The following is a 57671-nucleotide window of genomic DNA, read 5'->3' on the forward strand; positions in this document are numbered from 1 at the left end:
CTCGCTAACCCACTGCACACTGCAACACCATTAAAAGTGGTGAATCCCCTCGCGACCTCCGCGCTCGCCGCCTGGCCAAAGTACGCTGATCAAGCCAGTGGAAAACCTCCCGGAATACCGGGTGAAGTTCCGGCGGGCTGCAACTAGGAGGACGACTGCCGTCCCCCACTCACTGCTCGTACTCGGAAACATCCGACTGGCTCGTCCTCATCGCCGCGTGTTTACGCCCCTCATGCTCTCCCCCGTTCCGCAAATGGCACGCTTTCTCGCTCTCAAACCGAGACGTCTGATCCTGTAAGCACGCAAGGCATAGATGCATCAGCACAGCATCAAACGCAGCCAAACGATTCACCGTTGGATATGTTACTCGCGCAAATTAGATGTCATGACTGTTGGTCACCAGGTTCCTCAGTCCAGCAAGTAGTGCCCACCTAAACTGGCAGCCGCCTGAGATGTCCGTCATGTACACACTTCATCAAAAACTGTTTGACTCTCTATTGCGCAGCGCTCCTGCCTGATATTTGGCAGTTGTCATCCCACATTTGTTTGGTAACGCTGGTGACCCTTGAGAAGTTCCGTTTCAGGGTGAACACATCGCACCAAGCCCGAATCCAGTCGTAACCGTCCGAACGAGCGCCGCCCGCGCATCGCCCGTCTGCATTTGGCTGCCTGATGTCTCGTTGATGTCTTCTATGTATTTCAACTGTCCCACGGGCCGTGCGCGGTGATCTGACCCTTGCCGTCTTCGTACACTGATCTGGAAGTACGACATCGCTTGGACCCTCCATTAGCTGAGAAGGTAGTGGCGAAAAGATGTCGTAGTGACACGACGACCTGCGTCGTCTCAGCGAGGACAATGCGCTGTGCGACTTCGTTGATCCCCGGGTCGAACTGAACGTCGTCGAAGATGACGGTGCAGTGATCCATGAGCGCGCCTCCCGAGAATCCGCATCGCCACACCTCCTGCTCTCCTTCGATAACCTTGGATGCCTGTGTTTACCGCTGAACCTGCCGTTGCGCGCCCCTGCGCCAGACAAACTCCACCTGCAGTTCAGTGCACGAGGCCCCACATTCTTCGTTGTAGACGTCGAAGCTCTCGTTGATCATACTGGTCGCTGCGTCTTGCCAGGACTGACGACGCAATGGCTGACATGCTTGGCGAGCATGTCAACCGTCGGCCTGCTTCGCTGCGTGCACGTGCGACTCGATGACCGTCCACGATTTTTGTCATTCGCCGCTCTTCGAGCTCGACGAGTTCCTTCTTTTCTCCGCAAGAGTCTCTGCCCGTGTGCGCCTGCTTCTCAATCGCCCAATCCTGTGTACGTTACGAGCGCGCTGAGAGCGCCTCGGAGATCTGTCCTTGGCCACTCGTCAGTGCTCGATTTCGAACGATCGAATGTCATCGATCAGCTCGACGATCATCGAGAGATCGTCGACTCGACGTGAAGTCGCTTGTCATCGGTGTCACGTACTCATTGACGAAGGCGACTCCGCTGTCTGAGCGAGTGACCGTCGTCACGCGCGCAACCGTTCTCGAAGCGGCGATCTCGTGTGATCTTGTCCTCAGATACTCGAGTACTTGCCGATGAGCTCGCGCAGCCTCGCCCAACGCTTCGCATACAGACACCGATCCCTCGTGCGCTCCGAGGCCTGAGTGAGCCTGTACGCCTCGCCGATCGAGAAGCACTCCAGGTGTCGTCGATCGCAGAAATCGGCCGCCGCGAATAATGCAACACGAAGTTGCGTAGTCCTCGTCGACCCGTAATTGGCAGTTCGCGGTTGTACGCGCCACGTCAAAGCGCGATCTCGCGGCGCGGTAGACGCCTGTGAGATGCGTTCTACCCCTCTGGACTTGATCTCACCTGATGTGTCCGCTTCAACGCCGCGACTGTGCGCGCAGTGTGGCGATGCGGGCATCGACATTGGATCGGATCGCCGCGACTTCAGTTTGCTCCAGTCGGTGCCGCTCCGAGGGTTTCGATACGGATATACCGTGCGGCGCGAGAAACCGGACACAATTCCTTGGAGCCGAACGCAGCTCTTGACGCTTGGTCGATCTTGTCTTGTACCGACTTAATCCCGCAATTACGTGGTTGAACAACGCCAAGGGCGCCGTACATAGACGTACTCAAGTCGTCACGACGTGAAAGCTGACGGAGACTGTCGAAAATCGACATCCTGGGTGAACGGGCGACCCCCTGTCCCTGTCCAGCTACGTCTTCGACTCGAACCGAGCGTGTACCGACGAGTGCAACTGGTCCCGAGGCGTGCAGCGTCAATGTTGCCGAGGACCACATCACGGTTCGGCTAAGCTGCGAGAGCCTTGAAGATCCGAGTACCCATCTTGCCGGTGCCATTCTCCCCGAACAGATCGTCAACCCCTCATGCGTTCGATCCCGCCGCCTTCCACGAGGCGTTGACGCCGGGACTGCGAGAGATGAGTGATGTCAGGCTCGATCGCCTCATCCTCCCTTCTACCGTAGCGAGCAGCTCCTCGTGGAAGCTCGCGAATGTCGAAGGCCTTCTCCTGCCGAAAATAGTTGTACGCCTGTCTTCTTCGTCGCTTCCCACGGACCCCCGTTAAGAACCTGACGACGATGTGGCGCACCCACTCGTCTGACGATTCGCCCATTACGCTTAGAAGGCCGCGCGGTCCAGCCGCTGCTGTGAGTCACTACTCCGTCACTGTCCCGCCCCTCGCCGACGATGCGAGGTCGTGCTGACCGTGCTACTCGCCGTCGACTCTAGCGTCCTAACACCTGGGCCGGAGCTGCGAACATCTTGGTGTGCCCACCACGCGTAAAGGCCCGCGCTGCGGGAGTTGGACAGTTGTCGATGTGTGCTGTGGATCGAGGCGGATGATGGCTGCCGAATCGAGAGGCCACTGGGGCTTGCTGCTTGCTGTCCGTTCCGATCGGCGACACTCCCTGCGCGCGTGAGGTGTCGCCGACTTCTGGCGTGCTCGACGCACTACATTTCGATGATCAGCAGCCCGCGACCGCGCGATCATCTCGGCGCTCAGTGAGTGGCGATCCGTGCGCCGTATTGAATCATTGCACCGCGCGCGGTGGATTCGCAAGTCACAACCGCGCGGCGAGCTCGCCCGCTTTGAAGCAGATCGCGCAACGCCTCGCTACGATTCCAATCTGCTCCTGCCGCTGCGCACACCCCTCCGCGCGACGCGAACGTGCGCCCACGGAGCCTTCAACCGCACTCGGAACACGCCGAAAGTGGATCTGCCGACCCGCTGATTATTGATGCGACCAGCAGTGGCGCCTGAATGACGATCCTCAGTGCTGGTCAGATCGTTTGTGCGTACAGGGTGCTGCAGAGGCGAGGACCTCGCATATGCGACAGTCTCCGAACGATCGCCCCCGAGAAGGTCTCGTCTCACCCTGCCCCGCACACTCGCCGGCCGCGGTTTGGTAGCTGATCACTGAACACCGACACACCATCTGTTGACGTGCGATTCCTTCAACGATTTCGAGTCGCCAATTCGGACCGGTGCGTGCCTCCATCGAGCGCGAAACCGATCGATTGCCATGACGGATGATTCTCCAGCCGTAGCGATCTCCGAAATCCGTGACAGTTTTGCCGCGACGGTCGGCCAGTCGTTGTCTGCCCGACCTTCACCCACCCGAGTCGAACTCGACTACGTAAGGCACCGGTTTCGGCGCGTTGTCGTTTGGTGCCACGCTGATCCCTGACTGTGATGTTGGTGAACAACTCGTCGTAGTCATACCCATCTCCGCTCTGACCGACTGGAGCGATGTCTGCTCCGTACTTGAAGTGATTGTTGCGAACACCTCCGACACCTGAACGAGACTTCGGCAGTTTGGCTTCTTTCCCCCGAGCGAGACTGTTCATCGTGCCATGGCAGCGACCATGTCCGTCTATCCAGATTTCAGTCGGCGATCGCGCACGTCCCGCTGTCCCACAATTCCATGCCCGAAACCGAGCCATCGATCGCCAGTTGAACGTGGTGAAGGTGTCGGGTTCTTCGACCGAACGACGACTCGAATGCGCCGTTGTCTACCGCGTGTCAACGAGCCGGTGTGTGTCGTTGCTGAGTTGGTAGGTGTCCCCGCTGCCGATGTGGCGAGATGTGCCGACGGTGCCGTGGAACGCGAGGGTGTTGGATATCGGCGAACTTCGAGCAAGATGCGATGGCTGTCCGTCTCGTCATGTTGCGCATAACCGTGCCATGTATCTTCTGCCTCTAGCGACGCGAACCGTTGGCTGCGTCAGGATCGTCGTCGAATCTCGAAGCAACCGGAGATGCGTGCAGCGCTGCCCAAGCCGCGTAGCGTGCGTCAAGATGAGACCTTACCGGCACGGGTCCGCCACTTACTGGGAGTCGATCGGCGCTCGATCTTGTCGGCTCGTACATCAGTTCGTACATGTCGCCGACATGTACGACCGACCCTCGACTGTCCAAGATGATGCGCTCGCCCGATTCTTGAGTCATAGCGCAACCGGATCGTGTCGCCGTTCTTGGTCACCGCGTAGTGCGCCATACTTGTATACCACCACCCGCGTGCGGCGCGGATGCGATCGGTTCCCACGACTCCAATGTGCACCACCGCACTTCAGTGGTTTGTACGCCGCGTACGAGGCGGTGAAGCATCGATCGCAGCCCGCAGTGGAGTCGGCCGCGTTTGTCTCGCGCGGTGGAACCCCGACTCATCAGCCATTCGTGTCTCCCTCTTCGTGATGTGGTTATCCGACTACTTGCGGCGGACACGTTGATGTCCCCCAAGCATGTCGTGCACCGATGCTCTATGCCCAGAGCGCTCTCGTCAACTCGCACCGGCGTTTGCATGTCGTGGCTGCGGTTCTGAATGCTGCGCCGACGCAGCTTGAGACGATCGACAGGTTGCGCGTCGGTGTGAAGCGTATCCGCGCTTGCTGCTGCGGCGCCTGGCTGACTTGCTCGAAGCGCGCGCCCCTGACCAGCGATGACTCCGCCCGCGCGTACGACCCTCCCGCTCGTTCCCGTCGCCGCCGCTGGTGAAGGTGCGGGTATGACATTGCGGCTGCCGTCCATCCTTGCGACGATTCGGATGCTGCGGCGGTCGCGGGCGCTGACAGTATTAAGACCGCCCTACCTGGCGACGACCCCTACTCGCGCGCACTTTCGACTCCTGTCCAGCACCGGCAATCGGGCCGGGAGCGACCGTTCACCGCGACGATCTGGGCGCGGCGGTGTTCCTGTCGTGCAGTCCCCCCGACGCGCGCGGCGATCCTGCACACCGAGCGAAGACCTGAACGCGCTTCTGACGGCGATAGCCCGATCGGACCTGGTGTCGACGAACCGACCCGCTCGCCCCGGATGCGCCCCCTGGATCTGAAACGCCCTGGCGTTGCCGGGATCGCCAGACGAAGACAAGCTGATTGCCCGCAAATTCCCCGCTGTACCCATCTTCGGATTCGGTGTCATCAGTCCTGCACCGAGCGACACATCTAAACCCGGTCCGAGTCCTCCGCGCCGACGACGGGCCCGCACCGCCGTTGCTGTCGATCCGAAGAGGCCGCCTCCCCGAAGAGATCTCCGCGCTCCGCTCTTCGATGTGATCGCCTGATGACGGCAAGAACCGCGCCTCGCGACGTTCTGACCTGGTGATGACACGTCCCGGGTGAATCGCACCGCACGTCCGATGATGACGTGTGGACGAGGCGACCCCGCAGTGGAAGAGGCTCGGATTTCGTTGGCATCATCGCGGTCTGCTGCGGGTTCTTTTGTTATGTGCCGGAGTGATCTTGTGCAGCACTTTTCGATGTTCCGCGACCGAGTGTATCCGCACGGCTCGTTCACCTCGTTGGGGCCCGATCCGCCGCCACCTCGTATTGGTGACTGCGGCACCGCCCTGCTGTTGTGGTGCCGCCCAGCTCACCCAATACGAGGCTGGCGGCGGATCCGGGCCCCAACGAGGTGAACGAGCCGTGCGGATACACCCTCGGTCGCGGAACATCGAAAAAGTGCTGCCACAAGATCACCTCCGGCACATAACAAAAGAACCCCGCCAGCAGACCCGCGATGATGCCCAACGAAATCCGCAGCCCTCTTCCCACCCCTGCGGGGTCGCCTCGTCCACACCGTCCATCATCGGACGTGCCGGTGCCGATTCACCCCGGGACGTGTCATCCACCCAGGTCAGAACGCTCGCCGAGGCCGCGGTTCTTGCCGTCCATCCAGGCGATCACATCGAAGACGCGGAGCGCGGAGATCTCTTCGGGGAGGCCGGCCTCCTTCCGGATCGACAGCAACCGGCGGTGCGGCGCCCCGTCGTCGGCGCGGAGGACCTCCCGGACCGGGTTCAGATGTGCTCGCTCGGTGCCCAGGACCTGACTGACCACCGAATCCGAAGATCGGGTACAGCCGGGGACATTTGCGGGCAATCAGCTTCGTCTTCGTCTGGCCGATCCCCGGCAACGCCCACAGGGCCGTTTCCAGATCCCAGGCGGGCCATCCCGGGGCGAGCGGGTCCGGTTCGTCGACACCAGGTCCCGATCCGGGCCTATCGCCGTCAGAAGCGCGTTCAGCGTCTTCGCCTCGGTGTGCAGGATCGCCCGCGCCGCCGTCGGGGGGACCTGCACCGACAGGAACACCCGCCGCGCCCCAGATCGTCCGCGGTGAACCGGTCCGCCTCCCCGGCCCGATTGCCGGTGCTGGACCAGGAGTCGAAGTGCGCGCCGAAGTAGGCGTCGTCGCCCAGGTACGGGCGGTCTTAATACCTCGTCAGCGCCGCGACCGCCGCAGCATCCGAATCCGTCGCAAGGATGGACGGCAGCCGCAATGTCATACCCCGCACCCTCTCACCCCCAGGCGGCGGCGACCGGGAACCGAGCCGGGAGCGGTCGCTACGCGCCGGGCCCGGAGTCATCGCTGGTCAGGGCGCGCCGCTCTCGAGCAAGTCCAGCCAGGCGCCGCAGCAGCAAGCGCCCGGATCACGCTTCACACACCCGACCGCGCAACCCTGTCGATCGTCTCAAGCTGCGTCGGCCGCAGCATTCAGAACCGCAGCCAACCGACATGCAAACGCCGGTGCGAGTTGACCGAGAGCGCCCTCCTGGGCATAGACGCCCATCGGTGCACGACACTGCTTGGGGGACATCAACCGTGTCCCGCCGCAAGTAGTCCGGATAACCCACATCACGAAGAGGGAGACACGAATGGCTGACTGAGTCGGGGTTCCCACCGCGCGAGACAACCGCGGCCGACTCCACTCGCGGGCTGCGATCGATGCTTCACCGCCTCCGTACGCGGCGTACAAACCACTGAAGTGCGGTGGCTGCACCATTGGAGTCGTGGGAACCCGATCGCATCCGCGCCGCACGCCGGGTGGTGGTACTACCCAAGTCATGGCGCACTACGCGGTGACCAAGAACGGCGAACACGATCCCGGTTGCCGCTATGACTTCAAGAATCGGGCCGAGCGCATCATCTTGGACAGTCGAGGGTCGGTCGTACATGTCGGCGACATGTACGAACTGATCGTACCGAGCCCGGACAAGATCGAGCCGCCCGATCGACTCCCCTCCAGTAAGCCTGGCCGACCCCGTGCCCGGCTACAGGTCTCATCTTCGACCCGCACGCTCACGCCGGCCTTGGGCAGCGCTGCACGCATTCTCCGGTTGCTTCGAGACTTCGACGACGATCCTGACGCAGCCAACCGGTTCCGCGCTCGCTACGCAGGCAAGAAGATCACATGGCCACGGTTCTGCCGCAACATGACCGAGACGACAGCCATCGCATCTCTGCTCCCGAAGTTCGCCGATATCCAACACCCCCTCGCGTTCCACGGCACCGTCGGCACCATCGACACCATCGGCAGCGGGGACACCTACCAACTCAGCAACGACCACCACACCGGCCTCGTTGACCACGCCGGTAGACAACGGCGCATTCGAGTCGTCGTTCGGTCGAAGAACCCCGACACCTTCACCCACGTTCAACCTGGCGATCGATGGCTCGGTTTCGGGCACTGGAATCTGTGGACAGCGGACCGTGCGCCGATCGCCGAACTGAAACTCTGGATAGACGGACCATGGTCGCTCGCCACATGGCACGACTGAACAGTCCTCGCTCGCGGGGAAAGAAGCCCAAACCTGCCGAAGTCTCCGTTCAGGTGTCGGAGGTGTTCGCAACAATCACTTCAAGTACCGGAGCAGACATCCGCTCCAGTCGGTCAGAGCGGAGATGGGTATGACCTACGACGAGTTGTTCACCAACATCACAGTCAGGGATCAGCCGTGGCCACCCAAACGACAACGCGCCGAAACCGGCTGCCTCTACGTAGTCGAGTTCGACTCCGGCTGGGTGAAGGTCGGGCAGACAACGACCTGGCCGACCCGTCGCGGCAAACTCGTCACGGATTTCGGAGATCGCTACGGCTGGAGAATCATCCGTCACTGGCAATCGACTCCGGTTTCCGCGCTCAGACTGGAGGCCACGCCACGGTCCGAACTTGGCGACCTCGAAATCCGTCTGAAGGAATTCGCACGTCAACCAGATGGTGTGTCGGTGTTCAGTGATCAGCTACCCAACCGCGGCCGGCGAGTGTGCGGGGCAGGTGAGACCGAGACCTTCTCGGGGCGATCGTTCGGAGACCTCGTCGCATATGCCGACGTCCTCGCCCTCTGCAGCACCCCTGTACGCCACAAACGATCCTGACCAGCACTGAGGATCCGTCATTCCCAGGCGCCACTGCCTGGTCCGCATCAATAATCAGCGGGTCGGCAGATCCACCTTTCGGCGTGTTCCCGAGTGCAGGTGAAGGCTCCGTGGCGCACGTTCGCGTCGCCGCGCAGGGGTGTGCGCAGCGGCCAGGAGCAGATTGGAACTCGTAGCCGAGGCCGTTGCGCCGCATCTGCTTCAAAGCGGGCCGAGCACGCCGCGCGGTTGTGACTTGCCGAATCCACCGCGCGCCGGTGCAATGATTCAACTACCGGCGCACGGATCGCCACCTCACTGAGCGCCGAGATGATCGCCCGCGGTCGCGGCTGCCTGATCATCGAAATGTAGCTGCCCGTCCCGAGCACCGCCCAGAAGTCGGCGACACCTCACCGCCCGCGCAGGGAGTGTCGCCCGATCCCGGCACACGGACAGCCAAGCAGACCACGCCCCCAGTGGCCCCTCTCGATTCGGCAGCCATCATCACCGCCCTCGACTCCACCAGCCACACACTCGACAACCTGTCCAACCTCCCCGCAGCGCGGGGCCTTTACGCGTGGTGGGCACCACCCAAGATGTTCGACAGCTCCCCGGCCCCAGTGTTCACGGACCAGCTAGAGTCGACGGCGAGTAGCACGGTCAGCCACGACCTCGCACTCGTCGGCGAGGGGCGGGACAGTGACGGACGTAGTGACTCCACAGCAGCGGCTGGACCCGCGCGGCCTTCTAAGCGAATGGGCGAACTCGTCAGACGAGTGGGTGCGCCACATCGTCCGTCAGGTTCTTAACGGCGGCGTCCCGCTGGGAAGCGACGAAGAAGCACAGGCGTACAACCTATTTCGGCAGGAGAAGGCCTTCGACATTCGCGAGCTTCCCACCGAGGAGCTGCTCGCTACCGTAGAACGGGAGGATGAGGCGATCGAGCCCCTGACACTCACCTCACTCTCCGCAGTCACCGGCGTCAACGCCCTCGTGGAAGGCGGCGGGATCGAACCGCATGAGGGGTTGACGATCCTGTTCGGGGAGAATGGCACCGGCAAGACTGGGTACTCCCGGATCTTCAAGGCTCTCGCAGCTAGCCGAACCGCTGATGTGGTCCTCGGCAACATTGACGCTGCCACGCCTCGGGACCAGTCTGCACTCGTCGGCTACACGCTCGGTTCGGAGTCGAAGACGTACGCCTGGACAGGCCAACAGGGGGTCGCCCCGTTCACCAGGATGTCGATTTTCGACAGTCCCTCCGTCAGCTTTCACGTCGATGACGACCTTGAGTACGTCTATGTACCGGCCGCCTTGGCGTTGTTCAACCACGTAATTGCCGGGATTAAGTCGGTACAAGACAAGATCGACCAAGCCGTCCAAGAGCTGCGTTCCGGCTCCACAGGAATTGTGTCCCGGTTTCCTCGCGCCGCCACGGTATATCCGCTCATCGAAACCCTCGGAGCGGCCACCGACCTGGAGCAACTGAAGTCAGCGGCCGATCCCGATCCCAATGTCGATGCCCGCATCGCCACACTGCGCCGCACAGTCGCGGCGCTTGAAGCGGACACCATCAGCGCTGAGATCAAGCTCCAGCAGCGGGTAGAACGCATCCTCACCCAGGCGTCTACCGCCGCCGCCGAGATCGCCGCCTTTGACGTGGCCGCGTACAACCGCGAACTCGCCACACTTACCGGGCTCGACGAGGACTACCGCACCTTCCGTGTTGCCTTATTCGCGGCGGCCGATCTTCCTGCCGATCCCGACGACACCTGGAGTGCCTTCCTCGAATCCGGCGAGGCGTACCAGGCTCACCTCAGCGCCCTCGGAGCGCACGACGCGGATCGGTGTCTGTACTGCCGACAGCCGTTGGGCGAGGCTGCGCGAGCCCTCATCGGCAAGTACTCCGAGTATCTCGAGGACAAGATCACCACCGAGATCGCCGCTTCGAGAACCCGGTTGCGCGCGCTGACCGACCCGGTCACCTCGATCCAGACCAGCGACGTCGCCACCTTCGTCAATGAGTACGCTGACACCGATGACAAGCCGACCTTCCACGTCGAGCTCGACCGCATCCTCTCGTTGATCGTCGAGCTGATCGATGACATTCGATCCGCTTCGAACATCGAGCCCACCCTGACCGAGTGCGCCAAGGCAGACTCCGAGGCGCTCTCCGCCGCGCTCGTAACCGTCACACAGGCATTGGGCGATTTGAGGAAGCAGGCCGCCACACGGGCAGAGACTCTTGCGGAGAAAAAGAAGGAACTCGTCGAGCTCGAAGCTGCGGCCGAACTGACAAAATCGTGGACGGTCATCGAGTCGCACGTGCACGACGCCAAGCAGGCCGACCGGTTGACACTGCTCGCCAAGCCCATGTCCAGCCAATTGCGTTCCGTCACCGTCCTGGCCAAGACCGCAAGCGACCAGATGATCAACGAGAGCTTCGACACGCTCTTCAACGAAGAATGTGGGGCCCTCCGTGCACCTGAACTGCAGGTGGAGTTTGTCGGCCGCCAGGGGCGCGCACAACGCCGCAAGGTCCTCAGCGGTAAACACAGGCCATCCAAGGTCCTATCCGAAGGCGAGCAGAAGGTGCTGGCGATCGCGGACTTCCTCGCGGAGGCGCGCCTCACTGGCATCACTGCACCCGTCATCTTCGACGACCCCGTCTCCAGTCTCGACCACCGACGGATCAACGAAGTCGCACAGCGCATTGCCTCCCTCGCTGAGACGACGCAGGTCGTCGTGTTCACTCACGACATCTTTTTCGCCACTACCCTTCTCACGCTAATGGAGGCGTCCAAGCGATGCTCGTACTTCCAGATCAGTGACGAAGACGGCAAGGGTCAGATCACCCGCGCCACCGGCCCCCGCTGGGACAGCTTGAACAACATCAAGAAGAACATCAACGAGACCATCCAGGCAGCCAAATCGCAGCAGGGCGATGCCCGGGCGGCGCTCGTTCGGACCGGTTACGACTGGATTCGGGCTTGGTGCGAGGTGTTCACCGAAACGGAACTTCTCCAAGGCGTCACCCAGCGTTACCAACCAAATGTGCGGATGACCAACCTGCCAAAGATCAAGCCAGGAGCGCTCCCCGCAGCAATAGAGACCGTCAACAGCATCTTCGAGGAAGCCTGTCGATACATCGACGGCCACTCACAGCCCCTGCCCAGTCTTAGCGTGAGCCCCACACTTGCTGGACTCGAGGAACACTGGTCCGAACTAACCAAAGCACGCACATCCTACAATTCTGCCGCCGAGTAACTCATCCAACGGTGATCGCCTTGGCTGCGCTTTGATCGCCTGTGCAGCACTGCATCTACTGCCTCTGCAGCTGCTACAGGATCAGACGTCTCCGTTCGAGAGCCGAGACAAGCCGGCGCCCATTCGCGACACGGGGACGACCCACTGCGACAACCACCGCGACGATGAGGACAGACGCCAGGCCGGAATGCTTCCCAGCGTCCACGACCGCAGTGAGTGCGGAGACGGCAGTCCGTCCTCACGTTGCAGCCCCGCGCGCCAACTTCACGACGGTATCCCGACGCGCTTCTCACCTCGGCCTTGATCAGCCGTACTTTGGACCAGGCGCCGAGCGCGGTCGCGAGGATCTCACCCATGTCTTTGCTGTTGATGAGGTGGGTAGTGACAGACAAGTCCGTCACGACCAACTGCGGATTTGTGATGCCGCTGATCTGCAGCGTCACCTGTTCCGGTGTGTCTGCTTCCAGAGGTCCCCGCTGCCAGTGCTGCAGTGGCCAAGCGCTGTAACGGACGGCGCCGCGGTCAGGGGCAGCAGCCACCGCGCTGACCGCAGCGGCCGCCGCAGGGCCGGTCAGCGTCTTGGCGTTGGCCCTCACCCGCCCCACCGCCTGCGCCGACCTTGGCCGCCCGGGCCGAACGCCGGCGACCGGGGAGCACCGATCTTGCCGCACGACGAGCAGCGTCACCGCCACCGCTAATTCACTCTGGGTACAGTTCCAGTGACTCGGCGCCCGGCTACGCGCATCTGCTCGACAGCCCCCTCTGGTTTCAGCCCGCCCCGGTATCTCGACTCGTTCCCTTCGAGCAATATGGAACCGCGACGGACCGGATGAGGACGTCGATATCTCAGCGGCCAACAAGTCGTGCAGCAGCAGCAGCCACCGCCATCATCGGCGCATTCGGCCCTACTCGCCGCACTGTTGATAGTCGTGTCAACGACATATCGATGTTCGAGCGCTGGGTTCGTTCGAACGAACCTGCTGAGAACTTCGGGTTGTAGTTAGACCACGGAGTGACACCGAAACGGGTGTGGACATATGAGGTCTCACGAGCCAGTTCATGAGACCTCGTCGCTGATGAGACCGTATGGGGGGTGCTCGGCGCGGCCACTGAATCGTACGACCACATCGTCGTCTGCCATGGCAGGTGGTGCATTGTCCACGATGAGGATCTGCGCGCCGGCGCCGGATCCGTCAAGCCAGGTGTTGAGGTGTCTGTATACCCCGTCGACAGCGACGCTGTCCGCGAACTCGGCATCCCGATTCTTACCTTGACCGAGATTCTTCTGGGGGCTGTCAATCATCATGAAACCTGGGTGAGCTGCTCCTGTCTCCCATGCGATTTCGAATACAGCGAGTGCCCACGCCATTGATATGAGCGTCCTGCCGCCCGAGGACGCATCGCGGTAGCTAGTCCCTCGCATGTGGGGAACCAATTTGTTATCGATGAATGCCTGGTCGATCTTCGGGTAGCGCCACGAGGTGAGAATCTCGCGGTACCGCTCACTAATCCGGTGTATCACTAGGTCGCGGTCGGGTTCGATATTCGCTTCGTCACGCTCGCGGCGGAGGACCTCGACCTGAGTCTGCAGTCTGGTAACTGCCGTACCACGACGATCCAATCCGTCGAGCATGCGGATCCCGGTCCTGGTGCGCTCGACCACCGCTGCGGATTCTTGTTTTCGCCGCATAAGATCATCGCGTTGGCTAAGGAACGGAGTGACGGTATGACGGGTCGACTCGTCGAGTTGAATCGCGAGTTGCCGTTCTTCTTCTCTCGCCTGCTCATATTCTGCTCGTCGGTCCCCGATCTCTAGTTCGAGGTCATCGATGTACGCAGTGATCTCTCGCAAGCGTGCTCTAGTGGCACGAAGCTCGGTGGAGACGTCGAACTGGCCGTTAGTTTGACCATGTGCGTGCACGGTCGAGGTGCCGTGGTGGGGTCGATCGTGCGCTGATGGCGGCACGCGGTCCGCGTCGGTGTTGGCCGAGTTTATCGGTATAGCGTGGCGGCACAGTGAACAGTGACCGCCGTCAATACTCACCGCGCCATTCAGTGCGTTCATGCAGGCGGGGCACACCTGCACGCGTAGGGGATCGAACAGTTCGTGCGCCTCAGCGAGCATCACCAACTTCGAGACGTCGTCGGCATACTGAGCGCGGAGCGGTATCAGTCTGCGGACCTGGGTCTCCCTGTCTCGCAATATCATCGCGGTCCGGCGTGCGCGCCCGCTCGCAGCGCGGTGGCGCTCCCGCAGGCGTTCAGCGAATGTGGAGGCGCCGAGGATCTGGCCATCGACATCGCTCAGTTCGATTTCGATGCTGCGCGCCCTCACGCGGGCCTGGTCAAGCTGACCTTCGATGTCGATTCGGTTGCCGAAGTTGTTCTCGAACAGGAAGTCTTCCGCTGCGGTGTAGTCTGCGCGGGCACGGCTGAGTCGGCTCTCGAGCTCTCCGATGCGGCGTCCGAGTTCGACGGCTTTGTCATCGTGTACGCCGAAGACGACGTCGACCACCTGGCCCAGTTTGAGCCGCTTCATATGTGTGTTCTCGAACAAGAGATTCTTGTCGTCGAGCCGCTCGTTCGGCAAGTAGCACAGACTCATCAAATCCCGGAAACTCAGCGGGTCGGTAGCCGAGTCCGCTTTGGTGGGTGCTTCACGCAGTTCGACCCCCTCGAGTCCACAGTGGGACAACAGCAAGCTCGAAAGGCTCCGCGGGTCACCCGTAGGCTTCAGCAGACGACGCTCGGCCGGCGGGATGTCGATATCACCCAGTCGACCGGCACGAACGAAGGCGTGAGCTGACGGTTGCTCTCCGACAGATCGTTCGATGACGTGCGGTGCACCCGATAGGGTCACTTCGAGGGATGCGGAGCGAACCTTACGCCTGATTTCGGGGTGTGGCGGATGATTCTTCGCACCGAGGCAGTAGTCGATGAATTCGAGCACCGACGTCTTCCCCGTGCTGAATGCTCCCGCCACCACCGACAACGTACGCGAGTAGTCGTTCGTGTCCGTGAAGTCGATTTCGTAGGGCCGCTCGACTCCATTCAGGCGAAGTTTTCGGATCCGGATTCCGCGGTCCTGGGCCATCTGGTCAGTTTCGTCGGCCGCTGCGGGCTGGCCGGGAGAAGTCATCGGGTCGGCCATTCGTCGATATCACTGTCGGGGTATTCGATTCCGAGCAACTCGAGCTCGAAGAGCGCACCATCTGATTCCGACACAGATGTTGCGTCAAGGGTGGTCCATGTTCGTGCCTGCTCACGCAGCCGCTTGTCGCTCATCTTGTCCAATCGGCGAATGAGGATCTCGGCGGAGGTGCGATACGCGCGAGCGTAGATCGCCGTGAAACGACTGGCGAGTTCACGCCCCGAGGGGGTGACCGAGTATCGCACCGCTTTGTCTACCGTCGAGACTGCGAGTCCATAGGAGACGAGAAGCGCCAGATCGTGTTGCAATCGTTCACGCCGCGTGGTGAACCGGTGGGTCGGGCTGGCATAGTGTAGGGCTCGACTGTCGAAGCCCGCCATCAACAGCGGCATCCTGTCCGGATCATCTTCTGCCACAACAAGGAGAGGATTGGCAACGAGGAAGTCGTAGTAGCTCAGCCTCTCGATTGTGACGTCCGGACTCCCTTGCTCGGCCAAAGATCCGAGGAGCAGCAATAGCTGGGCCAGACGGAAAACGACGTCATCTTCAGGAAGGGCGACCGGCGGACGGACCGGGGATGCGGTACTCGGATGCTCGCTCGCCGTCATGAGAGTGTCACCACCGTGTCAGTAGCGTCAGTTGCGGGGTCGGGGTGAGGGATCACTTTCATCGTGCACGCGTCGACGGGGCCCGGACCACTCGCAGTGTGTGAGCTGACGGGATGGTCCTTGGCGAGGGAGCGCCAATCCCTGATCCAGCCGGCGCGACGGTCGTCGACCACGCGATGCATCAGTCCACGAGCGTGGACGCGGCTGGCCTTGATCCCACTCGTGATTGTGTCGTGGGCGTCGCGGATGTCGTTCATCACCGCCCCGTGAAGCCCCGCCAGATCGGCGTCCTCCACCTCGATGCACGCATCGTTAAAGCGATCCTCCCACAGCATGTGCACATGGGCGTCGGCCTCCGACAGCGCGGCAACTTCAGACGGAACCGACTTGTCCGCGATTTCACGCGCCATCAAATCAGCATTAAAGAACTGCCTTTTCGCCGAACCGACCTCGACGTGCCCGGCGGCTTTGAGTTGACGAACGAATAGCGCCGACTCCATCTCCTCGACCCGTTTCGGGTCCGGCAGCACAATCTCCCGAGTACCCGCCTCCGGTTGCCCGGCGGCGGGACCGTAGAAGTGCCGACGCACATTCGTCGCATCAGGCGTGATCAGATACGAACGCAGCCGATTGGCATCCCACAGATCGATCGATAACCCCTTGGCCTTTTGAGTGCGTGCCTTCCACCCATCCCACCATTTTGTTGTCGGAGCATCCATGTCCGCCGGGACACACAGAATCCACTGTTTCAGCACATGGCCTTGCTCGTCGGCCTTGGCACACACCGAATTGAACGAGTCCCGTATCTCTTGATGATGCTTCTTGGCAACCACCGGATAGAAGTACTTAGACTGCCACACAACAACTTCCCCACCCAGATCTCCGGCAAAGGCGTCGATCCCCCAATCTCCAGGATTCGCCGAGATCATCCTCGACCCGGGGCGAATAGCGGTAACGAGCTGGCCGATCATGGTTTCGAAATCGTCCCGGGCCCCCATCTCGCCCCCGGCCCTGACTTGGTGCACAGCGAAGCTGATCGGCGGCTCCCCAGCCTCGACGCCAGTACGTGCTTTCTGCGCCCCCACCCGTCCTCCTTGACAAACGCTCTCGCGCAGCGGCATCCCGCTGAAACCCTGCCGCTAATCATGTCCTACCCCGCGAACACCGAAAGCACCAGGTCGCGTCCGCAGCCGCGCCGTCATTCGTACGGCATACAGACACAGCGCCAGTCGACCTGATACCGGCCCCGCCCACCGAAGCGAACTCCCGACGTCCTCGGCCCGTGTAGATGTAGCACGACCCCCACGCGATCCCCACCGCTCATGCTGCACTCGGTGTAATCCGATCCGTCTAGACTATTCACCTCGAACACTCCGCGCGACCATTACACTGCGCGAGTGCAGCCACCGAACGACAGCAACCCCACCGGGAACCTTCAACAGCTCGATCCCCAAGGACTCGAGGTGCTTGTCGGAATCCTGTTGAATGAACTCGGCTATAAAATCTTGGAGTGGGACGACAGAGCCCGCGGAAGAGGCGACAGGTTTGCCGATTTCGAAGCAGTATCCCCGGAAGGAATTCGCACTTTCGTTGAAGTAAAGGCGATGCGGAGACAGTCCCGAGTACCAACAACATATTTTCGAAGATTCACAGGAGATATTTCTCGATTCAGGCAACAGGATGAAAAAATCAAGGCAATATTTGCTACGAATTCAGACCTTCCTGACCCCAACAAGGAGATACTCTCCTCCGCCAATGTCGACCTCTGGGATCGCACCATTCTCGAAAATCTGGTCGCCGACCGTCCACGCTCCCTTGCAGCCGCACTGCAGGATCAACACCGTCGAGACGCGACATCAAGACAAACGAATGAGCTTCTCACAGGCCCCGTAGACCGCCAGACATCAAGCACAAGTCTGATCGACGAGGTAGAAGGGCAGCTCGCGTCTATCCTGCCAGGGCGGGAGGACTGGAAGAAGTTTGAAGAAACGGCGACAGAAATTTTGACCAAGCTGTTCAACCCCCACCTCGGCCCTCCCGAAATCCAGAACAGAACTGATGATGGACTAGACATTATGGATGCCATATTTCCCATTAGAAGTTACCAACCCCCATGGTCTTTTATCAGACAAGAGCACCAAACGAGATTTGTGGTCGCGGAGTTCAAGAACTATACGCAGGAGATCAGTCAAGGAGAAGTTCGGTCCATCTCGGACTACCTCCTAGAGAAGGCGCTTCGCAATTTTGGCTTACTCATTTCTCGTCAAAATCCGAGCAAGTCAGCTAAAGAAAAAAGGCGCAAGGAATGGATGGAGAAACGAAAGATGATCGTCTTCCTTTCCGATCAGGACCTGATTGACATGGCTCGATATTACGAGGAAGGCGATGACCCCTTTCAAGTGATCGAGCAACAGACAGAGGAATTTTTTCGGACCTTGACGACTTGACTCCCGGGTTCGGGAGCGTGTGCGCACTCGCGGGCCTTCTTGTTGATGTCCCGCGTGCGGCGACACCTGGAGGTAGTGCAGGTGTTCAGGTTGGTCTCGCCTTATCCGGCTCCCCCGTTGTCGAACAACCACCGCTCGAACAGATCCGCCCCCGCTCTTACGCCCCCATTGCGCCAACAATGCGTAGTACCGCTCGTTGGTTTCGGCGGGCCACCCGCCCTATTGATGAAGCGAGTCCCATCCCGCGTGACCAGCGCCGCGGCGACTCGACTACCAAGGATCACGCACAGATGATCGGCGTCCTATGACGATCGTTCGACACCAAGCGACAGCCTCTTTCGGTCAGGTGGTGTGCACTCCCGTCGACGATCCACTGCCGAGCCGGCGACAGCTCGAATGGCGGGCAACGACGACGCGGCCGCCGACGATCGACGCTCCGACCAGCACACCACGGCGGCAAATCGCGGCGGACGAATCGACCAAGTCATCGGAGTCGGCGCCGTTTACCATCGGTGAGGGCGGGGGAACGCCATCACATAAGCGACGAGGGGGAACACGCATGTCCGCAGACGAAGTCACCCAGGCGGAGAAAGCCGGTGCCGCCCGATACAGTCGGTCGCTGCTGTCGGTGTACGACACCGTCGTGGTGCGGTGGAGCAGCACCCTCGTCTGGTGCTGCCCCAGCGAACGCCGGCTCGCAAACTACAACTCATCTGCAGGGTGTTCGGGTTGAGGTCGAGCAGCACCACATTCGGGTTCGGGGTCGGGTAGGTGGCGCGGCGGAGGTACCAGCCTGTTCCGGGCCAATGTCGAGGTGCCGGCCACCGAGGTGGAACTTCGTCCTGCACTGCGTTCCCGGGACCTGGGCAGAGAAGGGCCGCGCGTTCAGGCACATCGCCCAGGTCATTGCCGACGACCGGGTGTTCTTCGGCTCGACCATCCTTGACACCGGTGCGGACGACACCCTCTCAGCCGCGCCTTGAACAGCCTCTTCAACCGGCCAATCAAGCTGTTCCGCAATCGCGGCGACGACCTCGACGGATTGCATACGGCTCTGACCGCCGTGTTTTGTGAGGTCGAGATCACCGTCGTCGGTACCGTCGCGGTCTTCGCCGCCCGCCGGCCGCTGCGTCCAGGCAGCTGATGAGCCGCGCGGGGGCGCTGACCGCGGTAGTCATCGGGATCGCGGTCTGTGTGGCCGCGTTCATCTTTCACTCCCCGACATGCGCGGCACCGGGATCGGGCCAGCCGTCGCGGCGATCGCGTCGGTGATCTGCCCGCGCTGCTCGGCGGTCAGGTCGCGGACCCGGGCGTCGTCGGCGATGCCGAGCATGACCATCACCCCTGCCGCACCCAGCGGATTGTCCACTGGTGAACTCACGCGCTCGCGGACCGCCCCCGGCGGCGACAGTGAAACCGTCGCCGCCCGCATGTCCTCCGACCTCGACGAGGGCGCCCACCTTGCGAAGCCGTCCGAGTACTGAATGAGGCACCAGTCGCCCGCAAGGGCACTCGCAAAGCCGCGAACGCCAACGTTTGCACGGAGGGGATTGTTCCCTAGGTATCCGTCAGTTGTCTGCGGACGCTGTATCGGACATCTCGTTCGAGCGCTTGTTTGAGGCGATCGATCACTTCTGTTCGCCCGTCTGCACGAGACACTTCGCGTGCCAAAGTTCCTCTCACCCACACAACGGGATCGTGTGCTAGCCGGGTGGCCGTTGTTTCACACTCCTCGAGTCGCCGAACGCTGAGCACCGCAGCCAGCTTGCGAACTGCCGTGCTTCTGTGTGGGCTAAGGAGAGCAGGCTCGATACCGCTAGTAACTTCAGCAGGAAGATTGTGGAGCACATGCGCCGCCCTATTGACGTCGCTTTCCTCTCCACTATTTAGCAGAGCAAACGCGTTGTCACGAACCGACTTGTACTGGTCTGGGGAGGTGGCCGATTCGAGCGCGAGGCGGAGTCCAGCTCCCCGTAACGAGGAAGTGCCGAGGTTCACTTGGACGGGGCTGAGCGGATCCGATGGTCCGGTGATCATCGGATCGAAGGCGCTGCCGTCCTCGTCGCCTCGAACGAAACGAGCGCATCGTGCGAATACGGCCGCCTGGATGTCGGCCGGCTGGCTCTTGACGAGATAACTCGCCCCGATGAGTGCGTCCTGACGATTCTCTGCGGTCTCTCGTCGGTCTCCAGCAACGAACAGCAATTTGTCCAGACACAGTTTTTGTTCGGCCGGGTCGAGCACGCTGACCCGCAACGCGGATGCAGGCAGTTGAGTCCCGGAGTTTGCGTGATTCGGATCCGGCTCAGGACGGTTGAGGATTTGATCCCGGGCGTCCACACCACGAGCCCGGAGTAAAGGGTTTCCAGGGTCGATCTTCTGGAGCAGTTCGGCCGCCAGATACCGATTCTCGACGACAAGAGTCTCAACGTGCCGCGTGACGGCCTCGCGTTCCACCGCTGTCAATACTGGAGCAAATCGCTCTGAAGAATCCGCCAATCCGGGAAACTGCTCTGCACCGAGCATCCTGAGTAAATCATCATCGAGAAGGACTGCGACCGCTTCGTGTGCGTCCCCGCGCGCAAGTTCCAGCAGCCGGGTGATTGCGGAAGAGGCCAGTTCAGGATGGGTCTGCGCAATCGCAAAACAAGCCTTTGCGTGTGCCCGGTCGCTGTGTCGGAACTCGTTCGATGGCCGCGGCACATCGTCGACAAGCAAGTCAAGAATCTGCTGGGCCTGTGTAGCGGAACCGCGTGCGGCGAGCGCACACGCACTGTCGGTGATCTGGATTGTGAGGGGATGCCTCGGTGTTTCGGTCCGTCGATTGCGTGCGAGATCGATCAGCTGGCCAAGCAGAATTGCCGCGGTGTGGTCGTCAAGGTGGTCGGCCTGCTCCGCCAGCACACGGAAGCGAGATAGCAGCTCCCACCACGGAGCGCCGTCGAGTGGCCGAAAGGGGAGCGCATAGTCTCGCACTTCCTTGACCAGCTCCGAGAGCTTTGTTGTGCTGCCAGCTCGTTGGTAATACCGGGCGGCGAGAGTCGGCCTCTTGGTGGCGCGGTACAGATCGCCGAGCAGCTCCAGTGCCGCTCCTTCGGCGCTCCAGTGTCCAGCCACGATGCTGTCGACGAGCCATCGCCGCGTTGCGACTACGGCCGGTATCTGGCGCCCAGCTGCGAATTCGGTGAGAGCGAGCTCGCGCACATCCCGATAGCGCGGGATCAGACGCTCACCTGCGCTCGCACGCAAGGCCTGGGCGAGGTAATGCTCATCCGTAGGACCGACGACACCGTAGGTGGACTTGAGCCGCCGAATGGAGTAAAGCCAATTCGCCGCGTCCTCTGTCAGACTTGCGTGAATGCCCTCCTGGACGGCATCGAGCCAGTGATCGAGTGCATCCTCGGGTAGGGCAGCAAGAGCGCATCGACGCCCCTCGCGAGCGTGGACGATCGCGGCATGCATCGGCTTGAGTTTGTGGCGATGCGCCTCCCGCAGCAGGAGCTGATGCTCGGACTCATCGTATTCAGCACGGACCAGGCGTAGCCGAAGCGCAATGTCGTTCTGAACATCCTCGATAGGGTGGGCCCCAACCTGCATTATGGCGTCATTCAACAGTTCGTCGAGACTGTTCAATTGTTCCGGTATGTCGATCAGCATCGACTCAGCGAGCTGCAGCACAAGTAATGGTTGGTAATGCGGTGCGGGCATCTCGATTGACGTGTCGTTGAGGACGGCAAGGAGTTCGCCGACATCTCCGAGGACGTCCTGGTAGCTGTTAACCGCAGCCCGAATCAGAGCTGCATGTCTCTTCGCTCCTGGCGACGCAGTCATAGTCGCGGTTCCTGTCAGCTGCGCCCCGAGATCCACGCCGGCCCGGATATCCAGCCATCTCCTCTGACGGCCTGCTGCGTCATCGTCACCATGATGTAGGTTGACCGCCGCGAGGTGTCCAGCCACCGCTGCAGCGTCGTCGAGGGCGCCCGCTTCGCTGAGTGCATCGAGTTGCCGGGTATGCACCACAAATGCGTAGCCCCGATACCCATCGGCGTTGAGCTCGTCCGCAACGGAAGCGTAGATACTTGCCGCTTCTATGGGAGCTGTCTGTTGTTTCTCCTCTGCGTCGCGCAACCGCGGTGTTATCCCGTCCGTCTGTAGCGGACCGACCAGCACCTGCTGTGCTTGCTGCACCCGGTTCGTGGGCGGCAAAGGAGCCCCGGGCAACGGAGCGTCAGTGCAAAAAACTTCGGCTGTTGCGCGGGTCCAGAACTGCGCCACGACTTCGGGGCGTCTGCGCAACTCCGGATTGAGTTGCTCTGACCCCCAAAGATCCAATTCGAGGTCTGGATGTTCCAGGCGGAGCGTCTCCAGCTCTTCGAACAGTTGAGTCCCCTGTGTGTTGCAGCTGACAGCGACAACGAACTTGTCCGCCCCGAATGGGCGCTTTCCGTTGGCGAACGTTTCGACTGCTTCCCGGAGTTTGGCATTCGTGAAACTCTGGTACTCCTTGCACTGGACAACGCTGTACCGGCCGTCCGGCTCACGGCCAGCAATGTCTATGCCATGCTGCGCCTGCCCTTGCGTACCGTACCTACGGAGCATGATGTGTGAGATTCCGAGTAAACCCCGGCCCAGCTCGAGCACGAGCTTCTCAAAGCGATCCCACCCCATCCGAAGATCGAGATCCTGCCCCTCAGGCTGAGTGGCAAATGTGCCGGGGCTGGGCGGCTTGTAAATGGGGTCCGAGTATCGAGGTGCCCAGTCTGATGCGAAATCGTCGCCCTTCGGCTTGGTCGCCATGACCATGCCCTCCTGACCAGTCCAGTCCAGTATCCGCCGTGTCGAGTTGCAACACTAGCGATCCTGGTCCAGCTGCATACTCGGGGAGACGAGTTCGGGAAGACGGTAACGGGTCGCAGTCAGCCTGCCGTCAATCACGGAACGGACGGTCCGAGCGCTCCTCCGCCGCCACCGTGCGGATGCCCGCCACGGCATCGCCGAGTACCGCGTGTCCGATGACAAGGGGCTCGTCGGGTTTCGTGGCGTCGATGTCCGACTGCATCAACGACATCTGCATCGCCGCCAGCGCCACCGACTCCGGACCACTCCAGCACCCCGATCGGATCACCATCACTCGTGGACATGACCGCCCCTTCCCACCCATCCAGAAGGGCCAGTATCACCAATCGGTCCGACACCGCTGCTCAGACACCCGCGGACCACCGCGATCGGTCAGTCAGCCTGCACCTCAGTGTCATTCACGCGAATGACACCCGTCATCGCACGCCATGAGCCACGGCGGTGACTGCCTCAACCAGCGCAGCCTCCGGCAGAACGTCCGCGGTGCGGCCGCCCGCCTGAACGCGGTAGCAGCTGAACGAGCAGTTCAACGGCTGTGCGCTGTTAGTTCGACCGCTCGCGGTTGCCGTGCCAGGGCCATCGGATTCCTCGCGTCCTCACGGATCCCACCCTCTCCGGGACCTGGCCGGGGTGAACCGAGAAGGCCTGCAAGGATGACGAGATGAACTGGAAGACCACCCTTCTCACCGTGGCCATAGGCGTCGCAGCCGCGCTCGCGATATCCTGCTCGCACCCTGACGATGCGACGCCGATCGCTGCCCCGACGAAGCCTTGCGGCCCGGGGACACCGATCTTCTCGTGCCCCGGTGACCCGATTGTGTCATTCACCCCCACTACTGCCCCCTACACGTCGCCCGAGGGACTCGTCACCGCCCGGCACGACTCCTGCGACTTCGGACCCGAGCTACTTCGCTACCTCAAGACCGGCGACAACGAGGGCAACCCCTGGTATGACCAGCACTACGCCGCCGACGTCGGCATTCCACTCCCACAAGCACGTGCCATCGCGGATGCAGCCATAGAACGCTGTGACGACACCCTCGACGAACAGGAAGCACAAACCTCTCGCGCCGCATCACAAAGTGCCGCCGCGCCGACCAGCGCCGCCCGCCAAGCTGCCCTAGCAGAAAACGAAGCCGCAGCGTGCGGGCAGATCGGCGGCGTACTCACACAACGAGGCGGCGGTGACACCTGCAGATCCGCCACCCCGGACGCCCCCGGGAACGACACCACCCACACCCGCTGCTCCCTCGGAAACATCAACTTCAACCCCGACGGCAGCCTCATCGAGGAACAACTCGAGTTCGCCCGACGCCAGTACCCCAAGTGCTACACCTTCTAGCTCTGCTTCCCTGAACCGTGACAGCACGCCCACTCGACACAGGAATCTCAAGCGATCGCGAACGGAGCGATGGAAGCACCACCACAGCCGGTCCGTTTCGCATTCCGAGGGATGAGCCTCCGTAGCGTCTACGAGCCCCCGCGCCAGCACAATCCCGACAAGATCCCTTCCACGCGACCGCCCCAGCCCTCATCGCCCCCGGAGCGGACGGGACCCGCCTGGTGTCCAGGGTGTCGCCCATCCGAGAAGACGAAGGAACCACCTTCCCGGGAAGCTGACCATCGACCAGAGCAGCACTAGCCCGTACGTGAGATCACGCACCGACGCTGATGCGTCAGATCGATAAGGCCGATCGTCGCCCCCGATTCGCTGTACACGGCTGCGACGATGAGATATTCACCAGATCGACCGGCAACGCGTTCCGGGCGGGGCAGTGAGCCGGTCTCGCTGCGAAGTGCGAGCGCTGCGTCCGGGCACCGTGACAGGATCACCGGTATGGATGAGCGCACCCGGCCGGTCAGCGAAACACAGGTGACCGTGGCAATGGACTACGGCCAGTTCTGTCTCGACGGCGGCCTCGGAGATCCGGACGTCGAGCTCGCCCTCCTCGAGCGGGCCCAGGCCGATCAACCCAGCGCCGGCAACGGGGCCATGCTGCTGGTGCTGTGCCCCCACCAGAACAACTTCCAGATGGCGGTGACCGTGCAGGTGTGGCCGACACGACCGCCCGCGGACCGGGATCAGTGGCAACAGGTCAGCGAAGGGCGCCTGGAAGTCGACGGCGGGGTGCTGGTCGTGTCGTCACCGACGACCGACCCGGTGGAGGTCGCCGTTCCTTCCGGCCGGTACACCGTGGAGGTCTCCGGACGGGGATTCGTCAACTACGGGTGGCCGGGATCGACGACACCGGGCGATGTGTGGCGGATCCGGCTGTGGCCGTACGACGGGATCACGAAGGCCCCGGCCCAGATGTGGGACATGCCCGGCTTCGGCGTACCGGACAACACGCCAGCCCCAGCACCCAACGAGACGCAGTCAACTGGTGGCGGCTCCTCGGCCACCGGCACCATCGCCCCCACCGCGATCAACAAGCCCACGGCGATCGACTTCGACGCACATCCCGAACTGCGCGGGGTGCTCGCGTTACGCGATTTCGACGACTGCGCTCCGGACGTTGCAGCCGCGATCGTGGCGATGGACCCGCAGACCCAACGGCGCCTGGCGCAATGGGCCGCAGTCCGTGCCTTCGAGTTCGCCGGACTCACCGACCGACCCTGGATCACACCGGCACTGACGGCCCTGTCTAGTGGTGAACCACTCCCGGCACCCTTCGACGATCCCCAATCCGCGTCCAGCCGTCTCGCGGCGGAGAACCTTCCACCCGAAGGACGAGGCGGCACCTACCGCCCGAATACGGCGCCCGGCGGCGAGAAGTCACCGACCGCGAAAATGTTCGACCACGGACCGATTCACCGCCCGTACTACGCAATGCCCGCCCTGTTCAGCGCGGCAGACCCACGACCGATCGTCGCAGCCTTCCAGGCGTTGTCGCACGCCTGCGCCACCTACGCCGAACACGTGGACACACTCCTCGCCGCGACCCGCACCGAGTTCCACATCCCCGCATAGACCGTCACGGACAGCACAACCCTGACCTCGGACGAGACTCATCGGACTACACCTCGTGGCGCTCAGCCTCGCGGCAATCCTCAGCCGTGATCAAACGAAGCTCTCGCGACTGAGGTGTGCCGTCGCGTCGGGCGGGATAAGGGTTCCAAGAGGAGAATTTTCGGACCATAGGCCATTGAAATCGAGCATTGGCTTGATGCTTTCGGCCAGCTGGCCTGAGGTGTTTCCCTCCAAAGCATCCTCGCCGACTACCCGCCCGGCAGCCGCAAGGATGTCGGCAACCTGCACGCGCGGATCCGACTTTGAGTCCACCAGACTGATTGAACGAAGATCCACCGAAGGCATCAAGAGCCCACTAATACTTACTCGGGCCTTCGCAGCTTTGACCAGTAACTCAGTCGCTTCCTCGTTGAGCGCCCAATGCTCGTCGTGAATGAATGCGATGGGCACGTCGCCAAGACGTAATCGCCAACTGGTCGCGACCCAATTCAGTGTGGGAACGATCGGCTCTAACTCGCGGAGTAGCGATTCCGATGGATCCTCGAACTGGCGAGCTTGCTCACGAGCCTCCCACACGAGGCCGAGGATCTCCGTGACGCGCCTGCGCTTGCTCCTGAGACGGACGTCGTCAAGCAGCGCGACAAAGTCGGAAAAACTGGGGTGGATCGAGTTGGATCTCTTCTTGGTGCGGACAAGACTGTTGAATCCGACGAGTAGGCGTTTCCAGTCGGCTTCTCCAAGCGCACGGGGGCCGAGATCGAACAACTGATTGGCGATCGCCCGCTCGTATGCGTTGATGTTCAGGCCGTGTGCGTGTGCATCTTCTTCGATCAGGAGCGAGACAATCTTTCCGACAACGAAGAAGCTCTTATCCGCGAGATAGATGTTAACGCGTCCAGTAAGCGGCCCATCCGGCCTGAGTACTTCGATGAGGTGTCGCCGGTTCGCTGGTCGCAGCAGAACCTTCGACTTCAGCTCCTGCGCGCTCGACCTGGTGCGACCGGCGAGATCAGACATGATCGCTTCGGCCTCGTCCACCGACAGGTTCACGCTCGCGTGCGAAAAGACGCTGTGAGCAGCCTCCATGAGGTTCTCGCCTTCGGAACCTGACTCATCGCATGCGATCTCGATCAGTTGGGTCACGACCACACCTGCGTTGCTGCCTTCATACGTCTCCTAACTTGGGCACGCCCCACGTGTGAAAGCAAGGCGTGGTACGACGGGTCCGCGATGCCGCGTCTGCTTGCCGGCGCCAATTGAAGCCCATTGCGCGTATCAAAGCAGACCGCGCCGACGTAGTTTATGCGGCCTTCAACTTCGCGATGTAGATGTCGATCACGTGAATGACACCTCACTGCATGCGTGTGATGCCGCGTGCCATCACATATTTCGATGATTCACGAAACCGTGCCGTCGCCCGTTGGCGCCGCCGAAGCAACCGTCGTGCAGGTACCGCGGCGTGCCGGGATGTCGTGACCAGCACATACACCCTCCCGGCGCCTGACCTGGTGGACGGACGAAGCTCGACCTCGTGATGTTAGCTCCTCCGTGGGCGGGCCGGGCAGGCTCGGACATCCCGCGGAAAGGACCGTCGTGGATAGCTCGCGGGAAACCCCGCGGCATCCCATTTCCCCCGGAGAACCGACCCACGGTATCTGTTACGTCCGGTTCGTCTGGTATTTATCTTCCCGGGGATTCCGGGCAAACGATCAGCTGCCCATGTCCGCCATCCCGCATCATTTGGATTCGAAGGACATATCGATGGGCAACCACACCATCCCCAAGCGGCCAGCAACCCCCGGCCGCGGACCCAACCCCACCGGCCGACTGGAACACCGCCCCTTCCGGGGGCGGCCGCAGCGTCGGTGGTGAGACCGGACCGAGGCCACCACAGCAGCCGGTCCTTTCAGCAAACTCCGAATCACACAGAACCGCAGTGCTGTTCGCAACCAACGGGTGGATGCCGTGTAGGCCCACACACTCCCCAGTAGACGCACGCACCATCATCGCCACATGGCCGCGATCAAGCCGCGGCCCGGCCGTCAGCCATTCACATCAGGAGAATTCACGTGCACAGCAGATCGACAACGATGCACCCCCGGACCACACGAGCGGTCCTCGTCGGCACCGCCACCCTCGCCGCCCTCGCCGCAGCGGCATCCCCGGCGCTGGCCGGACCGGCCAACCCCTACACGATCGAAGGCGTCACCCAGGTCGTCGAGATCATCGATGGAGACACCATCGTCACCCGACACCCCACCAGCGGCGAGACGCTCACCGTGTCCGTCCTCGGCATCGACGCCCCCCGAAGGCCACGACTGCTGGGCAGCACAATCGACCCAGTTCGCGAACGATCACCTCCTCGGCCGGGCAATCCAACTCAACCCCGAACCGACGCAACCCGACACCGACAGTGCGGGCCAGGTCAACCGCTACGTCGCACTCGACAACGACATGGACGGCGACTACGCGATCAAGGCCGCCCGCGAAGGCGCCGCCCGCGCCTACACCGTCCACTACCTGCGCACATCGGACCGGTTGATCGACGCCGAAGCCGCCGCCCGCGCCGCCGACCGCGGACTGTGGACCTGCGACGGCGGAACCCCGGCGCCGAGTCCCGTGCCGGCACCGCAATCTCGCCCCGCACCCACACCGCCCACCCCAGCGGCCCAGGCACCTTCGGGGAACGTCGTCAAACCCGGTGCCTTCTGCAGCGGCGGCACCGGCGTCACCAGCACCGGAACACCGATGGTCTGCGCACCCGGCTCCGACGGACGCAACCGGTGGAAGGCAGCGAGCTAGAACCATCCGCCCGGCCGCCGGGTGGTGACGGTCGAGCGCAGTCACGCGGTGCCGCGGTACCGGCTCGACCGAACACCGGCAGTGGGGCGCGCCTCCTGTGAGGTGCACCCCACTGCGCGTTCGCGTTCGCTTCCCGGGGATGCCCACCATCCGCCCGCAGATGACCGTGGTGCACCGGCCCTCACCCCCGAGAGTGTTCACGGTCCTCGACCGGGCGCGCACCGACTCCGCGGCCGGTCGAGGGGGCGTCGTGTACCGCGGGTGAGGTCACCGGGCGTCGGCGCCCACCGCCGGGGCCCGAGTCAGCACCCGAGCCAGCGCCACCGTGGCCGTCAACACGGCGGCCACGACCGCGACGACGCACACGAACGTCGCAGGGACGGTGGAATACCCGAACAGCCCAGCGACGCCCACACCCGCGGCCGTGGCCATCAGTGCACCGACCGGCAGCAACACCGCCAGCATCCGCACGGTTCCCGCGCGCCGATCATCACCCGCCGCGGCCAACACCCACCACACTCCCAGCAATGCGCACCCATACGCCAGCACCGCACTGCCGGCGTAGAACACCAGCACCACAGCCCACTCCACCGCGATGCCCACCGTGGCCGTGAACACGACATATAACAACACCAGCATCGGCGACAACCCCACGGTGACACCGCCCAGGGCCGCGGCGACAGTCCGGCCCAGCAGGAACGTGCGCCGACCGCGGAGTTCGTCCGCACTCGCCGCGTCCCGCACCACCCGCCACCTGCACAGCCACAGCACCATCCCGCAACCGGCCCCGGCCACCGCGGCGCCGACGAGCACGATCACCGACACGATCGATGGATCGGTCCACGCCGGCTGGAACGACGTCGCCACCGTGTACGGCCGCGACGTAAACGCGGCGAACACCACCGCCGCCACCAGCCCGACGACCACACCCGCAACCCCGAAGATCCCGCTCTGTCTCCCCACCCGCCCATCGTGTCATCGAAATGTGCTCAGATACCGGCAACCGCGGCCACCGGCGGTTCCCCAACGCACATATGCGACCTTCCCCATCCACAATGCCGCGCGGGAATCGTCACGTCAGGTGCGCCGGGATACCTCGCACCCCTCGCCGGCACCGCTGCGGCGGCGGACAACCGCCGACCGCCGACCGCCGACCGCCGACCGCCGACCGCCGACCGCCGACCGCCGACCGCCGACCGCCGAGGATCATGATCCCCACAGGCTCATAGCCTTCGCGGCACGATGGCCACGCTGCACATCAGGGCAATGTCGCAGCTCACGCGACCGGCATCGTGGCCTGAGCATCATGGAATGCTCGCTCGATCTCGACCGAAATCCGGCCGCGGGCGGACACCTCGTTACCCGCCCCGATCGCCCACTCACGAATCTCCCTCGGCGACTTCTTCGCCGGAGCCTTACTCGCCACTTCCCTCTTCGCCGGAGCCTTCGCCGCGACCGACTTCGTCGCGGCCGACTTCCCCGAAGTTGCCTTCGTCGCGACTGTTTTCTTCCCGGCCGTCTTCGTCGCGACGACCTTCTTCTCCGCCGGAGCCTTGCTCGCCGCTACCCTCTTGACCGAAGCCGCCGCGGCGGTCTTCTTGGCAGCAGTCTTCTTCGCGGCCGTCTTCCTTACTACTGGCGCCGTTATTGTCTGAGCCTTCTTCGCCTGAGCGTCATGGAAGGCTTGCTCGACCTCGACCGGAATCCTTCCTCGGGAGGACACCTCGCGACCATCCGCGATCGCCCAATCGCGAATCTCCCTGTTCGTCGTATTCGCCGGAGCCTTACTCGCCACATCCCTCTTCACCGGCACCTTCGCCACGACCCGCTTCTTCACGGCCGCCTTCTCCGCAGCCGCCTTCGTCGCAGCCGCCTCCGTCGCGCCTACCTTTTTCTCCGCCGGAGCTTTGCTCGCCGCTGTCGTCTTGACCGGAGCTGCCGCGGCGGTCCTCTTGGCGGCTGGCTTCTTCGCTACCGTCTTCTTTACCGGCGCCCGTTTGACCCGAGCCTTCTGCGTCTGAGCGTCGTCGAAGGCTTGCTCGACCTCGGCCGAGATCCTCCCGCGGGAGGACACTTCCAAACCCTCCCCGATCGCCCACTCACGAATCTGCTTGGTCGTTTTCCTCGCTGGGGCCTTGTTCGCCGCTCTCTTTGCGGGGGCCTTTTCCTCGACTACCTTTTGTGCGGGCCGCTTCTTCGCAGCCGTCGTCTCCGCGATTTTCTTTTTCACAGCCGTCTTCTTTGCCGCCGGCGGTTTGACCTGAGACTTCTTCGCATGCGCGTCATGGAAGGCTTGCTCGATCTCGGCCGAAATCCGGCCGCGGGAGGACATCTCCAAGCCCTCCCCGATCGCCCACTCACGAATCTCCTTTGTTGCCTTCTTCGCCGATTCTTCGGAACCCCTCGGTGATACCGCCATATTGTTCTCCTTCTCGCCGGGCAATCGTCGAACGCACACAGTAGCGGCATTTCGGTCCTTTCACCGCCAGCGGATCGAAACGGCGACCAATCACACGCGGGCCGCAGTGATTTCCGAGGCCCCGCGCCCCTCACGCTTTCGCCCGGCAGGACAAACACAGAGCACCGTCTGTCGACGGTGCCGAGGACTCAGGACTATTGCGACCAACCAGGCCTGGCATTTCCTGATTCGTCGCGTGAAGAACAAGTTCGAATATGGTTGCGCTGCCCTTGAATTCGTTAACTGGCAGTCAGCGCGGCGGAAGCTTCGGGCTTGCACAGCAGTCTAGGGGCTGCCATGACGCGAAACGCAGCCCAGCACAGAATAACGGTGGGAAAGTGTCCGAGCCCGCCATCACGGCCGCGAGGAGCCTGAGCGGAAGCAACACCTAATACCGTGCTTTCCCAACGGATCTACGATCCCATTACGGGTTATGGACACTACAGTTATGGCAGTGGCGGGGTTGTTGAAGAACACCAAATCCGCATCCGTCCGCACCGTCACATCGGCCCCGAACTGGAAGACGAACAACTCGACCGTTCCCTGCCGGGCGCCGGTCACCTCCACCGTCGTCGGCGTGTCGGTCGGGCTGTTCGCTCCGCGAGTCAATGAAGTCATGGTGTGTGCCGGCCCCAGGGCGGGGCCGAGTCCTTTCCTTCGTCAAGGGGTGTGACGCAGAACCGGCTGTCACCGGGGCGCATTCATGCCACGCCCTCGATAACTCCGTCGTGGCGGCAGCAGCCAGGCCCCGTTACGTCCGACCCAAAACATCGGTGACCGATGCCAGGACTCTGCACGGACGGAAATCAGTTCCGATCCCACGGCGACCGTTCAAGACTGTTGAGCTCATCGAGAACCTGGTCGACGGCCGTGGTCGGGATACGGACATCGTTGCCCTCCGAGTCTCGGAGGCGGTCACGTACGTAGGCGAGCATGGCGAGTTCACGCTCGAGGTCTGCTGCGGTTCGGTCGCTCACAGTCTCATCCTGCCCTGGGGTGGGTTGTGATCCGAACTGTGCCACCCGGCGACGTCGAGACGAAGGCTGGCGGTGTGGCACGCGTGCCAATACTTCCTTCAGGGGACATGTCGTTTCTGCTGTTCAGCGGACCATTCAGCCGGTCCGGTCGTGGGCGGTGCGAACTCCCGTCGCCCTGTCGGCCGGGGCGCCGTGGCCCCGTACCCTTTGTCCCATGTCCGCAAGCACCGGAAACCCCAGCGCCGACCAGGCGCTGCCGTCTCTGGCCACCGTCGACATCGCAGCGGATCCGCACCTCATCACAGTGGCGGCGCGAACCGGAACGGACATCGAGCTGCGGATCCACACCTCCATCGCACCGTTCGACGTCGGGGCAGAACAGTGGTTCCCCGCCGTGGCCGGGTTCGCGGTCACGGTTATCGTGCACACCCTCGACGCCGAGACTGGTCGGCCGCGGTATCTGCCGCCCGCCGAGCCCGCCGAGTGGGCGCGGGCGATCTTCTCCACCGCCGGCGCCTCGCACGGATACTTCCTCGGCGCCGTCGACCCGGACACCGGCAGCCACCGAGACGGGCAGCTCGCATACCGCCTCTACCTCGACACCGACCGACAGGCGATTCCCGTGCCCCCACAGGTGCTCACCTGCCCGCACTACCTGCTCTCCGCCATCGACGGCAGAGAGCAGATCACCATCCCCACAACGGCCTGACGATCACCGACGCTGCGGCGCAACCGAAACTGCTCTTGACCTGCCATGACGACACGTCCCTCCGCACCCCAGCGCACGCGGCCGCCAACCACGGCCGGCCATTACGGCGGTGACGATGCGCACCTCACGTCACAGCATCCGGAGATCCCCGTACGCGTGGGCTCGGGTGCTGATCGTCTCGGTGAGGTCGGTGACCGTGGCCGCGGGCGTCGAGGTCGATGAACCGTTTCGTCGCCCGTTCTGGGGTGGTGCGAGTTCTCGGCCCGATTGCTCGAGTAGTTCGAGCGGCGATGCCCGACCGATGCGATCAGCCCGCGTTGGGCGACCTGGTAACTGCCGGGCTCGTCGGTGACGATCATCCGCGCGTACTCCGCCCCAGGAGGTTGAAGTCGCAGCACACGATGCCCCCGAAAGCGTGACGAGCCACCGCACCCTCTAGTCTGGCGGGTCCGAACACCCGGAGTATGAGGAACGATCAGTCATGGCCACCGACTACGACGCACCACGAGTCACCGAATCCGACGAGACGGACACCTCCCTCGAACAGCTGACCGCCAGCCGGAAAGACATCCAGTCCCCCGTCGTGGACGTCGAGGACGCCGACACCGCCGAGTCCTTCGAACTGCCCGGTGCCGACCTCTCCGGTGAAGAATTCACCGTCCGCGTCATCCCCAAGCAGTCGGACGAATTTACCTGCACGAGTTGCTTTCTGGTCCACCATCGCAGCCGCCTCGCCGATACTGGCCAGCTGCTCTGCCGGGACTGCGCCTGAGAACGTCGATCAATCGGAGTGCCTGGCCACTGCGGGATCCCGGCTTCCCGGATTCGGTCGTCATCGCCGTCGCTGAGTAACCTCTCCCCTCGCGCGTGGGCTCGTGGCCGAGGCGTTGCGGATTCACATCCTGGCGGGTGCCACGTGGCACGGACGAAAAAGGTCAGGGCTCGGGTCGGTCGGCCGGAACCTGCGGGTAGACCACCACACCGTTCTCCTTCACCCACGTCTCGTCGCCACCGTCGGCATGCTCGACGAGCAGCTCGACCGTCGGGATCTCCGCGGACAGTGGGTGATCGAACGCGGCCCGGGCGTTACGCGCGCACACCGTCTCCTCGGAGCTACCGGTGTAGAGGGCGTCGATGACGAAACCCGGGGTGAACCGGCCACCGAACCCGTCACCGCCGCGCAGCGCGTCCTGCCGGCCCCGCCACCACCGGGTCAGTGCCCGGGCCCGGGTGATGTGTTGGGGTGCTTCGAAGTCGAGGATCGTGAACTTCTCATAGTCCGCGTACGCGAGGTCCGTCAGCAGCCGTGGTCCCAGCCCGGGCCAGCTGAACGTGCCCTCGAGGACCAGGTTCTCTCCCCGGGACAGACAGATCTCGGTGATCATGTCGAGGAGTTTCGTCGACTCGGTGTGCACCAGGGTGGCGAGCTCGCGGGGCATCAGCCGGTGCCCGTCCGCGAGGTCGATGCTCAGCAGGTCGGTGTAGACGCCCTGCTCGATCGCATCCCGCAGCAGGTAGTCCTTGATCGTGTCCGCATCGAGCACCCGCCACCCCTGCCCGGCGAGGTGCCGGCGGTCGATACTCGACGACTTGCCCACCCCGGTGGGCCGGCAGTCGCCAAAGCCAGGAACTGACGGCCGACAGCGACGTCGGTCTGCTCCGCCAGGTAGACATCGACGATGCCGTCCCGGGTTCGGCGACGAGCGACCGGGTCGAACAGGTGGATCGAGGCGGAGGGGCCGTCCTTGTCGAGGATCCCGCCGGGCCGGCACCAAACCTCGAGGTCGGCGGCAACAGCGGCGGGGTCAGAGTGCATTCGCCTGCGCACGCCGGTCGGCCGTGGCCGCGAGCAGCACCCGGTAGTCGTCGTCGCTCAGGAGGTTGCGGGAGCGTTCGATCTGATCCCAGGTGCCCCGCACGTAGCTCTCCCCGAGCGGATCGTCGCCCGGGACGTGCCCGAAGGTGTAGTCCCAGGCCACCAGTTCGGTCATCATCCGCTCGTGGTCGATCCGCTTCGCGGCATGCTCGAGCAGCACCTCCCGCGGAGAGCGGTCCCGGGCCGCCGGGTTCAACCGCAGCTTCTTCACGATCCGGCTGACCTCCGGCTGCGTGACGGCCAGGTTCTTCGCGATCACCCGCTGCGGCACCTGATTGTCCGTCGCGTACGCCACCGCACGCAGCAACTTGATCTGCAACAACTCCTTCTCCGCCGGGATCGCCCGCAGATCACGCTCCACATCCGCCAACGCCATCACACACCACCTTCAACTGCAGTTATACAAAATTGTATCACCGCTACGACCAACACCGGATCGAAGGTCGCGACGGCGTGAGGTGGAGCTGTCTAACTGAACGTGTTTCTATTCCGTCGCGAGCGCGCTGACCTGCCGAGGTCCGGGACCACGGGTGTGACTCACCCGACCTAGAACGACGTGAAGGACTCCGTCGACGAGGCGGTCGCCGAACTCGCGCAGTCTCGGGCGGTGATCGAGCAGGCCAAGGGTGCGCTGATGCTGGTCTACGGCATCACCGCCGACCGGGCGTTCGACGTCCTGACCTGGCGCTCCCAGGAAACCAACACCCGGCTCCGCACGATCGCCGACGAGATCGTCACCCGGTTCGGCGAGTTCGACCCCGACACCGGGCTACGGGTGCGGTTCGATCATCTGCTGCTGACCGCCCACCAACGAGCCGGCAACCGGAGTAGGTGACGGTTCTGCGGGCTGGGTAGTCAACCCGCAGAACCTGGACCGAGTCCTCGACCGGTCGAGCCCCGCCCCTGTCTCCCGCTTTCCCCGAATCCCGAGCACCGAATCCACCGGGCACGGTTCCGACCGAGTTTGAGTTGATCGAGGACCAGCGCCGTCCCGCCGACCGCGGCCAACGATCGGCCACAGCACCACACCGGTCACCGCGACCGCACCCATGGTCAGCACGGCCGCCGGGGTCGAATGACTTCCGCGCGGCAGGTGGTGTGTCAGCCGGCTGCGGGGCCGGGCTGATCCGACTTGCGGCGATGGGTGGGCTGGAGTTCGGTGTTGATGCGTCGGGCCTCGGCGACTTGGTCTTCCAGGATGATGATCCGGCACGCGGAATCGAGCGCGGTGCCCTGGTCGATCAGTTCACGGGCGCGGGCGGCGAGACGCAGCTGGTATCGGGAGTAGCGGCGGTGGCCGCCCTCCGAGCGCCCGGGCGTGAGCAGCTTCGCGGCGTCGAGGCTGCGCAGGAATGCCTGTGTCACGCCGAGGATCTCGGCGGCATGTCCCATGCTGTAGGCCGGGTAGTCCTCGTCGTCGAACTTCCCGGCCGGGTCATGGTCGGGCGAATCTTCCTGAATGGGGGTGACACCTTTCAACGGACAGGGCCCCCGGCGCCGTGAGGCACCGGGGGCCGGAGCGGGTTTCACTACCTTGTTCACTGCACTTCTTCCGGCTGTCGGGCCCTTCGTGCCGCCCGGCAGCCGCCGGATATGCCGGGGCCTTACACACTCACATCAACCCTTGCCCGGCACATCCTGGTCTTGCGGTACTTCTCTGCGGGCAGTTCATCCTCTCCCGCACTAAGTGAACTCTTTCCTTGCGACGAGAGGAACTCTACAACGACGACGCCTCAATGTCTACATTGGCCACTACAGAAATTCTGGAGTCGGTTGACCAGGGATTTCATCCGCGTCAGGGGCGAGTCGGCTCTGTCGACGTTGCCGGGCTGTCGCTCGACGGATCGGCTCTCGTTGATCGATGACGGGCGGCGAAGTCGGCAGTCACTGTGGGTGTCGAGATGTCGGCTTCCTCAGATCAGGTGTGGTCGTCCCGGTCCGTCGTCGGGGGTGGCAGGATCACTGGTATCGAGAATCGGGAATTCGATGTGAGTGCCGGATCCATATTTAGGGAGTCTGGGCATGGCGCAGGGCATTGTGAAGTGGTTCAGCGGTGAGAAGGGCTTCGGTTTCATCGCGCCGACGACGGAACTCCGGACGTCTTCGTGCATTACGCGGAAATCTCGGGCAGCGGTTTCACGTCGCTCGATGAGAACCAGCGTGTGGAGTTCGAGGTGGGCCAGGGACAGAAGGGCCCGCAGGCCACGAATGTGCGGGCTGTCTAACTAACCTGCGGGACCGCACCCGCCGGGTGCGGTCCTCATTCGATAGCCGGATGAGGACCCGCTAACGGTGCGGCTTCCTCCATCTGAGGTCTGCGATCTGGGACGGCATGGTGTGTACGGTCACCGAATCCGGCCATCGCCATCAGCCGAAGATCGGGCCGAAGATCGTTACCAACGGGTACACCGTGTACCAGTAATGGTCACCGAGCCAGTACCACATCGGGGAAGGGGACATCGGGGATCCTCTCATCGATCGCACGGCAAGTGCTCGCGGCCACCCCAACCTACGTCCACGTTCGCCCAGCTAGCCGACCCTGTCAACCGAGCCCCACACATCAAGGACGCCAAGCACTCTGAAGGATCGGCGACGGTCAACGATCCCGCTAACGGGATGGGGACCGAATTGAGGATTCCGACAAGTTCGTGAGAATCAGCACTGACACGATGTTGAGAACCCGCAGGTCAAAGATTCAGAGAAGTGACGCTGAGCCGTGGAACCCTACCGTGGTGTTTCCGTATGCCGGAGACGGTGATGTGGTTGTGATGCGGTTGTATAGACGATGGTCGAACGACCCTTGCCGTTGCCGAACGTCACCTTCCGCACTCGGTAGAGCTCATCGTCGCGCCCGGCGCCAGTCACTGTTTCGGTCAGCTCGAATGGCGTGACGTTCTCATATCCAATATGCAAGTCAGTCATTGCACGGCCAGCCTGGGGCCCGGTCCTCAGGTGCTCGTGGCGGCCTCGTCGCCGATGCCGACACAGTGATCGGCGAGAGACGCCTGTTTCTCGGCCGACACCAGGGACCGGCCCGGGGATAGGTGATCGTGCGTTTCGATCCAGACGCACTGCTCCCAGTACGCCAGTGACCGTGCCCGCGGAACACTCATGCGGATCTCCTCAAGGTGCGCGTGGCAATGCCCCTCATCGGAGGGAGATCCGCTCTCTCCAAAACACAAACGCCGCGCGGCAGGTAGATGGATAGCTTCTCGTTGGCGCACCCCTCGGCAACACCAACAAACATCTCGTTCCTTTGTAGCCCTCGGCGTACCCGGCGTCGTCATCCTCAGCTGCCGAAGCGGCGCCGTTCGGTTCAGCTGTTCCCAGGAACCGCAAAGTCGGTATTCCCCCGTGGTCAACCGAATCTGCCGACGCTGCTGAACTCAGCCTCTGTGGGCATGGCGATGCCCGGGGCGTGAAACGTCGGGGTGGTGGTCGGCAAGGTGACGTTCACCGGCAACACTGCCATCGGCGACGGGATCGCGGACGCTACTGTCGTGCCCGTGAGCCGTGATCGCTGCTGTTGCGGTGCCGGCGGTGACCGGCTATGCCCGCGACGGATTTCTCCGGCCGAGGAGAGCGGGCGCGAGCAACCAGCACCCCACCCGCCGCGAGGAATCCGGCCGTGGTCACCGCGGCCACGACCATCGCCGGCGCGGTCAGCGCACCGAGCCCGACCACCAACGCGACACCGGACACCGCACCCAACGCCAGGCAGACCACCCCCGCCAGCACCGTCACGACCCTGACCACGAGCACACTCTCGTCCCCCGGGCGCGAACTCATCGCGTCCCGTCGCCCCGAGCGTCGGGGCCGGCGGCCGGGCACCGACCGGTGCTCGAGACCCGACCGGCCGCGCTTGTTGGTGGGCCGCCGCGGTGTTCGGTGCCGCGGCGGACCCGTCATTGGATGCGGGGATCGTTCTCGGCGCCGGGACGTGGGAGGAGCCGTTGGCCGGTGAGGGCCTCGACGACGCCGGCGATGTCGGTCGTGGACAGTTGTTTCTCCGGCCACGGGTTCGGGATGCGCTCGGGCCGCGGGTTGCCGGGTATCTGATTCGTCATGAGCGGGATGCCCCATCCGGTCGAAGGTGCTGGGCGCGAATCCCACCGTATGCGCGCGCTGCAACCAGGGTGTTTCGCGAAGGTGAGGTCGACATGACTTCTCTCCCCCGGCTCGCCGCCGCGGCCCGGTCGGTCCGGTGCACCGACTGGCCCGCACGGCGGAGCCGGCTGGGCCGATACTGGGCGGGTGCAGCACTTCGCGAACGTGAGCGATTCGCCTGACTCCGCCCTACTAGGAGCTCTTGAAGAGAGTGTTCTTCGTCGAGGAAGCCGGCACGACCTCCAGCCGCTGTAGCTCAGCACCGGCACCGATGACGTCACCGTCAGCTGGTCGAGTATTTGCAGGCCTTTCTCCACTGCGCGCCAGTCCGCTGACAGATCGAAATATCCCAGGAGATCAACGACCTCGGCGACCCACCGTTTCGCGCCGCGTCTGTCACGTCGCAACTGGGCGTAGTAGATCACCATGGCGTCGCTCACCGACTTCTTGCGCTGCCCCCACTTCTCGCCCTTCCGGGCCGCCTCACTGGCCAGTCGCCACAGCTGTGCAACGTCGACGTGCCGATCCAGCACCGGTTCCCTCACCCCTGGCACAGTAGCGATCCAACAGGACAGGTGATAGCGACCCTTCTGCACGTAGCCGATCCCCCGCACGTCGATTCCGGGACACTCGCCGTGATCTCATGCAAGTGCCTGTTGCATGCCTCGACGATCGTCCTCATCGTGTTCGACAAGACCGTTGTTCTGGTCGCATCGGTCACCGGACTGACCCTGCCCCGCGGCGGCCTGGCCATTCTCGGTGAGCCGCTCACCGCTCACCCCCTCATCGGCAAGCCCGACCCGCCGCATACACCGAATCCCCTTGCTCGTGGCGTCATCCATGGCGAGGTCGAACCTGGTGGGAGGGAATCGGAGCACCGCATCCGTTCGTCAACGTGGCGACCCGCACCAATCCCACTGCCTCGAACGGCGTCCTAGTCGTATGAGGCCATAACGTTGGTGACACCGGCACCCGGAGCCGGGAAAAGCACCCTGCCACACGACCACATCCCCGATCTGGACGGGTACCGCAGCCTCGACGCCGACGTGGCCAAGGATCACCTGATCGAACAGGCACTCCGCGACGGGGACTATGCGGAAATACTCGGCACCGAACTCGCGGACGGAGCCCCGCTGGCGCCGCGGGAGCTGGCAGCTTTGGTCCACGACGAATCCACCGCCCTGATCGATCAGATCCGACGGGACTGTCGGAACTTCGGTGGATCTAGCTCTGGCATGTGAATTTAGTTTTCAGTTGCGGTGATTCGGCCTTCGAATGTGATAGCAAACGCATTGAGGGCAGGTTTCCACCTCGTCACCCATCGTGCTCTTCCCTTGCCGGTTGGGTCCAGAGCACGCGTGGCGAGGTAGAGACATTTGAGCGCGGCCTGGTCGCTGGGGAAGTGCCCACGCGCCCGGACTGCCCGCCGGTAGCGAGCGTTGAGTGACTCGATCGCATTCGTCGAACAGATGACCCGTCGGATCTCGGCGTCGTAGTCGAGGAACGGCACGAACTCACTCCAGGCGTTCTCCCACAACCGGACGATCGCCGGATACTTCGGACCCCACTTCGCCGCGAACTCGGTGAAACACTCCCGGGCCGCGGACTCGTTGACGGCGGTGTAGATCGGACGCAACTCCCGCGACATCTCGTCCCAGTACTGCCGCGACGCATACCGGAACGTGTTGCGCAGCAGATGAATCAGACACGTCTGCACCACCGCGAGTGGCCACACCGTGGTGATCGCCTCCGGCAACCCCTTGAGCCCGTCACAGACGGCGATGCAGACGTCTACGACGCCGCGATTGCGGATCTCGGTGAGCACGGCGAGCCAGAATTTGGCGCCTTCGCCGCCGTCGCCGGCCCACAACCCGAGGATGTCGCGCTCCCCGGCGGTGGTGACACCGATGGCGACGTAGACGGGTCGGTTGGCGACCTGACCGTCGCGGATCTTGACGTGAATGGCATCGATGAACACCACCGGATACACCGGGTCGAGAGGTCGCACGGACCAGTCGGTCATCTCCGCGATCACCTTGTCGGTGATCTTGCTGATCGTCTCTCTCGAGACCGATGCTCCGTAGACGTCGTCGAAGTGCGCCGCGATTTCCCCGGTGGTCAGGCCCTTCGCCGAGAGGGACAGAACGATCTCGTCGACACCGGTCAACCGGCGCTGTCGCTTCTTGACGATCTGCGGGTCGAACGAAGCGTCGGTGTCGCGGGGGACCTGGATCTCGACCGGTCCGATTTCCGTGAGCACCGTCTTGCTGCGGCGTCCGTTGCGGGAATTACCTCCGTTTCGCCCCTCGAACTGGTGTTTCTCGTAGCCGAGATGCTCGTCCATCTCGGCTTCGAGTGCGGTTTCGAGAACGTTAGCGGTGAGCTGGTTGAGCAGTCCGTTCGGGCCGACCAGTTCGATACCCTCGGCTTTGGCTTGGGCCAACAGTTGGTGGGCCAGCTGTTGGTGGTCAATCTTCGACTGATCCATGGGATCAAGTGTTTCGGTCATTGTCTTGCCTTCTCGCCAAGCTAGCTCGGCGTGTCGGCCAGATCCAGTTCAACCGTTATTCCGACAGTCCCGATCCGACGCCTGTGTCTGGACCGCGGCGAAAACGTGCTGATCGAGGGAACCCTCCGCTGGCCAGAACAGGGCCCCAAGGTGTACGAGCAACTCGGTTTCGCCAACTACACCTGGCGTGCGATGCCTCGCGAAGGTGTCCGGACTCTGCGTTGCAGAGCGTTCCGCGGGCACCCGGGGACGCGGGTGTTCAGCTGTCGGTTGCCGGTCCGGGGAGGGGGTTCTGCTGGTGTCGGACGTCCCGGATGGCGTCGGCGAGGTCGGCCGCTGTCGACAGCGCGGGTCGAACATCGGCGGGCAAGAACCGGTGTGTGGTGTCGGTGCTGACGGCGAGCGGCGAGTCCAGACCGCGAAGCGCGTATTCGACGACGATGTCGTCGCGGTCGGCGGGAGAATTCCGATGGTGGCGCCGTCGCCGTGGTCGGGTTTGCGGAGCAGGTCATCGACGGCGTTGACGTAGAAGTTGAGCTTGCCGATGTGTTCGGGCTCGCGTGGCCGATCTTCAGCTCGAAGACGACGAAGCGGCGCAGGCCAGGTGGAAGAACAACAGATCGAGGAAATTCCGACCTCGGAATTTCATCGATTATTCTGATTCCCGGGTTATTCCGAGGCCCGGTGTCGAGCGGCTGCTTTGTGCTTGAAGCCTGGGGTGATGTTGGTTTCGGTTGGTTGGGTGTCGGGATATTGCGGTCATCTGATTCCGAGTAGCCGGTTGAGGATGTCTTCGTTGTCGTGCCAGACAGCCTGGGTTGGCTGGAGTGTCGGGGCGCCGTTGGCGGTGGCCTTCTGGATGGCACGGCGTTTCATTTCGGTGTCGGCGTGGGCGTAGATGAGTGTGGTCTCAGGGTCGGCGTGCCCGAGCCACTCGGTGAGTAGCGCGAGCGGCATGCCTGCCTGGTAGAGGTGCATGGCTCGGGAATGGCGCAGCATGTGGGGGTGCGCTCCGGCGGGCACTTCAGCGCATGTTCGGTGGGCGGCTTGGGCGTGCTGGCGAATGATCCGGGCGGCGTTGTCGTCGGACATGCGCGTCTTGCGGTGGCTGTGGATGGTGTAGAACAGCGGGTCGCCGAGTTGGAGGTCGGGGTGGAACGCGGCGGTATAGCGCCGGTAGTGGGCGGCGGTCTCCTTCGTGATGGGGATGCGGCGGGGTTTGGATCCCTTGCCGAGCAGGTCGATGGTGAGACGTTGGGCGTCGAGGTCTCCGATGGCGGCAGAGAGCATCTCCGCGTCGCGGGCAGCGGTGTCATACATCAAGATCAAGAAGAACTGGTCTCGCAGTCCGGTTCGACTGGACGGATCAGGTTGTGCCAGAAGCGCCTTGATAGCGTTCTGGCTCATGTGAGAGACGGGTTTGGTGGCGGGCGCTTTCATCAGCGGGATGCCTGCGAGATCGGCAAGATAGATGGCCAGTGTCGGCTCGGCGATGGCGGCGTACTTGAAGAACGACCGGATGCAGGCGAGGCGCTGGTTGTAGGTTGCCGCCGTCCAGCTGCGTTCCGCGCGTGTCTGTTCGAGGAACCCCGTGATGCAGGCGCGGTCAAGCATCGGAAAGGTGATCTTGTCGACGGGGACTCCACCGGTGTCGCAGACGTGACGCAGGAGCATGTTCCAGGCGCGGCGGGCAGATTCGATGGTGTGGGGGCTGGCGACGCGTTGCCTGGGCAAGAACACGGTGAACCAGTCGCGCAGGTGCTTGAGGAAGGTGTCGGCCGGTGTGCTCATAGCGGCGGCTCCGGGATGATCCCATCCGCGCTGGTCAGGCCCGTCGCGGCGATCCGCTGGGGCAGCAGGTGGACGTAGTAGGCGGTGGCTGTGTAGGTGGCGTGGCCCATGTAGGCCGACAGGTAAGGCAACCAGACACCGAGGTCGCGCCCTTCGTCGACCCAGCGCGCGAGTGTCCGGGTGGCGTAGTTGTGCCGCAGCGTGTAGGGCGTCGAGCCGGTGGCGACCCCATCGGCTCCTGCCCGAACGCGGTGGTACTGCGCAGTCAGCCAGCGGGGCGGGTAGGGCCGGCCGGGGGCCTGTTCGAAGAACCACTCGCGATCGGGCTGGCGCACGTCGGCGAGCCGGTCGAACCTCGCCAACAGCTCGGTCATGTCGTAGCCGACTGGGACGAGCCGGTCTTTGCGGCGCTTCCCCTGGACGACGGTCAGCACCATGGTGTCGAGGTCGACGTCGGCGCGGCGTAGCCGCCGGGCCTCCTGCGGTCGAAGCCCGCAGCCGAGCATGAGACGGAACACGACCGGGATGATGTGCTCGCGGTACGGGCTCAGCTTCGACGGTCCGATCCGGTCACATGCGTTGAAGAACCGTTCCAGCTCGTCGTCGGTAAACATGTGCGGTAAGCGTCTGGCGGGTTTGCCGATCCAGGCGGACGGCATCACGAACGCATCGGCACCGACGGATTGAAGGTACTTGCCGAAGTTCCGGATGGCATGCATCTTGTAGCCTGACCTGCCCGCCGACTTGCCCTCGTCGCACCACTGTGTGGCCAGTTCCCTTGTCAGGGCGGTGGCGTCGGGATGCTTTGCTAGGCAGAACCGGTCGAAGTTTTGCATCACGAACGGCAGCGGGCCCGTGTAGAGGCCCAGCGAGTCCCTCAGCTCCAGCATTGCGGTGATATGGGAGGCGAACGCACTGTAGTAGTTGGTCATTGCAGCGCCTCCGCCCGGCATCCAAAGCCGGTCAAGGGCAGGTAGCACTCGCGCAGCGAGTCCGTGTCCAAGGCGATGTAGCGTTTCGACGAGTCGATTCGGGCATGACCGAGAATCTGGGCGGTCATCGGCAGTTCCGTACCGGTCTCGATCAGCCTGGTGCCCAGCGTGCGACGTAACGCGTGGAACGTCTTTCCGTCGCCAGCCCTGTGGTGGATGCCCGCCGCGGCCAGATAGCGTCTCATGATCAACGCGCCCGTCGGTCCCGTCAGTTTGACGTGCGGAGCGTAGGCGCGCAGGAACACCTCGGGTGCATCGGAGGCAGGCCTGGCGTTCAAGACATAGTCGGCGACCGCGTTGCCCGCCTCGGCGGTGAGCGGCAGCGCCAGCGTGGCCGAGGTCTTACGCTGCACGATTCTGATCTCATCTCGTCGCCAGTCGATGCTCTCCAACCTCAGATCGGTGATGTCGCCGCAGCGCAGCCCTGTCGACACGGCCAGTCGTACCATCGCGTAATCCCTGTTGCCGACTGCCGTCGCGGTGTCGATCACTGCTAGCAGCCGGGCGACCTCGTCCTGGGTTAAGCGCGGCAAGATCCGAATCCGTCTCGGTGAGACCTGTGACAACATCGCGTGCACTGGAAGGTCGGACAGTTCGAAGTCGTTGAGGAAGCTGAAGAATCGCTTGACCGCCCACACGGTGTTCCCCATGCCCGACCGGTGATTCGGGGCCACGGCCATCAGGAATCCCCGCACGTCGTCCAGCCCGACACTGCCGAAGCTGTCATGGCCACGGTCACGCAGATGAGTAAGCAGCTGCCTGATCTCGCCCACAGCCAACTCGACCGAACCGACTGCCAGGGTTCCCGAGAGCGACTCGTCGAACAAGCGCAGGGCCGTCTCGAAGCGTGATGGAAGCTGCGTCGACATCGGACGCCGCCTGCGCCATGCCACCTTCCCGGCCAGCTTGAACTCGAGCAGCATGTTCGCTGCCTTCTCCAGCGACGACCGGAACACCGGGCCGATATTCCCGCGCTGCAGACGGGTGTCCTGCTCAGCCAGGAACCTGTCGCGGACCTGCTCGTTGTACTCGTCGATCGCGTGGTCGGTGCAGTACCTTGCCACGGTCGCGCAACAGCTCCTCTGATACTTCAGCGATGCCTCAGTCAGTCCGGCACCCCGGGCTGCCGTCAAAACTCCGTCCACCAACACAGACATAGCTGGTTCCATGGTCTCGTCCTTCCATCGTGACGGTCACGGACGCTCCATCGGACGTCCGCAACCAACACAACGGCATGACCCCGCAGCGCGCTATCGGCCGGAGACGGTCAGCGGTTTTGAGGGAACTATTCCGACAACCGCTCCGAAAACACGTCGTCAGCGCAGGACCTACGCGCAGATCGGCATAACCCGAGAATCGGAATAATCGAGGAAATTCCGACCTCGGAATTTCATCGACTTGCTGTTCTTCCACGTCGAGCAACTCCGGTACGTGGTCATCGAACTCAAGACCACGAAATTCGACCCGCGCGACGCCGGCCAACTTGGCTTCTATGTCGCCCTCGTCGAGGACCGGCTGCGCAGGCCCCAGCACCAGCCCACGGTCGGGATGCTGCTAGTGGCGGACAAGAACGAGTCCGTCGTCCGATACGCACTGGCCGGCACCACCCAGCCGATCGCCGTCTCCCGCTACGATCTCTCGCCCGCCGAGCAGGCCGCGCTCCCCGCCGAGGACGCCCTCACGCGCGCGGTCGCCCTCGAGCTCGACGACCACACCCCGCAGTCGCCGCACCCCCATCGGACACACTCGTCACGTGGTGGATCCGGTGTGTGATGTGGGACGTTCGTGTCCGATAGGGACCCCTCACGGGATCGCACACCCACCCCTGAGGTGGGTGTCAGGGCATCCGGATCACCCTGGCGCGGCAGGACATCGCACCTGCCCTGGACCGCAACGGGTCTCGGCGCGCGGCTGCGCGCACTCCGTGCGAGTGCGGCGCGGATCGGCTAGAGCGCACAATGACCGGCCGGTCAGTGGCGCGAGCGGGCCTGGTCCCCGGTCGGCATCGCCAGGACGGCAGCGAACGCCACTGTCAGCACCATCAGCAGGAGCAGCACATTCACGAGGCGATCCCCCGTCGGCGGTCAGCGGTGGCCGCCGGGCGGGCGGGGATACGGTCGTCGGCGAACATGGCCTCGATCCTCGACTTGATCTCCGCGGTACTCATGGCACCAGGGCGCCGCATCGGGCGTGTGGTGATCGAAGACGCCGGAGTCATCGAGGCTGTGGTCATGGGCCCTACCCTTCGTCGTGTCCGCGGACGGCACCCACCCGTGTGTGCACCACCATCACAGTTATGTGATCCGCTGCACATTTTCTGTTGCTGACGTTGTACACCACAGTCGTCCTCGACGCCACCCAGGCAGTGCCAACCGCCCCCGAACGCCCCCTGATGGGGACCGCATCCCCTTCGGCCCCGGCTGCGGGCCGACGCAGAGCGTGGACCACTCCACGAGATCACAGGCCCGCGCGGGCTGGCGGTGTGACGTGTGCAGACGCAACCTCAGACGACCACGTCCAGGAGCTCGGAGACGTCAACGTCGAGTAGGACATCCCACGAGACCGGGGCACCTGAATTGCGGAGCACCATCGCGTCCGGCCAGATGAAGGGGCTCGGCGTCCTCATCGTGACCCGCGAGTTCCGCCCCGCGAGAGGACCGTCAACATCGTCGGCCGAGTTGTGACACCCCGCAGTGCTGACCGCACACCATTCCATGGGACCTCACACGAGGATGCCACCCACGCCTGGGGGGGTTGGCCCGGCGTGTGCCGGCGACCCGCAGGGACAGCAGCCGGTTATCGTCGAAGACCTGTAATGAACCAAGGGGGGTATCGACCATGGCATCACCGACCACGACCGACATGGCGACGCTGCTGATGATCGACTCCGCATCTGCGCGGGACCGAGACGACGCCTTCGCCGTCACCCCGCTCGCCGACGGCCGCGGGTGGGCGGTCGAGGTTCACATCGCCGGTGTCGCCGACGTCGTCGGCCTGGGGTCGGTCGCCGACGAGCAGGCGTTCCTGCGAGCCGAGACCCGCTACCTGCCGGGCCGCACCATCCCGATGCTCGGCGAGACAGCCGAACAGGCTGCCACCCTGACCGCCGACGCCGCGCGGACCAGTCTGCGGGTCACCGGCACCCTCACCACCGACGGCCGGTTGGTGGACGTCACCGTCGCCCGCGGGCACATCCCCTCCGGAAGATGCGCGGCCATCGACCACGCCCAGGCGCCCGGCATCGTGACCGACCCGCAGCATCCGCTCCATGCCTGGTTGGCCGCGGCGGATGCCGCCGCGCAAGTTCTGCTCGGCGCCCGCCGCGACGGCGGGGCCCTGGCGTTCTACGACCTCACCCGCGGCTGGGCGAGCAGCGAGGACGGCGCCGTCGTCGCGATCGCCGCCGAACTGCGGACCGTCGCCTACGTCATCGTGCAAGAGCTGATGATCGCCACCAACGAGGCCGTCGCGTTGTGGTGTGTGGAGCAGGGGTTACCGATCCTGTTCCGCAACCACCGGACCAACCCCGTCGCCGGCAGCACCGACGAACTGATGAACGAGATCGCCGCCGCGGCCGGCGACCCGGACCTGTTCGCGAAACTCCGCGGACGCCTCCTGTCCACGCTGCGGGCCGCGACCTACCACCCGACGGTCCACGGCCACTACGGATTACGGCTCAGCGCCTACACCCATGTCACCTCACCGCTGCGCCGGGTGGCCGACCTGATCAACCAGCGGATCATTCTCGCCCACCTCGACCACACCCCCGCCCCCTACACCGGCGAGCAGCTCACCGCGCTCGGTGCCGATTTGAACCGGCGCACCCGCGCCGCCCGGGAGGCGAAGAAGAATCACTTCAAGCACGCCGACCACCGCCTCGTCGCCCAGGAGGCGGCACGCGATCTCACCGCCCTCGATGCCCGCACCTTCCACAAGGTCCTCAAATCTGCAGCCGCCGCGCCGCTTCGCGACGAGATCGCCACCGAACTCGCCCGCCGTGTCGACGCCGACCTGCTGACCGCCCCGGACGTCGCGGTCCTGATCGACGCCGCCGACCCCACCTGGCTGCCCCTCCAACTCCGCGTCCTGGACACCCTGGCCGAGACCCATCCGGAGATGGGCCCCAGCGTGGCGTCGGTGTGGCGGCAAACCCACCCCGACCAACCCCCCACCGACCTCGAGACCCGGCGCAACGGCGCCGACCACCACCCACTGTTCGCCGCCCGCGCCACCCACCTCGGCGTCCGCGGACCCTGGACCATCGCGGCTGCGAAAAAGCCGGCCGAACAGGCCGCCCTCTGGGCCGCATTACGCGCGCAGTTGACCGGCACCGACCACCCCGACCCGGAACCCGAATGGCCTGCAGCACCGCAGAACCCGCAGCCCCCGGCCACGCCCGCGTCCGCAGATCCCGGCCCGGCCATCCCCTCGCCACCGCACGATACGACCACGCTGACCGTACTGAACGTGGACGGGGCGAAGAAGTCCAAGGCCCTGTCCAACCCCATCGCCTGGCTGATGAGCCTCGCCCAGAACAACCATCAGCCCCCGCCCGAGTGGGAGATCCGCACCGACGGTCCCGCGCACGCACCCCGCTTCACCGCCACCGTGCACCTCGCCCGCCACACCGCCACCGCCGATGCGACCACGAAAACCGCGGCGAAGACCGCAGCAGCGGTCGCGCTCATCGAGGCACTCTTCGCCCGGCAATGATGGCGCCACGCGGTCTTGTGTAGACCGCGGCGACATTAGTCGGGCACCGGGGCGACTGAACCGCTGCCGGTCAGCATCCCGCGGGTAGCCGCCTTGAGGCGCGCCGACCGAAACAGGGGACGGCACTCTCGTGGCGGCCCGGACGAGAACGCCGTCGATCGATCGAAGCATCGACATCACCGGCGCCCTTCGATCCGAAAACGGAAATGACGCACCGGACACCACACCGCGGTTCGGGCGAGAGCAGGTCGTCGGGCAGCCGGTCGAGACCAGCGCGGATGCGAAATTTTCCGACCGATGTGTCAGGGGAGTGTCCGCACCGCCGCGTTGCGGTGCCGATGACCACTGACCGGCATCGCCGACATCGGCGCTACCCGCCTGATCGAGTGTCTTTGAATCCGCTTCGGTGCCGCTTTTTGCCCCCGCTCCCCACCCATCGGCAACCCATTTGGCAGCCTTGAACTGCAACTATGTTGCCACTCCCCCACTCCCCACTCAGAATCGACGAGCTGAGAAAATGTGTGTCCCGCTTCGGACACGAATACGGGACGGGAGCCGGTGGCTGGAGAGTATGGCCCGGCTCGGCACAGGGCGAGCGGACTGTGACCGGTGGCCTGCTGCAGGAGCTCGAACCTCAGCATCGAACAGCCATCACCTACACCGCTGTCCCGCCAGGCTCGATGCCCACTCCTCGAGGTCGCGCGCCCATCTCCGCCGAAGAACGAGGGACCCTCGACCCTCACCCGTGAGGAAGGCCACCGACACCGCGAATGTAGGGTCTTGAGGCCGACGGCATTTCGAGATGCGACGACCTGCGGGTTCATCTCGGGTCTCAGGGTATGGCCACCGCGATCTGTCTCAACTTAGTGGCATTTCTTCAGCGGGAAATTTGTCCCCCTCGTTGATGAGCGATGGCATGAACCCGTTCGTACGGGGTGCCCCGATTTGCGTAGCTGTACCGATCCGCCTCCGGCGGGCGATACACAGCGCAGGATGTGGTTTCCGTGGATCTTTACTTCTGGTTCCCAATTCCTGTGGCCGCTGTCCCCAACTCCCTGGCATGGTGGGACCCCTCCCTTTCCAGCAATCCGGAGGCGGAAGTCGGCCCCGGAGTGCGGAACCGAGTACTGGGAGGGCTACGGCCCACCTCCGGGGCGCTGTCGTTTGAGCGTCCGTGAGTCACTGGCATCGATCTCGCCCGAAGGCCGATGCGTCAGGTAAAGGCGGCATCCGCGTGGGCCGACCGTCAGCCCACGCGGATGCCCTCGTCGGCGAGAAACTTGCGGGCACGACCCAGTTGGCGGTCGGTGGAGAAGGCATACCACTGGTCGGCGAGGCTCTCCTGGTGGACGAGGTCGCGGAACCGACCGAACGCGCCCTTACCTTCGATCGCCCGCTCCAGCCGCTCCCGCAGCGCCGCATCATGGCACCGCTCGGCGAAGGCCGCCATGTCGTGCCAACCGTCCCGCGACCCGGTGCGGTCGAACCGGAGCCAACGGTCGGGCTCGGCCTCCACGTCGACGGCGGCATCCTCCCCGACCATCATCGGGTCGGTGCTGCCCTCGTCGTACACATCTCCGGTGCGCAGGTCGACGTAGCCACCGGTCGACATACCCGGATCCCCCTCCAGTTCGCTACCGAGCATCTCGAGGTCGACCGGCACCACCCGCCCTCTCAGCGGCTCGCCACGCAGACATGCGAGCAGGTCCTCGGCCAGCACCTCGTCACCCGCGCCGCCGCGCCAGGTCAGCCGGTTGATGACCGACACGGCCACCGGCTCGGCCTGCTCCCGTCGCTGTTCCAGCGCCATCGGTAGCCCGGCCCCCACCTGCTGCAGCGCGTCGTCGACGTCACGCCCTGTCACCGCGGCGAGGAAACGCGCGGCATCGGCTGCCGCGATGGCTTCGCGCAGCTCCGACACCTCGAGCGGGGGCACCTGCTCGAGCCCCGGCCACGCGTGCAACAGCATCGGATGCGGCTTGCTCGGTCGGCGCGGTGCTCGGCTGTCCCCGTCGTCGCCATCCCACCGCCGCCCGTACTGGTCCGGGATGCAGCCCCAGCCCCAGTACGGCATCGGAGCCTCAGGGCGGATACCCAACACTTCCATGGGGTCGACCTTCTCCTTCCCGACCACACAGCGGTGGGTCCAGTCATCACCCAGGTCGAAGGTGAACTGAAACTCCGCTCCCGGCACCAGGGTCCGAACGACCTTGGCCGACTCGATGTCTACCGTCTCCGTGATCGGCCCACCCATCGACGAAACCATCTCGGCCCCGGTCTCCGCGTCGGTGACCACTCGTCCATCGGCAAGGGTGAACATCGACAGGTGCGCCCGGTCCCACCGGGCGAAGGCGTCGTTGACGGCATTCGCGAGGTCCATGAAGGTGTGCGACGGTCCGACCGCGAAGATGCGCCCGGGCCACGGCCATAATTCTTCGCCCCGCCCGCCGAGCAGCTCCACCGTCACCGACAACCACGTTCTCGCCATTCCCCGAGCATGGCATGCGGGCCGCGGCGCCGTCCGGCAGCCGCAGACATGCCGTCTCACCCCCTTGGCCAACTGGTCACCGAGTGGCCAACTTTGATGAGATTTGGCCACGATTTCTGATTCCCTACATCCACCGACACCGCGAAGACGCGGAACCGGACCTCTCGGCACCTATCGCAACTTATAGAGGTTTATGGAATCTTTCCCATAAACCTCTATACTTACCGATATGGATCCCGCGCTGAACCCGTTCAAACCCGGTTCCGGCCTGCGACCCCCGGCTCTGGAGGGCCGGGACCGGGAGCGCCAGGAGTTCGATCTGCTCGTCGCCCGCAGCGAGCGAGGCAACTATGACCGCGGGATGGTGCTCTCCGGGCTCCGCGGGGTCGGCAAGACCACCCTGCTCAACAACCTGGCCGAGCACGCCGAGCGCCACGGTTGGTTGGCGATCACCATCGAGGCCAGACCGAACGAGGCCGGGATCGCCGCGGTCCGCGCCCGCCTCGGCTACGAACTCGCCGTCGGTCTGCGCCGCTTCAGCCGCAAACATCAGCTGCACAAGGTCATCGACGATCTCGTCTCCCTCGCGAGGGGTTTCACCCTCGGTGTCGGCCTGGGCCCGGCCAAGATCGAAATCGCCCTCGGTGGGCGTGCCGCCAGCGGCGACATCGACCTCGACCTCGAGGAGTTGGTCGAAGCGATCAGCGACGTCATGCGGAAGAAGGGTGCCGCGTTCGGACTGTTCATCGACGAAATGCAGGACCTCGACCCTGATTTGCTCGGTGCCCTGCTCGCGGTGCAGCACCGTGCCAGCCAACGTGAATGGCCGTTCTTCGTCATCGGTGCCGGTCTGCCCAGCCTGCCGGCGGTGCTCGCCGACAGTCGCTCCTACGCCGAACGGCAATTCTCCTACCGGACCATCGGCCCGCTCTCCCCGGCCGATGCCGCCGACGCGCTCCGGGTGCCGGTCGAGGCGCACGGGGGTGCGTTCACCCCGGACGCGCTCGAGATCGTCGTCGAAGCCAGCGGCGGTTACCCGTACTTTCTGCAAGAGTTCGGTAAGGCGATCTGGCACACCGCCCCCACCTCCCCCTTCGATTCTGAGGACGCCCACCTCGCGGTCGAGGAGGGCCGTCGAGCGTTGGACGACGGGTTCTTTCCGTCTCGGTGGATCCGGGCCACCGATCGGGAGCGCCGGTACCTGCGCGCCATCGCGGAAGCCGGGGAACCCACTCCTCGGTCCGGGAAGGTCGCCGCAGCCATGGGGGTGGCGACGACCGCGGTCAGCGATGTCCGTGATTCCGCCATCAAGAAGGGCCTCGTCTGGTCTCCCGAGCACGGTCGCATCGCGTTCACCGTCCCGGGAATGGCCGACTTCATTCGACGCCAGCCCACCGCCTGATACTCCTACACTCACACGCCATCGGCTCTCGCGGCGCGCGCCGACACACTGCAGAAGAAAAAGGTGTGTTGCCTGAGAAAAACACCCGAGGCACGGGGAAACGTCCTTCGACAGCAGACACCCGTACTCACGAGTGAGCAGTCACCTGCAGTTCACGAGCGAGATGATGGCCTTGCTTGTGCGCCGGGTCATCCGGGGCCGACCGGCCGAAGCGGTCATCCCCGCTACCCTTTTCGGGTATGGGGATCACCTTCCACGGGCCGAGTCCGTGGCCGCACATCACCCGCGCCATCCGCACGCGCGGACCTCGGCAGGGCGCGATCGCCTACCTCGGCCAGGACGCGCCCACTCTGCTGCCGCTGCGTGCCGGGGACGTCCTCGTCGTCAACGCCTCGAGGGCCGCGGTGCGCACACGCCACCTCCCCGGCCGCGCTCGCGCACTACGTGGACGCCGGGGTGCGGGTGCTGTCGTCACCGAATCTGCACGCCAATGTGATTGTCACCGATCGGCGGGCGGTCATCGGTTCCGCCAACGCCTCCCACAGCTCCACCATCGCCGACGAGGCCGTCATCATCACCGACGACCCCGACATTGTCGCCGCCGTGCGGAAGTTCATCGACGGTATCGAGGAGATCACCGAGGTCGATCACGTGTTTCTCGACAACGCCACCGCCATCTGGCAGATCGGCCGCGCCGTCCCCTGCCCGGGATCGGCGGCCGCAACCGTGCCGAACCCGAATTCCTGCCCACCCCGGTAACCCGGATGTTCCTGTGGCACATCACCGACTACCAACCCGGCTAGGCGGAAGAACACGAGCGGGCGGCCCACACCAGCCGCCGCCGTACGTCTGCGGGGCCGGCGGCGAAGTACCAGCTCGAATGGTTCCGCATCGACACCCCCGGCGGCCGCGGGCAGCTCCAGCGCGGTGACGACTGGCGGTCGGTAGGTCGGTATTCCAAACCTGCAGTATTCCTGGGCGATTCCGACATGTTTCGAGGACTTCGGGGCGGTCCGCGTTCGCCCAGTTACCCCACTCGCGAGTGACCCGGTGAGCGCCCCGGCAATGGGAATGTCACCGGACGGGGTTAACGGGACGGCGCTGGTCAGCGAGTTCCAGTCATGGGCCGGCTATCGGGACGTGCCGGTCATGGTTCGGTAATTGACACTTTTGGACTGGTCGATGAGTTCATCCTTGTTGCCGGCGGCGTGCGAGTCGTTTTTCGACCCCGCAGGCCGCCGGTTTCTCAGGGACGGAGCCGGTGGATATCCCGGGGGAAGAGGGTGGCGTACCGGATGTTGTCGGCTTGGAGTAGGCGCGACACCCAGCGTTCGAGGCCGATGGCGAAGCCGCCGTGTGGGGGCATGCCATGTCCCATCGCTTCGAGATATGGGGCGTACGCGGCCGGGTCCTCACCGCGGGCGGCCAGTGCCGCGGTGTAGTCGGCATGGTTGTGCAGGCGTTGCCCACCGGTGACGAGTTCGAGACCACGAAAGAGCAGGTCGAATGAGTTCGTCCACCGCTGGTCGCTGGGCTGTGGGTGGGTGTAGAACGGCCGTTTGACGGCCGGATACCCCTCGACGGCAAGGAAGTCCGAATCGAACTGCGACTTTGCCCACTTGCCGAGCAGACGCTCGTGCTCGGGCGTCAGGTCGGGCTCGTCGGGCGGGGCGCCGACGAGGTCGAGGGCTTCGGCGAAGTGCAGGACCGGGATTTGTTCGGGCACGATCGGCAGCTCGGCGCCCACGGTGTCTACGGCGCGGCTGGCGGTGTTACGGATCTGCTCGATCATGGCGGCGAGGGTGTCGCGCAGCAGGGTCAGAACGTCGCGGTGGTCGTCGATGAACCCGAATTCGGCGTCCAGGGAGACGTATTCCGCGAGGTGTCGGGCGGTGTCGTGGGGTTCGGCGCGGAAGACCGGGCCGATTTCGTAGACCCGCTCGAAGACTCCGGTGAGGACCTGTTTGTAGAGCTGGGGTGATTGCGCGAGGTAGGCGGTCTTCCCGAAGTAGTCCAGCGTGAACACGTTGGCCCCGGATTCGGTGGACTGGTCGACAATCTTCGGGGTTGTGACCTCGGTGAACCCGATGCTGTCGAGGTGGCGGCGGAACCCGGTCATCGAGGCGGCGGCGATCTTCCACACGGCGCGGCGTGTGGGGTGGCGCCAGGTCAGTGCCGCGTGATCGAGGACGGTGGGCAGGGTGGCGTTGAGGGTCGGTCGCCACAGTTCGATCGGTTGCGGCTGAGACGGCGCACTCAGGGCACTGAGGGTCGGGTCGACGATCTCGACTCCGCCGGGTGCCTTCCCGTTTTCGGTCAGTGCCCCGGTGACGCGAACAACGGTTTCCTCCGGCAGGCGTGCGATATGGTCGCGGACCGTGGGATCGGTGATCACGACCTGCGCGAATCCGGAGCGGTCACGGACAATGACGAACGTGACGGTCGCGAGTTGTCGACGACGATGAATCCACCCCTCCACGGTCACCGATTCGGTGCCAGTGAGTGCGGGTAGTGCTGAACAAAGGCTGCGTGGCATCAGATTTCACCTCCTGGTTGTATCCCCGGGAGGTGTGGGCGATCGGGTCCGTCGCGGTGCCACCACACCTTCGCAGCCTCAACTTCGGCTGCCTCTGATGGTCAAGTTTGTTGATCGGTGACCGGGCCGACGCGGCTCGGAGTTCGTCACACTCGTCGCAGCCGCATCATTGAGTCTAGCGGTTGCAGGCCTGGCTCTGTCAACTCGATCTGGTTCTGGCCCACTTTCCGTGATGGTTTCTGAGTGTGTCAGTGGCTGAGGAGTATTCGTTTGCGTAGGAGGTCGAATCCGGCACGTCCGTACATCTGTCGTTTGAGCATTCTGATTCTATTTACGTTGCCTTCGACAGCACCGGAGTTGTAGGGCAGGGTCAGCCCGTTGAGGACGGCGGCGTGGTCGCGTTCGATTCCCCGGACAAATCGGTGCAGGTGCGGCAGATCGTCCGATGCGGCGGCCGCCATCCAGGAGCCCAGACGGTCGCCGTGGCGGCCGGTCAGCATCTCGGCGAAGGAGGTGACGTGCGCGGCGGTGGTCTCGAGGTGTTGGCAGCTGGCGAGAACTTGTTTGAGTCCGAGTTGCTCGTCGTCGGTGAGGTTGTCGGGATGGTGCAGCATCCACGAGGTGACGGTCCGAACCTTCGGGATTTTCGGTGTGGCAGGCGGGGCCGCACCGACGTTGCGGAACGGGCGGAGGTAGTCGCGGACGGTGGCGTAGCTGCCGCGATAGCCCAAGGCCCGGATCTCGTCGAAAAGGGTGAGGGCGGTCGTGCATCCGTCGTTCCATCGCTCGTGCAGGTGCTCGGTGAATTCGTCCAACACGGTGCGCCGGCCTGCCCGCGGTGTGGCCAGCAGTTCGTCGATGCTGCCGGCGCGGTAGTACCGGCGCACGGTTTCCTTGGCGAGTCCGAGCTCCCGCTGGATCGGTTTGATCCCCTTGCCCTGGGCCTTGAGCGCGGCGACGGCCTCGTAGCGGCGCTTGGTGCGGGCGACGAGGACGGATTGTTCTCGGCGTGCGGTGTGCGCCTGTTCGGCGGCCCGCCGGAGGTCTTCCGCGGCGGTGCGTTCGATGATGGGTTCGGGGTCGACTGCGGCGTTGGCGCGGAGGCAACCATAATGGGCGGCAACGGTTTTCTCCACGGCTTCGGCCAGGTTGTGCCATAGGTGCCAGCGGTCGGCGACCTCGATCGCGTCGGGGGCTCCGGTGCGCGCCCCTTCGGCGTACGCGCCGGCGCGATCGCGGCACACTACGGTCGTGCCCGGGTGTGCGGTCAGCCAGTCGGCGAAGGTATCGGCCTTCCGGTCGGCGAGGACGTCGACGGGCCGGTGGGTGGCCATGTCGATCAGGACGGTGCCATACCGGTGCCGCCGGCGCAGGGCGAAGTCGTCGACACCGAGGACCTCCACCGTTGCCGCCGGCGGGTCCGGAAGCGCACGGACAAGTCGTAGCAGGGTGCTGCGTCCGACATGCACGCCCAGTGCTGTCGCCAGTCGTGCTCCGGCGCGGCCGGCCAGCGCCAGCCCGATCCTTTCGAGGGTTCCCCGCAGCAGTGGGGTGCGTCGCGCATATCGCGTGGTCACACCGTCGATCTGCTCGGCGAAGGTGCGGCGCTCGCAGTCGGCGGTCAGACACAGGAAGCGCCGCACCCGCAGGACGAGGCGACTCGGCCGATTCCCGATCGCGGTGTCGGCCACCGTGCGTTCGTATCGGCTGTGCACCCGATCGGAGGTGTCACCGCAGGCCGGGCAGGACGCCGACACCGACAGTGCGGAAGCGCGAATGCTCACCCCGCCCCCAGCGACGTCGATCGAATCGATCGCCACACCCACCAGGTGGGGAAGAAAAACACGCAGGTCACAACAGCTTCCAGAACACCAGCAAGATCATCTCCCGCGCATTCCACGTCTCACCGGAACGACACGCCGCCACGATGGACCATCACGGAAAGTGGGCCAGAACCACTTCAGACTGCCAGAGCCACCATGCCGTAGGTTGCGTGGAAATGATGATTCAGATATGACGCATCCGTGAAGCACCGCTTCACGGCGAGAGCGCCGATGCTGTGCTCAGAAAGCCGTGGGTCGCACAGTTCACGATGCAACGCTTGGAGCCGCGGGCTGCGGATCAGGCCACGAACACTCTGACCGTCAGCTGCCATGCATCGTTGCAGTGTTCGCACGGACACGTGGAAATTTGCGCGAAACTCAACCGGCTTGTCCCTGAACAGGTATCCCGATCCTGCAGATCAACAATGCACTAATAATCGTGACGCCGTTCGATGACCCAGGCAGCGACCTGAGCTCGCGAGGTGAATCCTAGTTTGGCCAGGATGTGCTCGACATGGCCTTGTGCGGTTCGCG

At 63.9% G+C, this 57671-nt stretch carries 44 protein-coding genes and 6 pseudogenes (1 of these 50 running past the window's edge); 22 read left to right on the plus strand and 28 right to left on the minus strand.

What is annotated here, in order from left to right; all coding sequences use genetic code 11:
• Window positions 1-6141: 6141 nt before the first annotated feature.
• The gene (locus OYT95_RS44850) at window positions 6142-6357 is read right to left on the minus strand and encodes a DUF6308 family protein (protein WP_442972593.1); all 216 of its coding nucleotides are present in this window, start codon (window positions 6355-6357) and stop codon (window positions 6142-6144) included.
• 67 nt (window positions 6358-6424) lie between these two features.
• A pseudogene (locus OYT95_RS44855) lies at window positions 6425-6609 on the minus strand (DUF6308 family protein); the annotation flags it as partial.
• Window positions 6610-7308: 699 nt separating this feature from the next.
• Here OYT95_RS44855 and OYT95_RS38105 point away from each other — a divergent pair.
• From OYT95_RS38105 to OYT95_RS38115, 3 genes are all read left to right on the plus strand, one after another.
• Window positions 7309-8076, plus strand: a complete 768-nt coding sequence (locus tag OYT95_RS38105) for a hypothetical protein (RefSeq protein ID WP_268792791.1) — start codon at window positions 7309-7311, stop codon at window positions 8074-8076.
• Window positions 8077-8206: 130 nt separating this feature from the next.
• Window positions 8207-8674, plus strand: a complete 468-nt coding sequence (locus OYT95_RS38110) for a hypothetical protein (RefSeq protein ID WP_268792792.1) — start codon at window positions 8207-8209, stop codon at window positions 8672-8674.
• Window positions 8675-9352: 678 nt separating this feature from the next.
• A complete protein-coding gene (locus OYT95_RS38115) occupies window positions 9353-11920 on the plus strand; it encodes an AAA family ATPase (protein WP_268792793.1) in 2568 nt (855 codons plus the stop codon).
• 1057 nt (window positions 11921-12977) lie between these two features.
• On the opposite strand, the gene OYT95_RS38120 is transcribed toward OYT95_RS38115, so the two are convergent.
• From OYT95_RS38120 to OYT95_RS38130, 3 genes are read right to left on the minus strand one after another with little or no spacing between them, the layout of a single operon-like run.
• Window positions 12978-15059 (minus strand): hypothetical protein, encoded by a 2082-nt coding sequence (locus OYT95_RS38120; RefSeq protein ID WP_268792794.1) that lies wholly within the window; start codon window positions 15057-15059, stop codon window positions 12978-12980.
• Window positions 15056-15679 carry an ABC-three component system middle component 2 gene (locus OYT95_RS38125; protein WP_268792795.1) on the minus strand — a complete coding sequence of 208 codons (624 nt, stop codon included), beginning with the start codon at window positions 15677-15679 and terminating at the stop codon, window positions 15056-15058. The genes OYT95_RS38120 and OYT95_RS38125 overlap by 4 nt, the downstream gene beginning before the upstream one ends.
• Complete coding sequence (locus OYT95_RS38130) at window positions 15676-16764, minus strand: hypothetical protein (protein WP_268792796.1); 1089 nt, start codon at window positions 16762-16764, stop codon at window positions 15676-15678. Before OYT95_RS38130 ends, OYT95_RS38125 begins: the two co-directional genes overlap by 4 nt.
• A 312-nt stretch (window positions 16765-17076) precedes the next feature.
• Between OYT95_RS38130 and OYT95_RS38135 the strand changes: the two genes are divergently transcribed.
• The 3 genes from OYT95_RS38135 to OYT95_RS44550 all read left to right on the plus strand — a co-directional run bounded on the left by OYT95_RS38135 (window position 17077) and on the right by OYT95_RS44550 (window position 19270).
• Window positions 17077-18126, plus strand: coding sequence for a restriction endonuclease (locus OYT95_RS38135; RefSeq protein WP_268792797.1), 1050 nt, complete (start codon window positions 17077-17079; stop codon window positions 18124-18126).
• A 559-nt stretch (window positions 18127-18685) separates the two neighbouring features.
• Window positions 18686-18859 (plus strand): hypothetical protein, encoded by a 174-nt coding sequence (locus OYT95_RS38140; protein ID WP_268793309.1) that lies wholly within the window; start codon window positions 18686-18688, stop codon window positions 18857-18859.
• Between the two features lie 246 nt (window positions 18860-19105).
• The gene (locus tag OYT95_RS44550; protein WP_328286584.1) at window positions 19106-19270 is read left to right on the plus strand and encodes a hypothetical protein; all 165 of its coding nucleotides are present in this window, start codon (window positions 19106-19108) and stop codon (window positions 19268-19270) included.
• Window positions 19271-19330: 60 nt separating this feature from the next.
• On the opposite strand, the gene OYT95_RS38155 is transcribed toward OYT95_RS44550, so the two are convergent.
• Window positions 19331-19459 (minus strand): hypothetical protein, encoded by a 129-nt coding sequence (locus OYT95_RS38155; protein ID WP_268792798.1) that lies wholly within the window; start codon window positions 19457-19459, stop codon window positions 19331-19333.
• Between OYT95_RS38155 and OYT95_RS38160 the strand changes: the two genes are divergently transcribed.
• Complete coding sequence (locus tag OYT95_RS38160) at window positions 19458-19610, plus strand: hypothetical protein (protein ID WP_268792799.1); 153 nt, start codon at window positions 19458-19460, stop codon at window positions 19608-19610. The two genes, OYT95_RS38155 and OYT95_RS38160, sit on opposite strands and share 2 nt — an antisense overlap.
• Before the next feature lie 73 nt (window positions 19611-19683).
• Here the strand turns inward: OYT95_RS38160 and OYT95_RS38165 are convergent, their stop codons facing one another.
• Together OYT95_RS38165 and OYT95_RS38170 are read right to left on the minus strand one after the other, a co-directional pair.
• Window positions 19684-22923, minus strand: a complete 3240-nt coding sequence (locus tag OYT95_RS38165; protein ID WP_268792800.1) for a restriction endonuclease — start codon at window positions 22921-22923, stop codon at window positions 19684-19686.
• 130 nt (window positions 22924-23053) lie between these two features.
• Complete coding sequence (locus OYT95_RS38170) at window positions 23054-23257, minus strand: hypothetical protein (RefSeq protein ID WP_268792801.1); 204 nt, start codon at window positions 23255-23257, stop codon at window positions 23054-23056.
• 387 nt (window positions 23258-23644) lie between these two features.
• Here OYT95_RS38170 and OYT95_RS38175 point away from each other — a divergent pair, with 387 nt between their 5' ends.
• Window positions 23645-24325, plus strand: coding sequence for a hypothetical protein (locus OYT95_RS38175; RefSeq protein WP_268792802.1), 681 nt, complete (start codon window positions 23645-23647; stop codon window positions 24323-24325).
• Between the two features lie 495 nt (window positions 24326-24820).
• Complete coding sequence (locus tag OYT95_RS38180; protein ID WP_268792803.1) at window positions 24821-25954, plus strand: hypothetical protein; 1134 nt, start codon at window positions 24821-24823, stop codon at window positions 25952-25954.
• 90 nt (window positions 25955-26044) lie between these two features.
• Here the strand turns inward: OYT95_RS38180 and OYT95_RS38185 are convergent, their stop codons facing one another.
• Entirely contained in the window at window positions 26045-27097 is a 1053-nt protein-coding gene (locus tag OYT95_RS38185; RefSeq protein ID WP_268792804.1) for a hypothetical protein, read from the minus strand.
• Window positions 27098-28183: 1086 nt separating this feature from the next.
• Here OYT95_RS38185 and OYT95_RS38190 point away from each other — a divergent pair.
• A complete protein-coding gene (locus tag OYT95_RS38190) occupies window positions 28184-28756 on the plus strand; it encodes a thermonuclease family protein (RefSeq protein WP_268792805.1) in 573 nt (190 codons plus the stop codon).
• 139 nt (window positions 28757-28895) lie between these two features.
• Window positions 28896-29021 (plus strand): hypothetical protein, encoded by a 126-nt coding sequence (locus tag OYT95_RS38195; RefSeq protein WP_268792806.1) that lies wholly within the window; start codon window positions 28896-28898, stop codon window positions 29019-29021.
• 2 nt (window positions 29022-29023) lie between these two features.
• On the opposite strand, the gene OYT95_RS38200 is transcribed toward OYT95_RS38195, so the two are convergent.
• The 3 genes from OYT95_RS38200 to OYT95_RS38210 all read right to left on the minus strand — a co-directional run bounded on the left by OYT95_RS38200 (window position 29024) and on the right by OYT95_RS38210 (window position 32191).
• A complete protein-coding gene (locus OYT95_RS38200) occupies window positions 29024-29719 on the minus strand; it encodes a hypothetical protein (RefSeq protein ID WP_268792807.1) in 696 nt (231 codons plus the stop codon).
• 313 nt (window positions 29720-30032) lie between these two features.
• Complete coding sequence (locus OYT95_RS38205; RefSeq protein WP_268792808.1) at window positions 30033-31175, minus strand: Lsr2 family DNA-binding protein; 1143 nt, start codon at window positions 31173-31175, stop codon at window positions 30033-30035.
• A gap of 845 nt (window positions 31176-32020) precedes the next feature.
• Window positions 32021-32191 carry a hypothetical protein gene (locus OYT95_RS38210; RefSeq protein ID WP_268792809.1) on the minus strand — a complete coding sequence of 57 codons (171 nt, stop codon included), beginning with the start codon at window positions 32189-32191 and terminating at the stop codon, window positions 32021-32023.
• Between the two features lie 214 nt (window positions 32192-32405).
• On the opposite strand from OYT95_RS38210, the gene OYT95_RS38215 reads away from it, so the two are divergent.
• A complete protein-coding gene (locus tag OYT95_RS38215) occupies window positions 32406-32900 on the plus strand; it encodes an N-formylglutamate amidohydrolase (protein WP_268792810.1) in 495 nt (164 codons plus the stop codon).
• Between the two features lie 481 nt (window positions 32901-33381).
• Entirely contained in the window at window positions 33382-33672 is a 291-nt protein-coding gene (locus tag OYT95_RS38225; RefSeq protein WP_268792811.1) for a DUF4193 domain-containing protein, read from the plus strand.
• A 163-nt stretch (window positions 33673-33835) separates the two neighbouring features.
• Here OYT95_RS38225 and OYT95_RS38230 read toward each other — a convergent pair whose 3' ends face one another.
• The gene (locus OYT95_RS38230) at window positions 33836-34498 is read right to left on the minus strand and encodes a hypothetical protein (protein ID WP_268792812.1); all 663 of its coding nucleotides are present in this window, start codon (window positions 34496-34498) and stop codon (window positions 33836-33838) included.
• A gap of 207 nt (window positions 34499-34705) precedes the next feature.
• On the minus strand, window positions 34706-35152 hold the full coding sequence (locus OYT95_RS38235) for a hypothetical protein (protein ID WP_268792813.1): 447 nt from the start codon (window positions 35150-35152) through the stop codon (window positions 34706-34708).
• 174 nt (window positions 35153-35326) lie between these two features.
• Here OYT95_RS38235 and OYT95_RS38240 point away from each other — a divergent pair.
• Window positions 35327-35611: pseudogene (locus tag OYT95_RS38240) on the plus strand (ANTAR domain-containing protein); the annotation flags it as partial.
• A 266-nt stretch (window positions 35612-35877) separates the two neighbouring features.
• On the opposite strand, the gene OYT95_RS38245 reads toward OYT95_RS38240, so the two are convergent.
• Window positions 35878-36318 (minus strand): helix-turn-helix domain-containing protein, encoded by a 441-nt coding sequence (locus tag OYT95_RS38245; protein ID WP_268792814.1) that lies wholly within the window; start codon window positions 36316-36318, stop codon window positions 35878-35880.
• A 480-nt stretch (window positions 36319-36798) separates the two neighbouring features.
• Here OYT95_RS38245 and OYT95_RS38250 point away from each other — a divergent pair.
• Window positions 36799-37001 (plus strand): annotated as a pseudogene (locus tag OYT95_RS38250) (cold-shock protein).
• 723 nt (window positions 37002-37724) lie between these two features.
• Here the strand turns inward: OYT95_RS38250 and OYT95_RS38255 are convergent.
• The 3 genes from OYT95_RS38255 to OYT95_RS38265 form a co-directional block, all read right to left on the minus strand.
• Window positions 37725-37889, minus strand: coding sequence for a hypothetical protein (locus OYT95_RS38255; RefSeq protein WP_268792815.1), 165 nt, complete (start codon window positions 37887-37889; stop codon window positions 37725-37727).
• A gap of 379 nt (window positions 37890-38268) precedes the next feature.
• Complete coding sequence (locus OYT95_RS38260) at window positions 38269-38565, minus strand: hypothetical protein (RefSeq protein WP_268792816.1); 297 nt, start codon at window positions 38563-38565, stop codon at window positions 38269-38271.
• Between the two features lie 116 nt (window positions 38566-38681).
• Window positions 38682-38843, minus strand: a complete 162-nt coding sequence (locus OYT95_RS38265; RefSeq protein ID WP_009480328.1) for a hypothetical protein — start codon at window positions 38841-38843, stop codon at window positions 38682-38684.
• Between the two features lie 93 nt (window positions 38844-38936).
• Here OYT95_RS38265 and OYT95_RS38270 point away from each other — a divergent pair, with 93 nt between their 5' ends.
• The 3 genes and pseudogenes from OYT95_RS38270 to OYT95_RS38280 all read left to right on the plus strand — a co-directional run bounded on the left by OYT95_RS38270 (window position 38937) and on the right by OYT95_RS38280 (window position 40124).
• Window positions 38937-39065: a hypothetical protein gene (locus OYT95_RS38270; RefSeq protein WP_268792817.1), complete on the plus strand. Its 129-nt coding sequence runs from the start codon at window positions 38937-38939 to the stop codon at window positions 39063-39065.
• A gap of 480 nt (window positions 39066-39545) precedes the next feature.
• A pseudogene (locus OYT95_RS38275) lies at window positions 39546-39821 on the plus strand (zinc-ribbon domain-containing protein); the annotation flags it as partial.
• Window positions 39822-39842: 21 nt separating this feature from the next.
• Window positions 39843-40124, plus strand: a complete 282-nt coding sequence (locus OYT95_RS38280; RefSeq protein WP_268792818.1) for a hypothetical protein — start codon at window positions 39843-39845, stop codon at window positions 40122-40124.
• A 2-nt stretch (window positions 40125-40126) separates the two neighbouring features.
• On the opposite strand, the gene OYT95_RS38285 is transcribed toward OYT95_RS38280, so the two are convergent.
• The 4 genes from OYT95_RS38285 to OYT95_RS38300 all read right to left on the minus strand — a co-directional run bounded on the left by OYT95_RS38285 (window position 40127) and on the right by OYT95_RS38300 (window position 45098).
• Window positions 40127-41392 (minus strand): IS256 family transposase, encoded by a 1266-nt coding sequence (locus OYT95_RS38285; RefSeq protein ID WP_442972594.1) that lies wholly within the window; start codon window positions 41390-41392, stop codon window positions 40127-40129.
• 759 nt (window positions 41393-42151) lie between these two features.
• Window positions 42152-43183, minus strand: coding sequence for a tyrosine-type recombinase/integrase (locus OYT95_RS38290; RefSeq protein ID WP_268792820.1), 1032 nt, complete (start codon window positions 43181-43183; stop codon window positions 42152-42154).
• Window positions 43180-44115 (minus strand): tyrosine-type recombinase/integrase, encoded by a 936-nt coding sequence (locus OYT95_RS38295; RefSeq protein ID WP_268792821.1) that lies wholly within the window; start codon window positions 44113-44115, stop codon window positions 43180-43182. The genes OYT95_RS38290 and OYT95_RS38295 overlap by 4 nt, the downstream gene beginning before the upstream one ends.
• On the minus strand, window positions 44112-45098 hold the full coding sequence (locus tag OYT95_RS38300; RefSeq protein WP_268792822.1) for a tyrosine-type recombinase/integrase: 987 nt from the start codon (window positions 45096-45098) through the stop codon (window positions 44112-44114). The genes OYT95_RS38295 and OYT95_RS38300 overlap by 4 nt, the downstream gene beginning before the upstream one ends.
• Before the next feature lie 466 nt (window positions 45099-45564).
• On the opposite strand from OYT95_RS38300, the pseudogene OYT95_RS38305 reads away from it, so the two are divergent.
• A pseudogene (locus OYT95_RS38305) lies at window positions 45565-45948 on the plus strand (PDDEXK nuclease domain-containing protein); the annotation flags it as partial.
• 286 nt (window positions 45949-46234) lie between these two features.
• Here OYT95_RS38305 and OYT95_RS38310 read toward each other — a convergent pair.
• Window positions 46235-46408, minus strand: a complete 174-nt coding sequence (locus tag OYT95_RS38310; RefSeq protein WP_268792823.1) for a hypothetical protein — start codon at window positions 46406-46408, stop codon at window positions 46235-46237.
• 605 nt (window positions 46409-47013) lie between these two features.
• Between OYT95_RS38310 and OYT95_RS38315 the strand changes: the two genes are divergently transcribed.
• Window positions 47014-48888 carry an RNB domain-containing ribonuclease gene (locus OYT95_RS38315; protein ID WP_268792824.1) on the plus strand — a complete coding sequence of 625 codons (1875 nt, stop codon included), beginning with the start codon at window positions 47014-47016 and terminating at the stop codon, window positions 48886-48888.
• A 1246-nt stretch (window positions 48889-50134) separates the two neighbouring features.
• Here OYT95_RS38315 and OYT95_RS38320 read toward each other — a convergent pair.
• Window positions 50135-51376, minus strand: coding sequence for a UPF0158 family protein (locus tag OYT95_RS38320; protein ID WP_268792825.1), 1242 nt, complete (start codon window positions 51374-51376; stop codon window positions 50135-50137).
• A gap of 229 nt (window positions 51377-51605) precedes the next feature.
• Here OYT95_RS38320 and OYT95_RS38325 point away from each other — a divergent pair, with 229 nt between their 5' ends.
• Window positions 51606-52778, plus strand: a complete 1173-nt coding sequence (locus OYT95_RS38325) for an ATP-binding protein (RefSeq protein WP_268792826.1) — start codon at window positions 51606-51608, stop codon at window positions 52776-52778.
• A 239-nt stretch (window positions 52779-53017) separates the two neighbouring features.
• A pseudogene (locus OYT95_RS38330) lies at window positions 53018-53710 on the plus strand (phosphatidylserine/phosphatidylglycerophosphate/cardiolipin synthase family protein); the annotation flags it as partial.
• 314 nt (window positions 53711-54024) lie between these two features.
• Here the strand turns inward: OYT95_RS38330 and aspS are convergent.
• From aspS to OYT95_RS38345, 4 genes are all read right to left on the minus strand, one after another.
• Window positions 54025-55314: an aspartate--tRNA(Asn) ligase gene (gene aspS / locus OYT95_RS38335; protein ID WP_268792827.1), complete on the minus strand. Its 1290-nt coding sequence runs from the start codon at window positions 55312-55314 to the stop codon at window positions 54025-54027.
• Between the two features lie 248 nt (window positions 55315-55562).
• Window positions 55563-57134 carry an ISL3 family transposase gene (locus OYT95_RS38340; RefSeq protein WP_328286585.1) on the minus strand — a complete coding sequence of 524 codons (1572 nt, stop codon included), beginning with the start codon at window positions 57132-57134 and terminating at the stop codon, window positions 55563-55565.
• 140 nt (window positions 57135-57274) lie between these two features.
• Entirely contained in the window at window positions 57275-57496 is a 222-nt protein-coding gene (locus OYT95_RS44860) for a hypothetical protein (RefSeq protein WP_442972595.1), read from the minus strand.
• Between the two features lie 71 nt (window positions 57497-57567).
• A protein-coding gene (locus OYT95_RS38345) for a protein kinase domain-containing protein (protein ID WP_268792829.1) crosses the window boundary here: on the minus strand, window positions 57568-57671 show its 3' end. 3163 nt of this gene lie beyond the right edge of the window; 104 of the gene's 3267 nt are visible here — the last part of the coding sequence; its start codon lies beyond the right edge, outside the window; its stop codon occupies window positions 57568-57570.

The sequence above is a fragment of the Rhodococcus sp. JS3073 genome, assembly GCF_026810085.1.
GTDB lineage: Bacteria > Actinomycetota > Actinomycetes > Mycobacteriales > Mycobacteriaceae > Rhodococcus_F > Rhodococcus_F wratislaviensis.

Coding starts and splice junctions, on each gene's coding strand:
- OYT95_RS38155 (WP_268792798.1), bottom strand. CDS start 19,459: ATGCTCGGCATCGCCGACGACGCCCGGGTCCGCGACCTGACCGCCGAG.
- OYT95_RS38120 (WP_268792794.1), bottom strand. CDS start 15,059: ATGACTTCTCCCGGCCAGCCCGCAGCGGCCGACGAAACTGACCAGATG.
- OYT95_RS38300 (WP_268792822.1), bottom strand. CDS start 45,098: ATGCTGCTCGAGTTCAAGCTGGCCGGGAAGGTGGCATGGCGCAGGCGG.
- OYT95_RS38160 (WP_268792799.1), top strand. CDS start 19,458: ATGACCATCACCCCTGCCGCACCCAGCGGATTGTCCACTGGTGAACTC.
- OYT95_RS38315 (WP_268792824.1), top strand. CDS start 47,014: ATGGCATCACCGACCACGACCGACATGGCGACGCTGCTGATGATCGAC.
- aspS (WP_268792827.1), bottom strand. CDS start 55,314: ATGCCACGCAGCCTTTGTTCAGCACTACCCGCACTCACTGGCACCGAA.
- OYT95_RS38125 (WP_268792795.1), bottom strand. CDS start 15,679: ATGACGGCGAGCGAGCATCCGAGTACCGCATCCCCGGTCCGTCCGCCG.
- OYT95_RS38265 (WP_009480328.1), bottom strand. CDS start 38,843: ATGACGAATCAGATACCCGGCAACCCGCGGCCCGAGCGCATCCCGAAC.
- OYT95_RS38110 (WP_268792792.1), top strand. CDS start 8,207: ATGACCTACGACGAGTTGTTCACCAACATCACAGTCAGGGATCAGCCG.
- OYT95_RS38260 (WP_268792816.1), bottom strand. CDS start 38,565: ATGAGTTCGCGCCCGGGGGACGAGAGTGTGCTCGTGGTCAGGGTCGTG.
- OYT95_RS38180 (WP_268792803.1), top strand. CDS start 24,821: ATGGATGAGCGCACCCGGCCGGTCAGCGAAACACAGGTGACCGTGGCA.
- OYT95_RS38255 (WP_268792815.1), bottom strand. CDS start 37,889: ATGAGTGTTCCGCGGGCACGGTCACTGGCGTACTGGGAGCAGTGCGTC.
- OYT95_RS38235 (WP_268792813.1), bottom strand. CDS start 35,152: ATGGCGTTGGCGGATGTGGAGCGTGATCTGCGGGCGATCCCGGCGGAG.
- OYT95_RS38175 (WP_268792802.1), top strand. CDS start 23,645: ATGAACTGGAAGACCACCCTTCTCACCGTGGCCATAGGCGTCGCAGCC.
- OYT95_RS38140 (WP_268793309.1), top strand. CDS start 18,686: ATGTCCGCAGACGAAGTCACCCAGGCGGAGAAAGCCGGTGCCGCCCGA.
- OYT95_RS38310 (WP_268792823.1), bottom strand. CDS start 46,408: ATGACCACAGCCTCGATGACTCCGGCGTCTTCGATCACCACACGCCCG.
- OYT95_RS38295 (WP_268792821.1), bottom strand. CDS start 44,115: ATGACCAACTACTACAGTGCGTTCGCCTCCCATATCACCGCAATGCTG.
- OYT95_RS38190 (WP_268792805.1), top strand. CDS start 28,184: ATGGAGACACCATCGTCACCCGACACCCCACCAGCGGCGAGACGCTCA.
- OYT95_RS38270 (WP_268792817.1), top strand. CDS start 38,937: ATGACTTCTCTCCCCCGGCTCGCCGCCGCGGCCCGGTCGGTCCGGTGC.
- OYT95_RS38205 (WP_268792808.1), bottom strand. CDS start 31,175: ATGGCGGTATCACCGAGGGGTTCCGAAGAATCGGCGAAGAAGGCAACA.
- OYT95_RS38165 (WP_268792800.1), bottom strand. CDS start 22,923: ATGGCGACCAAGCCGAAGGGCGACGATTTCGCATCAGACTGGGCACCT.
- OYT95_RS38285 (WP_442972594.1), bottom strand. CDS start 41,392: ATGACCGAAACACTTGATCCCATGGATCAGTCGAAGATTGACCACCAA.
- OYT95_RS38320 (WP_268792825.1), bottom strand. CDS start 51,376: ATGGCGAGAACGTGGTTGTCGGTGACGGTGGAGCTGCTCGGCGGGCGG.
- OYT95_RS38195 (WP_268792806.1), top strand. CDS start 28,896: ATGCCCACCATCCGCCCGCAGATGACCGTGGTGCACCGGCCCTCACCC.
- OYT95_RS38225 (WP_268792811.1), top strand. CDS start 33,382: ATGGCCACCGACTACGACGCACCACGAGTCACCGAATCCGACGAGACG.
- OYT95_RS38325 (WP_268792826.1), top strand. CDS start 51,606: ATGGATCCCGCGCTGAACCCGTTCAAACCCGGTTCCGGCCTGCGACCC.
- OYT95_RS38290 (WP_268792820.1), bottom strand. CDS start 43,183: ATGAGCACACCGGCCGACACCTTCCTCAAGCACCTGCGCGACTGGTTC.
- OYT95_RS38215 (WP_268792810.1), top strand. CDS start 32,406: ATGTCCGCAAGCACCGGAAACCCCAGCGCCGACCAGGCGCTGCCGTCT.